Source organism: Actinomadura sp. NPDC000600 (assembly GCF_040492135.1).
Taxonomy (GTDB): Bacteria; Actinomycetota; Actinomycetes; order Streptosporangiales; family Streptosporangiaceae; genus Spirillospora.
On record NZ_JBEUPD010000021.1, the window covers coordinates 1 to 56865 of the forward strand.

Below are 56865 nucleotides of genomic sequence, written 5' to 3' on the forward strand. Positions count from 1 at the left end.
ATCACGAAGGTCGTGCCTGCACGCATCTCCGGCCCAGCCACACGACTGTCAGAACCGGACAATCAGGCCGAGAGTTCCACTACTCCGGAGCCCTGGCCCGAACCGTACCTCCTCGCTCGATCAACTGGCCGCCCACATGGCCTTCCACGTAGGCGAGATCTGGCTCCTCTTCAAAGCGAAGGACCGTGAAGGCCCCCATGACTCCCGGGTAACTGCCCTTGGCACTCGGCACGATCTGCAGGGTGACGTTCATCCGGTCAGCCAGCTCGATCAGATGCTGTATCTGGCCCCGCATGACCTCTGGGCCCCCGACCGGCCTCCTGATCGCGTACTCGTCGAAGACCACGACGAGGTGACAGGGCTCCTCCCCCTGGAGGATCGCCTGGCGATCGAGCCTCGTCGCCACGAGCTCGTCGACTTCTTCGGGCGTCCGACCGGCCTTCAACTGCTCGTACGCGTACTCCCGCGTCTGGAAAAGGCCCGTTACCACCATGGCCTCGAACTTGTGAATCACCCGCGCCCTCGCCTCGCGCTGGAGGAACTCCGCGAAGCCGGGCGGGAGGATCTGCAGGTGGCCGAGCCGCTGGATCCACTCCCATAAGCGAAGAAATGCCCCTTTCGTCTCGAAGAACGTGTCGCAGTCCTTCGCGAAATCCTCGGAGGGCGCATTGTCTCCGCGCTCTATCTGGCCGACCCATTGAGGCGAGTAGCCGAGTCTCGCACCGAGTTGCGGGCGCCCGAGACCTGCCGCTTCGCGACAGGCGCGTAGTTCAGCACCGAAGTACTCGATGGGAGTTTTCGGGACTTCGAGATCACGAGGACGACGGGGCATCGTTGACTCCACAGGCCGGAGGGCAGCACCGGTTTCGACTGCGCCAGGGGGACTTTTCCAGGCATTCATCTCGCTCTCCCGATTTTAAATCGAATACCAGAAGCCGTGGAGCGATTAATCAAAGAAGCCGGCCATGGTGGATCCAATGTGGCGAGGCGGCCCCGCAAGCCGGTCACCCGGCCACCGCACGCCGCCGTTCGACGCGCTACGACCGGCCTCGGCGACCGGGCCGCCTCCGCCCCGTTCGCGCGGGCGTCACCGGCCTTGACGATCACCTGACAGCGAGTCGCGGCATCGGTGATGATGGTTGATCTCAACGACGAGAATTCGAGGAGACCGCCTTGGCGGAGCAGAGGGCACTCACTCACCCGATTCCCGACCTGCTCCAGGCGACCCGCGCCGAGATCACCGCCCTGCTGCACGACGACCGGGCGGGTGCGCCGAAGATCACGCTGCGTGCCGGGCGCCTTGTGGCGCAGGCGGGCGATGAGCACGAGTACGTCTTCGAATGCAGGCGGTGGAACAAGGCCCTGGTGGGCAAGGACCTGCTCATCCGCGCGGCGCGCTCCAAGGCGCCCTGGGAGCGGGCCGTCGCGACCCGGTCGCCGGACGGAAAGGTCCGCGTCGTCACCGCCGCCGATCTCGGCCAGCGCCCCGAGGGCGCGACCCTCACGGAGGACGAGACGTCCGGCTGGGAGGTCCTGGCCGACAGGCTCGCGCAGGCCGGCGACTCCGACTCGCCGCTGAAGCTCCCTGTCGCGTCCTGGGTCTTCGGTCTGGGCCGCCCTCGCATCGACCGCTGCTCCACCCCGGCGCGGTTCATTCGCGGATACGCGGAGCGCCGGTTCAACGCGCGCCAGCGCGCCGCCGTCGAGCAGGCACTGAGCAGCGAGATCACCTTCGTGTGGGGGCCGCCCGGCACCGGCAAGACCGAGGTGGTCTCCGCCATCGTCGAGGGCTGCTACCGGCAGGGGCACCGGGTCCTGTTCGTCGCCCCGACCAAGGTCGCGGTCGACCAGGCGCTCGAACGCGTCTGCGCGCTGCTGGCCTGTGAGGACGGGTTCGACGGCGGGCTCGTCCAGCGGGCGGGGGATATCGCCGTCGCCTCGCTGACGGAGAAGTACGGCGACCAGATCGTCCCCGAACGCGTGGCCGAGCGCCTGGGCGGCGAGTTGGACTCCCGGATCGCGGAGGAGTCGGAGCGCCTCGACGGGATGCGGGGCCACCTCGCCGTCCACGAGGAGTACGCGGCCCTGCTCGGGCACCGCGACCGGCTGGCCCGCGAGATGGAGGGCATCATCCGGGCGCTGTCCGAGATCGAGCACGACCGGTCGGCCGCGCTCCAGGCGATCGAGGTCCTCCGGCGTCAGATCACCGACCTCGGCCGGCCGTCCGGGCTGTTCGCCCAGCGAAAGGCCGCGAAGCTGGCGGAGCTGCAGGCGGGCCTCGCCGTCCAGGAGGGGAAGGCGTGGCAGATCGACCAGCACAGGCAGGCGGCCATACGCGACCACGAGATCCGCGCCGCCGAGTTCGCTGCTGCGAGGAGCGGGGCCGAGGAACTCGGTCTCCGGGTGCGCGACGTGCCTGCGGAGTCCTGGCTCCGCACCGAGGTCCCCCGATCGGCCGACCGGCTCAAAGAACTGCGGCGGCAGCGGCAGCAGATCGCCGAGGCGGTGCGCGGCCGCTGCCGCGTGATGGGCACGACCGTCTCGAAAGCGGTACAGACGCGCACGCTGATGGACGGCGTCGACGTCGTCGTGATCGACGAAGCGGGGATGGTGAACCTGCCGTCGGCGTGGTTCGTGGCCGGCCTCGCGGGGAAGCGCGTCGTCCTGGCGGGCGACTTCCGCCAGTTGCCCGCCATCACCCACGGCTCCTCCAGCCGGAAGGCGCCCCCGGACGCCAGGAAGCACTCTCGCGAGTGGATGGACCGCGACGCGTTCCACGCCGCCGGCCTCGTGGACGAGAGCGGCAGGGCCCGCCCGGACGCAAGGATGGTGTGCCTCAACGAGCAGTACCGCATGCGGCACGCCATCTGCGCCATCGTCAACGAAGTCGCTTACCGGGACTCTCCGCTGGCGACGGGCCGGTCCGAGCGCAGCCGTCTGCCGTCCTCGCTTGTCGAGGAACCGCTCGTGCTCGTCGACACGTCCAGCCGGCGGGTCGCGAACACCGTCGGCAGGGAGGCGCACAAATCCAACCCGGTACACGAAGCGGTCATTCATGAGCTGATTCGCGGCCTGCAGTACGACGGAGTACTGCCCGCACGCAAGCATCCCGTCCCCCCGGAGCGGCGCGGGCCGACGGACTCGCTCGGCATCATCACCCCGTACCGAAACCAGGTGAACGCTCTCGGCACGAGCCTCAGAGAACGCTTCGGCGTGGAATACGACGGCCTGGTCGACACGGTCCACCGGTTTCAAGGAAGCCAGCGGCCCATGGTCATCATCGACACGGTCGCCGGCGCGGGCAGCAGGCTGGGTTTCTTCTACGAGGACGTCGGCCTGGCGTCGACGACGACGAGACTCCTCAACGTCGCGCTCAGCCGGGCGCAGGACCACCTGGTCGTCGTGGCCGACGTCGAGTTCCTGCGCCGGGAGTTGCCGCCGCACGGCGAGGCGGCACGGATGCTCCGCCACCTCGAAACCCACGCGCAGCGGCTACCGGTCGAAGACCTGGTGCCCGTTCGAGCGGCCTCCGACCTGGGAGGACTCGACGAGAAGGAACTGGCCCGCCCGGCCTTCTTCCCCGCCGACGAAGTCGCACGCGCCGTGGCCTGGGACATCGCCAGGGCCGAGACCGGCATCGACGTCTACTGCGCCTTCCTCAACGACAGCGCGGTCCGGAAATGGCGGCGCCTCCTCGCCCGCCGCATCTCGGAAGGTGTCCGAGTCACCGTGCACACCCGCCCGCCCGAGCCCGGTTCGCCCCAGGCCAGGCTCATCGACCTGCTGCGCGGCGAGGGCTGCCAGGTGACGCAGCGGGAGCGCATGCACGAGAAGATTCTCATCCTCGACGACACCGTTCTCTGGCATGGATCGTTGAACCTGCTCGCCCACAGCGGCTCGACCGACCTCATGATGCGCATGACCGACCGGGGAGCATGCGAACGCGTCCGGCGGATCATCGACGCTGCCCGGATGGACCGCCCCGCACGCACCCCGCGCCCACGAGGCGAAGGGCAGGCTCCTCGCGCCGATCGGAGTCCGTCCGAGGGGGACCGCCCGGGCGCGGGCGACGTCGTCCACGGTCGGCTGTACGTATCCGTCCCGTTCGATGAGAAGGACGAGTTCAAGAGCCTCGTCAAGGCGGGCGGCAACCCCTACGCCCTGAGATGGCACAACGAGCTGAAGCTCTGGAGCATGGGAGAAGGCGTCCCGCGAGACCTCGTGTCCCGCTGGCTCCCGTGATCCGCCTCGGAGAACCCCGCCGGCCAGGCGAACCGCTACCGTTCGCCTTCACCTGATCCGGCGCCGGTCTCGTCGACGGTCAGGACGGAGCGGTCGAGGGCGCCGGCGCGGTAGGCGGCGGCGCCGATCGTCTGGGCGGCGACGGGCGCGGTGATCAGCTGGAAGACCGCGACCAGCAGCAGCGGCGCGGCGGCCGCGACGGACTCCGCCTGCGGCGCCGCGCCCGCGAGGACGAGCAGCAGCCCGATCGTCTGCGGCTTCGTCGCGGCGTGCAGCCGGGTGAGCAGGTCGGGGAACCGCAGCACGCCGAGCGCGCCCACCGCGCAGAAGGCGGCGCCCGCGGGCATCAGGACGGCGGTGGCGACGTCGCCGGCGTTCACGAGTCCCCCTCCCGCCGCGCCGCGAGCCGGGCGGCGGTGACCGACCCGACGAACCCCAGCAGCACGAAGGCCACCAGGATCGTGGCCTGCGCGGGCTCCCCCCACACGGCCGAGTGCACCGCGATGCCGCTGACCAGCAGGACCGCCAGGACGTCCACGGCCATGATCCGGTCGAAGGAGGTCGGGCCGCGGACGAGCCGCGCGGCGGTCATCAGGATCGCCGCGCCCAGCAGGGCCATGGTGAGGGTGTAGACGACGGTCAACGCGGTTCCTCCTCCGCTGTGTCCTCCGGTGTCACGAGGGCCTGCATCAGCCTGTGCTCCGTCCGGAGCACGCCGTCCCGGGCGGCGTCGGCCTCCCGCCGGTCGCGGACCGGCATGCAGTGGATGCGCAGGACCGACCGGTCCCAGTCGAGGTCGACGAGCAGGGTGCCGGGGCGCAGCGTGATGCTCGTCGTGACCGCGAGCAGGACGAGCTCCGAGCGCGTCCGGGCCCTCACCTCGATGACGGCGCCCCTGGCCCGGCGCGGTGCGCGCAGGGCGTGCCACCCGATGACGAGGCTCGACACGAGCAGGTCCCACGCGAGCTCCGCGCCGGCCTCGGCGAGGCGGAGCGGCCGGATCCGCCTGACGAGCGGGACGGCGGGCAGCCTGCTGGCCGCGTAGGCGATGAGCACGGCGATGACGCCGCCGACGACGATCAGGGCGTCGACCCGTCCCCACAGCAGCACCCAGACCGCGAGCAGCCACGCCGTCATGCCCAGCCGGGCGCCGACCCTGCGGACCGCGTGGTTCACGGCGTCCTCCCGTCCAGCACGGCGTGCCGGTAGGCGGTGGGCTCCACCAGGTCGGCCGCGGCGCGGGCACTCCATGCCGACAGCGGACCGGCGAACAGGGCGATGAGGAGCCCGCCCGCGACCATCAGTGCGGTCACCGCCTGCATGGCCCGCACCCCGCCGCGCGTGTAGGGCTCGGCGGCGGGCGGCTCCCCCGCCTCCTCCGGGCGGGGGCGCCAGAACCCGAGCGCCCAGATCCGCGCCATCGCCATGAGCGTGAGGAGGCTCGCGAGCACCGCGAACCCCGTGACGGCGTACGCCAGCGGCCGTCCCGACCCGAGGCCCGCCTGGAACAGCGCGAGCTTCGCGACGAACCCGGAGGTCGGCGGCACCCCGCTCACGCTCATCGCGGGGATGAAGAACAGCACGGCGATGAAGGCCGACAGGCGCGCGATGCCGCCGAGGCGGTGCAGGGAGATCTCCCCCGTGCGCGCCTGTATCAGGTCGCTGACCAGGAACAGCGTCGCCTGCACCACGATGTGGTGGACGAGGTAGAGGATCGCCCCGGTGAGCCCGGCGACGCTGAACAGCGCGAGGCCGAAGAGCATGTAGCCGATGTGGCCGACGAGGGTGAACGAGAACACCCGGTGGATGTCGTCGTTCGCCAGCGCGCCGAGCGTGCCCACGACCATCGTCGCGGCGGCGAGGAGGAGCATCACCCACGACCCGTGCTCGCGGGGGAACACCAGCGTCTGGACGCGGATGAGCGAGTACACCGCGGCCTTGGTCAGCAGCGCGGCGAACACGGCGGTGACCTTGGTGAGGGCGGCCGGGTAGCTGTCGGGCAGCCACAGGTGCATCGGCACGATCGCGCCCTTGATCCCGAACACCACGAGGAACAGCAGCCCGAGCGCCGTGCGGGTGCCCGCCGGCAGGTGCGGGACGCGCTCGGACAGGTCGGCGAGGTTCACCGTCCCCGCCGCCGCGTAGGTCAGGCCGAGCGCGGTGAGGAACATGATGGACGACGTGAGGCTGACGACCGTGTAGGTCATGCTCGCCCGGAGGCGCGCGGCCGTCGGCTGGAGGGTCATCAGCACGTAGCTCGACGCGAGCATCACCTCGAACGCGACGAACAGGTTGAACAGGTCCCCGGCCAGGAAGACCAGGCAGACCCCGCCGGTCAGCGCGAGGTAGGCGGGATGGAACACCCCCGGCTCGCTCCGGCGCTCCAGCGCGCCCGCGCCCTCCGCCACCGCGTGCAGCATGATCGCCAGCAGCACGGTGCTGGACACCACGAGCAGCAGCGCCGACAGCCGGTCGGCGACGAGCGTGATCCCGAGCGGGGCCGCCCATCCCCCGGCCTGCACCGCGACGACCCCGTCCCGCGCCACCGCGACCAGCACCGCCACGGCGGCCGCCACCACGCCCGCCCCGACGAGCGGCGCGAGGATCCGCAGCCAGGACCGGCGCCGGCGGCTGGCCATCGCGAGCGCCGCCCCGAGCAGCGGCAGCGCGAACGGCATGGGGAGCAGGACGTTCATCCGCTCTCGTCCTCCTCCAGCGGGTCGCGCCGCTCCGGCGGTTCGTCCCAGGACGCGCGGACGTGCTCGGCGCAGATCCGGCGGTCCTCCACGTCGTCCTGCACCTCGTCCTCGCCGAGCAGCCGCCGGCTCCGGTAGGCCAGCGCCAGCAGGAACGCCGTGACGCCGAACGTGATCACGATGGCGGTGAGCGCCATGGCCTGCGGCAGCGGGTCGGACATCGCCCGGTCCGCCTTCGCGCCGAGCAGCGGCGGCGCCCCGGCGGCCCCGCCCGCCAGCAGCAGGACGAGGTTGGCGCCGTGCCCGAGGAGCATGAAGCCGACCACGACGCGGATGAGGGACCGCTGCATCAGCAGGTCGAACCCGGCGGCGAACAGCACGGCGACGGTCAGCACGAGGACGAGCGCGGGACCGGTCATGCCGTCTCCTCCTCTTCGTCGTCTTCATCCGGTTCGTCCTCCAGGCTCGCCCCGAGCGTGGAGAGGATCGTCAGGACCAGCCCGAGCACCAGCAGGTAGACCCCGATGTCGAAGAACAGGCTGGTGGGCAGCTTCACCTCGCCGAGGACCGGCAGCGAGGCGCTCCAGACCTCGCCCTGGAGGAACTGCCCGTGCGGGAACCCGCCGTCCGCCCACCCGGCCGCGCCGGTCGCGACCGCGAGGCCCAGCCCGCCGCCGAGCAGGACGCTCGGCCGCACCGGCAGCGCGCTCGCCAGTTCCCGGCGGCCGCCAGGCAGGTAGCGCAGGGCGAACGCCATGCCCGCCACGAGCCCGCCCACGAACCCGCCGCCCGGGCGGTTGTGGCCCGCGATCAGCAGGTAGAGGGAGAACACCAGGACGGTCGGGCCGATCAGCCGCGCCGCCGCCTCCAGGACGACCGAGGAACCGCCCAGCGGCGGCCGCCCCGGCGCCGCGAGCCAGCGGCTCCCCGGCTCGCCGGGCCCGCGCCCCCCGCCGGTCGGGCTCGGCAGCCGCCGTCCGCTCGTCACCAGGCCGACGACGCCCATCGCCGCGACGCCCAGCACCGCGATCTCGCCGAGGGTGTCCAGCGCCCGCATCTCGACGAGGATCGCGTTCACGATGTTCTCGGCCCCCTCCTCGGCCGCGAGAGGGGCGTACCCGGCGCCGACCGGCCGGGTGTTCCGGCTCAGCGCCGCCACCACCAGGAACAGCGCGACGAACCCGCCCAGGCACGCGCTGATCGCTCCCCCCGCGGCCCTGGCAGGCCCCGTGCGGCGCCGCGGCGGGTACCGCACCGGCAGCCGCCGCAGCACCAGCACCAGCATGATCAGCGAGAGGGTCTCCACGACGAAGAGCGTCAGCGCGAGGTCGAGCCCGCCCTGCGCCACGAACAGCCCGCCGATCGCGTAGCCCGTCCCGGCGAGCAGCAGCGCGGCCGTGAGCCTGCGGCGGGCCCGCCGCGCCGCGAGCGCGCACCCGATCACGACGACGGCGAGGACGACCTGCGCGGGATCGTCCCACGCCCGGAACCGGTCCACCGGCATGCCGGGGCCCGTCCCGCGGACCAGCCCGGCCACCAGCGCCGAGCCGGGCACCACCAGCACCGTCGCCCCGATCACGCCGAGGTAGACGGGCAGCGAGCCGATCTGCACGCGCGCGGTGAGCGCGTGCGCCCCGGCGAGGACCCCCTCGACCGCGCCGTCGTAGCCGCGCTGCGCGTCCAGGAACCGCCACCGCGCCCGCCCGACGGGGAACGTCCGCCCGAACAGGACGAACACCACGACGCCCAGCACGAGCGCGAGCATGGACAGGGCGATCGGCAGCGCGAGCCCGTGCCACAGAGCGAGCTTGTACTCGCCGTCCCCCGGCAGCGTGTCCGCGTACGGCCCGACGAGCTTCTGCATCACCCCGGGGATGACGCCCAAGGCGAATCCGGCCGCGGCGAGGACCACGACGGGCCCCACCAATCCCCAGCGCTCCCTGGGCGACACGTCCGCCTGACCGGCGAAGGCACCGAACAAGAACCGGATCCCGTAGGCCACGGTCAGCGTGGACCCGGCCACCACCCCCACGAGGACGACGACGGCCCAGCCCCCATGCGCGAAGGCCTCCACGGCGGCCTCTTTAGCCACGAACCCCAGGAAGGGCGGCAGCCCGATCATGGACGCCGTGGCCGCCGCCGCCGCGACCGCCAGCACCGGCAGCCGTCCCCACGCCCCCGAGAGCCGGTCGGCGCGGCGCGTGCCCGTCTCGTGCTCAAGCGCGCCGACCGTCAGGAACAGCGGTGCCTTGAACAGACCGTGGGCCAGGAGCAACGCGGTGCCCGCCAGCGCCGCGATCCGCGTCCCGTCCCCCAGCAGGACCATGAGGAAGCCCAGCTGGCTGATCGTCCCGTATGCGAGCAGCCGCTTCAGGTCATGCTGCCGCAGCGCGAGGATCCCGCCCGTCAGCAGGCTCAGCAGCCCCACGCTCAGCACCAGCGGGCGCCAGACCCCGGCGCCCGCGAACGCGGGCGTCAGCCGCGCCACCAGGTAGACGCCGGCCTTCACCATGGCCGCGGCGTGCAGATAGGCACTGACCGGAGTGGGCGCCACCATCGCGGCGGGAAGCCACGCGTGCAGCGGCACCTGCGCCGACTTGGCGAACGCGCCGAGCAGCACCAGCACCACCCCCGCCGTCGCGAGGCCGCCGCCCGGCGGATCGGCCACGATCGCGGAGATCCGGTACGTCCCGGCGGTCTGCCCGACCAGCACGAACCCGGCGAGCATGACCAGCCCGAACGCGGTCGTCATGAGAAGCGCCTGCGCGGCCGCCCTCCGGTCCTCCGCCCGCTCGGGCCGCGGCGCGCCGATGAGCACGAACGAGCTGAGCGTGGTCAGCTCCCAGAACACGTACAGGACGAGCAGGTTGTCGGACAGCACCAGCCCCGTCATCGCTCCCGCGAACGCGACGAGCGTCCCGACCATCAGCCTCTCGGAACGCTCGAAGTACCACCCCGCGTAGCACAGGACGACGGCCCCGACCCCGCCGATCAGCAGCAGCATGACGATGGACAGCGCGTCCAGCCGGAAATCGAACACCAGCCCCAGATCCGGCGCCCAGTCAAACCTTGCCGTGACCGGCTCCCGCCCGACCTGCGCGGCGGCCCACCCGGCCGTCCCCGCCGGCAGGACCGCCGCCGCACACGCCATCAGGCGCCGACGCCGCCCGAGCGCCCAGGGCACCGCGACCGCGACGACGGCATAGGCGAGAACCAGCGCGAGCATGCCGCCGCAGCCCCCCTCCGCAAGGCACGTCGCCTCCCACCTACCCGATCAACACCCCCGAAACGACCATCCCGCCGTATGAGAAGACCGCGCGACCCCCAACAGCACCGACACACAAAAGAGCGCCCGACCCGCCCACGGGCCAGGCGCTCAAACACCGAGCGAGGGGACGTCAGCGCTTCAACTCAGCGACCGAACCCCCGGAGTTCCCCGGCCACCGGTGGACGTCACGACGCCGAAGGCTTGGCTCTGAGGCCGTCCAGCATTACGCGGGTGACGGCGTCGCCGGGCTGGGCGCCGGGGCGGCAGACGGCGGTGCTGAGGATCTCGACGGCCTCGGCGGGGCTGATGTCGTCGCGCATCGCGCCCGCTTCCTGCACCTCCTTGACGAACTCCAGGAAAAGGCCGTCGACCTCGTCCTGCAAGACGAGCCGCTCCTTCGGAGCATCGCCGTCCGCGACGGACTTCACGAGCGCGAACGGCTGGCTCGCGCAGAAGGCCACCACCTCGGTCAGCGCGTCCCAGCGCGGGATCTCCCGCTCCCGAAGCCGCCGCATCTCCGAGCCGAGGTGCCGGAGCGCACTGCTCGCGATCTCCTCGACGAGCGCTCGCCGGTCCGGGAAGTGCCGGTAGAGGGTGCCCACGCCGAGGTCGGCCGCGCGCGCGATCTCCTCCATGCTGACGCCGGGCCCCCGCTCGACGAACAGGTCGAGGGCGCAGGTGACGATCCGCTCGCGGTTGCGCTTCGCGTCGGCCCGCATCGTGTCACTCCCAGAGGTAACCGGAACAAGGGATTCAGGTTATCCTGCCCAAGCAGAACCGGAAGATCCGATTCACCTTTGGAGCGGCTCATGCGCATCGGACTGTTCGCCATCGCCGGAGCGGCGCCCCTGGACGACCTCGTCGCCCAGGTCCGCCTCGCCCGGGACACCGGCCTCGACAGCGTCTTCTTCGGGCACACGGCGTCCTGGGACGCCCTCATGACCGCGGCGGTCGCCGGACGCGAGCTCCCCGACATCGAGGTGGGCACCGCGATCGTCCCGACCTACCCGCGCCATCCCCTCGCGCTGGCGAGCCAGGCGCTCACCGCGCAGGCGATGACGGGCGGCCGCTTCACCCTTGGCATCGGGCCGAGCCACCCGCAGGTCATCGAGGGCTTGCACGGCATCGCCTACGAGCGCCCGGTGCGGCACGTCCGCGAATACCTGTCCGCGCTGCGTCCGCTGCTGCGCGGCGAGGAGGTCGACCACCACGGCGAGACATTGACCGCGGTAGGCACTCTCGACGCACCCGGCGCCACCCCGCCCCCGGTGATCGTGTCGGCGTTGGGCCCGGCCATGCTGCGGGCGGCGGGAGAACTCGCCGACGGCACCGTGACGACCTGGGTGGGCGCCGACACGATCGCCGACCACATCGTCCCGTCGATCACCAAGGCCGCCGAGGCCGCGGGACGCCCCGCACCGCGCGTGCTCGCAGGCGTCATCGTGGCCCTCACCAACGACCCGGACGGCGTCCGCCGCGACCTGGCCGACCACTTCGGCCCCGCGTCGGACTTCCCCGCCTACCGGGCGGTCCTCGACCGCCAGGGCCTGACCGGCGTCCACGAGACGGTGATCGTAGGAGACGAGGAAACGGTCGCCCGCCACCTGCGCCGCTTTGAAGACGCCGGCGCCACGGACCTACTCATCAGCCCCTACGGCGACCCGGCCCGCCTATTGAAATTCGCCGCCGCCCTACGCTGACCGGCTCCCGCCCCCGCCGCCTGCCGGTCCGGCCGCACGCCGCCCGAGGATCCAGCGCAGCCGGCCGGCCTGCCGGGCGCCGAGCACCGGCTCGGCCGTGTCGATCAGCTTACCGAGGTGTAGCGCCGTTTCCTCGGACGGCATGCGGAACGCGGTGACGGCACTGCGGCGCGACCAGTCGATCAGGTCGTCGCGAGCCCGGGCGCCGAGTTCCGCGTCGCGGGCGGCCAGCAGGTGGAGGTCGGCATGGACGCGGGTCCAGGTGTCCATGCCGCAGAGCTGCTCGTAAGCCCCCACGCGAACGTGCGGCGGTGAATCGGCGGCCAGCAGGGCCCACAGGCGCGGGGCCGGCACCGCACCGGGCTCGCCGCGCAGTCCCCGCCTGACCGCTCGGACGACCACCGGGGCGGGATCGGCGAGCATGCCGGCGATCGGGGCGACGGGGCCGCCCAGGCGCCGGACGGCCCGCACCGCTTCGGCCCGCACCCGGGGCCTCGGGTCCTCCAGGAAGGGCAGTAGCACATCCACGTCCTGACGCGTGCCGCATTCCCCGAGCCCGGCGACCAGTGCGCGGACCCGGCCAGGTGCCCGATCCGAGGCCAAGGCGTCGCGGTAGATCACGGCGGGATCGCGTCCGGCGCGGCGGGCGGCCCACTGCGCGGTGGCGCGCATCATCGCCGACCGATCCGCCAGGTGGGCCACACCCGCGTCGGGACGGCCGAGTTCCACGAGTGCGGTGAGCGCCGCGACGCCGGCCCTTGCGCCTCCTTCTCCCAGCAGCCGCTCCAGCCCGTCAACACGCCGGCACCGGAGGGCATCGGACACCAGCCACTCCGCACAAAGCATCTGGCAGACCACATCCTGCTCGTCCAAAGCAGCGAGCAGGACCTCCTCGTGCCGGGGACGGTCCGATGCCAGCCACGACCGGTACGCCAGCCGCCGCACCCCGACGTCCTGCTGCCCACGAGCCGACGCCAGCACCTCGTCCGGGGCCGCGCGCAGCGCTTCGGCGACGGCCTCCAGAGCGTGTCCGCCGCGCTCCCACGATTCGATCGCCACCGCCACACCGGCTGCCGCCACCAACGCGGCGGTATCCGCTGACTTCAACGCCGCGACCAAAGACCGGCGCGCGGCCTCGCGCACCTGCGGCGCCCAGTCGGCGGTCCGCAGCACCAGGGCGGGCAGCAGCACCCCATCGGCGCCCATCCCCGGGTACGCGACGGCCGACTCCCGGCGGCGGCCGTCCGGGGAGCAGGCCGCCACCAGCCGCGAAAGCCGCCCGTCCCGGGGCAGCCCGTCCTCTGCCATGGCGAAGCTCTCGCTGTACACCACCTCGGGAGAGCGCAGCGCCCGGTCGAGCCCGATCCAGGTCGCCGCGGACGCGACCTCCAACATCACGGCGGCCTCGTCCGAGGGCCCCCGGCCGGCGGCCGCATCGGCGACCCGCATCGCCAGCCAGGTGTGGCCCCGGGCGTGAAAGTCGCGAACGACGCGGATCGGCCCGGCCAGATGAGCGTTGAACTCCTCCAGCTCCTCGGCCGGCACCCAAAGCTCCAGGATGCTCCGCCCGCCGACCTGCCGGACGGGGTAGCGGCGCGCGAAGTCCGCGTCCAGCTCGAACCGCGTCACGAACCCGGCGCCCGACGCCGCCACGTTCCAGTCCCGCGCGATCTTCACCGCGTACGCCTCGTTCAGCACCGGATAGAAGATCGGCTGATCCGGCAGCCGACGCGGCCAGGCCCGCCATTCCGACGCACGCACCAGCACCAGCTCCGCCGGGCCGACCGGCCGCCACAACGTCACCGTCGCCCGCCCGCCCGCACGCACCCCACCCCGGTCGTCGATCATGGACCGAGTCTGGCCGCCCTACCGAACGGCGACAACCGGATAACCCACCCGCGCTCAGCCGCCCGACGACCTCACCCCGCAGGGGGCGATGTCTCAGCGGACGAGGTGGGAGTGCTGGGCCGGACGGCGGCGCGGACCGGGTCGCGGAACCATTGGTGGCCGCGATCGGATGAGTGGCACGGGTGCCAGGCCATACCAATCTCCACGGCCAGAATCGCGACGGGGATCAGGAACGTGCGCATGCCGAGGGCGGTGACGGCGCCGGGGAGCCATCCGTCGAGGCTGAGGCAGACCAGGTCGCTGGTGCGGCCCATCAGCAACGCGGCGGTACGGCTGGGTACAACGGCGGCGACGCACCGGCGCAGTCCTCGCTGAACGAGCGCGATGTCGCTGGGGCCGTGCCGTCCGCCCCGCCGGGAGATGCCGATGTAGTCGGCCGCAGCGAACCGGCGCGCGTCGACCGGGCCGGCAACAAGGGATAGTCGGCCAGGGCCTCGGCGCAGGTCTCGGGATCCAGGTGGTTCAGGACCCCGAGTTCGAGGTCCACCGCGCCCTGGCGCAGGGCGGGAGATCCCTCGATCGGCTCCGAGAGGAAGACCAGCACGGCATAAGGAGCCTGAGCGCGCACACGCTCGGTCAACGGGTGGCCAGGTCCGCAAGGAGGAGATCGCTGATCTGGACGGTGAACGCCCGGTCCAGGTCGGGAAGGCCGGGGGAACGCCGGGGCGAGAACGGCATCGGCGCGTTCAAGGGGCAGGCGGACCTCCTCCCGCAGTCGCACCGCGCGTGGGGTGGGAACCATCTGCTGACCGGCACGAACCAGGACGGGTCGCCGGTGGCGCGACTCAGCCGTCCGAGCATTGGGCTGACGACGCCCGGCGACGTGCCGAGCCGCTCAGCGGCGCGAGTGACGCCGTTCTCCGGAGGAGGGCATCCAGGGCCGTCAGCAGGCTGAGGGCCACGGCACCCTCCACCACATTGCGTCGGCTGGGGGTTACCACGCAAACGCCGCCAGGCGCAGCGAGCTCACCGCCATCGCCCCTGACACACGGCGGATCGTCGAGGTCGTCGACCTGGCGCCGGAGCACGGCCTCGCGCTGGACGCCGAACGCGGGCTGCTGCACGCGAGCGTCGAAGGATCCGCCGCCGGGCCAGGGGCGCAAAAAGCGCCGCCGCCGTAGACGAGACATCCCGAGCTGGCGTGGCGTTGGTCTGCACTTGGACTTGCATTTCGATAGTACTTGCGGCCCCTCGACCCTCAAATACCTGAAAGATTACTCAACCGCCACCGAGCCGCGAACGTCCCTCAGCAAGCCCAGACAGTAGATCAAGATTGCAGGGGATTGAAGGCGAATCTAAGGTGGAAGGTGAATGCTACCCGGCACTGGCGGGAAGCATGCGAATATGACGACTTACGCTAAGTACACCTTGGATGACGGGTCGCAGGTCTTGTTCGAGAAGAATGCGGACCGACCGGCCGGAGGCGGCGATAGCGAACGAACCGCAGAGGATCTCCTGCTCAAAGCGCTCGAGCGCCGCTATAATCTCGCCACCTCTTCTCAGACTCCACTAGATCTTCCCATTGACGACCCGGCACTTCGGGCCACAGCATTCTGTGACTTGCTCTACTCGGCGACGGGCAGCGGTCCGACGGGACGCAAGCCCGAGGTCAGCGACGGCGGTGCACTGAAATACAAGTTGGATCAGGTAGCCGCCGCCGCGTCGGACATGGCCAAAGAACTAAGATCCAAAATAGACCCCATGGACCCCATAGAGATCGAACTGAAGTTCGGCATGAAGGTTTCAGATGAGGCGGACTTCATTGTCGCCAAATGCCGTAGTGAGTCCGCCGTTGAAGTCACCGTGCGCTGGAGATGACGCACGGGGAAGCCGGCACGCACCCACCAAGGCGGCAACGCGCGGTCTCCCGCAGAGCTGACTGCCCGGGTCCCCGCCTCCAGCGCCCCGACCACCCTTGCGGCCCTGGCCGCCTCCCCACGCCGATCAGCCGCCAGACCCGAGGTTGGATGGCGGCCTGTGCCGGGTATCGCTAGAAGGACAGGAAAATCTACCGGGAACGTTTCGAGACGATCCGAGCTCGCAACCGGCGACACATCAGAAGGTCTTAGGCCGCAACCAGCGACCAACCAGAACACAATCCAAGACCGCAACCGGGAGCCGGGGAGCGAAGCTCCCCACCGGGGGGTTCCGGGGGGTCCCCCCCGGGCTGGCACAACGGGCCCCGGCGAAATCGAGCGAAGCTCGATGAGCAGGCGACGCCGCCTCGGGGGGTTCCGGGGGGTCGCCCCCCGGGCTGGCACAACGGGCTCCGGCGAAGGCGAGCGCCAGCTCGCCGAGCAGGAACGCCCGCCTCGAGCTCCCGCGATTGGACTCGAACCAATAACCTGCCGGTTAACAGCCGGCTGCTCTGCCGATTGAGCTACGCGGGATCGTGCGTCCGCCGGGGTCTGTCGAGCCCTGGCGGCGCGTCTAGGTTAGCGCATGTCCGGGGCTGTTCGCGCACGCGCAGGGGTTGAGGCGCCTAGGGCGGGTATAGGGGGTGTCACGATTCCGCCGTCAGTAGGAGTTGGACATGAAGGCTCGCACGATGTTCATCGCAGGCGCCGCGGTCGGCTACGTCTTCGGGACGAAGGCCGGACGTGAGCGGTACGAGCAGCTCAGGCAGCTGTCCAAGCAGGTCTCGGAGAACCCGAACGTGCAGGAGGCCGCGGGGAAGCTGCGGTCGAAGGGCGAGACGTTCGCCGAGGTCGCGCGTGACAAGGCGGGCCACCTGAAGGACCGCGTGCCCGAGCAGGTGACGGGGGGCCGCAAGGAGGAGCAGCCGTACCCCGGCTAGAGGCCGGTCTGACGGCGCAGCTCTTCGAGGACCTGTTCGGCCTGGGCGCGTAGGCCCGGGTCGGACGGGTCGAGCCCCGCATCGAAGACGAACGTCCAGCGCACATCGCCGCCGGCAGCGGGGCGCCGGCCGGCGATGCGCACCTTGCCGCCCCCGGGCAGGGCCGCCTGGTGGGTGACGGCGATGGTGGCGGTGACGCGCTCCCGGACGGTCTCGGGCACCGAGCCGGGGTCGGTGAGGCGGACGTGGTGCTCGCCGCCGCCGGAGGTCTCCTTGACGTGCAGCCAGCCGTCCTTCCAGGTGGCGTGGTCGACGCGTTCCCAGGGGATGCGGGTGAAGCCGCCGGAGGGGGTCGGCACGTGCAGAGCGAGGACGGTGGCGGTGACGTAGGAGCCGCCGCGGGTGGGGGCCGCCGCGAGGACGCGTTCGCCGCGTTCGAGCGCGAGCGCGTCGCGGACCGCGGCGGGCAGGGGGCCCCGGTGTAGGCGCATGCCCCCACGGTAGGCGATCAGGCGGCCTGGGGGGCGCGGCGGGCCCCGAGGAGGTCGAGGACGAGCGCCGCCGACCAGGCATAGTCGTGGCTGCCGCGCCCGGTTCCGTCGAACGGGTCGAAGAACTCGCGGAACCCGGACTGGCGGACGAGCCGCATGGTGGAGCCGTAGAGCAGGTCGGCGACGACGGGCAGGCCGTGGCCTAGGGCGCCGTACCAGACGAGCCAGTTGGTGCTGATCCAGGTGGGGCCGCGCCAGTAGCCGGCGCGGTCGAACGCGGGGGCCTGGATGTCGCAGGTCGGGACGGGGTAGCCGGCGGCGCCGGCGAAGCGCGCCGACAGCAGGAGGTCGACGAGGCTCCGGACGACCGGTTCGGGGAGTTCGGGGTCGAGCAGCGGGCCGAACGAGCCGGCGGTGACGACGGGCAGCAGCCGGTCGTCGCGCAGGTCGCGGGCGCGGAAGCAGCCGGTCTCGGCGTCCCAGAGCCGGTCGAGGACGGCGCGGTGGACGCGCTCGGCGCGTTCGCGGTGCGGGACGGGGTCGGCGCCGATGATCTCGGCGATGGCGGCGAGGGCGTGTGTGGAGGCGAGGTAGACGGCGTTGACGAGGGGGTCCTCGACGGCGAACGGGTGTGTGTCGCGGAGGTAGCCGGGCCGGTAGCCCGCGTCCCGCATGAGCGCGACGAGCCGGACGTAGCGGTCGTAGTCCTCGCCGGTCGGCAGGGTGTGGGGGCGCAGGCCGGGTGCGTAGGAGGACGGCGGGAGCGGGAGCGCGCCGAGGGGACGGTCCCAGGCGGGGCTGTTGTCGAGGCCCGACTCCCAGGGGTGGCAGATGGCGATGAGGCCGCTGGAGTCGAGGTCGCGGCAGCGGGCGAGGTAGCCGTGCTGGGCCGTCAGCATCGGGTACAGGCGGGCCAGGAACGCCCGGCTGCCGTCCCTGTCTGCGGCGCACTCGTGCAGGCGGAGGGCGCTGAGGGCGTGCAGCGGCGGCTGGGTGAGGCCGGAGGTGTGGACGCCGCGCGGGGCGCCGGGCTGCCGGTCGCTGCGCCACAGTTCGGGGCCGGGGAAGAAGGCGCGCCGGTCGAGGCTCGTGTTGAACACGATGTGGGGGACCATCCCGTCCGCCCACTGGCCGCGGAACAGGGAGAGCAGCTCGGCCTCGGCCCGGTCGTGCCGGTGGCGGGCGAGGCCCATGCTGATGAAGGCCGAGTCCCAGCTCCACTGGTGCGGGTAGAGGCCGGGCGAGGCGGCGGTGGCGGTGCCCGTCCAGTTCGCGTCGAGGACCCGGGCCGCGGCCTTCCACAGCGCGGTCTCGTCGCCGGTGAGACGGGAGCTCATGTGATCCAGGTGGCCTCCCCCTGCGCGCGAGAAGGGTGCCTCTTGATTGTCGCCTCAGATCGCGGTCACGGCGACCCCCGGGGCAGCGACGGTTGTCTACCGGACGGGGGCCCGTCCGGTGAATATTTGCGGTGCCGCCGCCCGCGCCAGGAGCCACTGCGCGATCTCCTCGCCGGCGGCGATGCCGCGCGCGGCGGTGACGGCGGTGGCCGGGGCCGTCCAGCCGGTGTCGTGCAGCTCCCCGTGGGCGGGGCGGATCGACAGGTCGGCGGCCGCGAGCAGCTCGGCGTCCAGGAGCGCGTCCCCCGCGGCGATCATCGTGGAGGCGCCGGCGCGGCGGGCGACCTCCCGGGCGGCGGCGGCCTTGGTCAGGCCGGTGGGCAGGCAGTAGACCTTGCGGCCCTGGAGGGACGTCCGCCAGCCGCGTTCGGCGCACCATCCGGTGAGGTCCTCGATCCAGCCGGGCGGGAGCGCGGCCCGGTCCACGACGGTGTAGGCGAACAGGTCGGACGCGGTGCGCTGCTTGAGGACGAAGTCGCCGCCATTGCGGGCGAGGTGATCCCGGACGTCCGCGAGCGGCGCGCACCCGTCGGCGAGCCGTTCCCGGACGGCCGCCGCCCAGTCAGGGTCGTCCTCGCCGTCCACGAGGATGTGGCCGCCGTTCGCGCAGATGGCGTACCGGGGCGGCTTCTCCAGCAGGTTCACGCGCCGGTACTGCTCGGGGGTGCGCGTCGTCGTCGGGACGAACGCGGCCGCGGCCGTGAGGGCCTCCAGTGCGCGCGCGGAGGCTTCGGTCATGTACGAGAGCGGGGCGCCTTGGTAGAACTCCACGCACAGCAGCCGCGGCATGGTCTCGTCTGGGCCGTCCAAGGCGAAGGCCGCGGTCGAGTAGATGAGCGTGCGGTCCAGGTCGGAGCACACCAGGACGGTCACTGAACGGCCCCCTTGCCGAACCGGGGATGGATGAACCCCATGCACGCGTAGGGGAACCGGTCTGGCTCGACCTCGTGGACGGGCACCCCGCGCTCTCGGGCGAGCAGCTTGATGTGGGCGACCTCCTGATGGGCGTCGGCGCGCACGAGCACCTTCCACGGGACGCGCCGCAGCAGCACTCGCGTGGTCTCGCCGATCCCCGGCTTGACGAGGTTCAGGTCGTCGATGCCCTCCGCGTCGGCGCAGCGCCGGACGGCCTCCCATCCCGACCAGTCGGGCGCGCGGTCGGCAGCGCGGAGCTCCGGCAGGTCCTTGGCGACGCGTTCGGCGACCTCCTCGAACCGCGCGCAGACCGCGGCGAGGAACACCTCCGACACGTCGTCCGGGGCCAGCTCGGCGTAGAACTTCGCGCCGTGGAAGTCGCCGGGCCCGATGAGGGAGTCGTTCAGGACCGTCCGGCTCACCAGGCCGGACACGGTCGAGTTGAGGCAGGCGGACGGGATCAGGAAGTCGTCCCGGGTGCCGTACAGGGAGGTGCACCGCCCCGGGTCTGCGAGCACGGCGAGATCGGACGGGAACGGATGCGCCGCCAAGGCGGCGGTCAGTTCCTTGGTGATGGCGCCCTTGCCCGTCCAGCCGTCCACGAACATGACGGACGCCGGGTCGTGGTGCTCGGCGAGGTACCGCAGCGCGACCGCGTCGATGCCCCGCCCCCGGACGATGCTGACCGCGTAGTGCGGGACGTCGAGGCCATGGGCGAACCGCGCCCAGCGGCGCATCAGGACGCCGACCGGCGTCCCGGCACGCGCCAGCGACACCAGGACGGCGTCCGGCCCGCGCTCGGCGAGGATCATCTCGGTGACCAGCCCGGTCGCGTAGGCGAGCCGCTCGGCGGACGCGTCCAGGGCCTCGTGGAAGAGCTTCCGGTACTCCGGACCCGGCTGGTACTCGACCGGGAGCGACTCGGCGTAGTGCGCCCGTCCCGACTGGATGGCGGCCTCGCGTTCCTCCGTGGGCGCTTCAAGCCGCGCATGGGAGAGGTCCTTGAGGAGCCAGGCCACGTCCTCGGCCGGGTAGCTGCCGAAGGCCGGCCCGTACAGCGGCTTCACGATGCCCTCCTATAGGACGGGACAGTGGCGACCGTCACAGGGGCGAGCGCGCGCAGGCGTTCCAGGAGGCCGCCGGCGAGCGCCTGGGTGTCGCCGACGTCGTCCACCACGAACACGATCCTGTCGAAGGGGCGTTGCCCTGTCCCAGGGGCGACGTTGTAGGCGTACCGTTCCCCCGGCCCATCGGCGGGGTCGTCATGGGACGGGAAGACCAGGCGGGTCCTGATCGCGTAACCCGGGTCGTCCACGGCCAGTACGGGGGAACGCGTCGTCGTCGAGTAGCGGACGTCCACGTCCGGCCGGGCGTCGGCGAGCGCCTCCGCGAGGCGCAGCGGCGCGTACATCAGCTCCTCGAATCCGAGGACGAGAACGCGGGACGCCTCTCCGAGGCCCGCCGCGAGGGCGTCGCCCATCCGGGCCAGTTCCTTCTCCAGCCGCGCCCGGTAGTCGGGCAGAAACCCGTGGCGTCCGCCGTCCGGCAGTCCGGCGGGCCAATCCAGCTCGACCCGGGTGATGTCGAGGCCCGGCCCGCCCTCAGGCATGGCGGACGGGGACGAGATCCCAGCGACGATCGCCCTGCCCGCCTCAAGGACGCCGTCAGGAAGCTCGACCTGCCCTCCGGCCAGCGCCACCGCGTCTATGCGAGCCCCCAGGCGGGCGGCGAGAGCGTCCATGCGGGCCCGGTCGGCAGGACCGCGCAGGTCGACCAGGGCCGCGAGCACGTAATGCCTCCTGGGACGGACGGCGTGCAGGGCCTCGATGGTGTTCAGCACCGTCCGGCCGGTGGAGAGCTCGTCGTCCACCAGCACCACCGGTACGTCGCGATCGAGCGGCGCGGGATCGGCGGGCAGCAGCAGATGACTCGTTGCGTGGCTGTGCTCTTCCTCGAACCCGCCGTAGGGGGCGAACCCCTCAACGGGACGCCGCGTGGAGTGCAGGTAGTAGGCGCCGCCTAGAGCGTCCGCCACCGAATGCCCCAAGGCCGTCGCGGTCTCGGCATAGCCCAGGACGATCGCGTCCACGGGGGCCTGCGGAACGCGCAGGAGGTCACGTAGCGCGGTGGCGGCGTTCGGCTCGCCGCGCAGGCCGTCCAAGAGAAGCGAACCAGGACGGGACGGCTCGTCGCCTCGCAGGCGCGCGCGCACAAGCTCGCCAAGCAGCAGCCCGGACCCGTACACCAGGCGCGGATCGGTCGGCACGTGCTTGCCCAGCACGGCGGACACCAGCAGGTGCGCGCGTTTCGGATTGCGGCGCACGGCGAGCCCGACGAGGGACGAGAGCCCGGCGCCTGCGGGCCGCGCGCCGTCCACCAGGCGCACGCCCAGCCGCGCGGCCACCCAGGAAGCGGTCACCGGCTGTCCGCCGCTTCCAGCAGCTCGACGAACGTGACGCCCTCCGCCGCCACCCCGAACACCTGGGCGCGCAGCATCAGCCGCTGCGCCCACGCGCGGTGCGGTTTGGCCTCGTTCATCTTGTTGGCGTAGGAGCTGGCCATCGCCCCTCCCCCGGCGACGCCGAGGATGTCGGCGGCGTCGCTGTACTCCTCGTGCGTCACCACCGACAGGGCGTGGACGGCCGCGACGTGGCTCGGATGGATGACGGTCTTGCCGGTGAGCCCGTTCGCCTTGTCGAGGTGCACCTCGCGGATCAGCCCGTCCAGGTCGGAGGTGATGAGCCGCTGCCGCAGCGGCGCGGCGTGCTGCCGCTCGAACGGCGACTGCCGCAGCTGCGGTTTGAACATCCGCTCCCCCTGCGAGAAGTACTCCCACACGGGACCGGTCACCACGTAGCCGGTGCCGTCGGCGCGGCCGAGGATGTTCACCACGTCGCAGATCACGCCCGCGACCGGCCGGATGTCGTAGATCGTCAGGTCGGGCGGGCGGCGCAGCCCGTACGCGGCGGACATGTCGGTCGCCCCCAGCCGGACGGCGAGGATCCGCGACCGGTGCTTGGCGAGGAGCCGCGCCACGTCGTGCAGCATCTCCGCGCGCGTCTCGGCATACACGGCCTCCGGGCTCTCGATCACCGGCATCGCCAGCAGCCGCAGCCCGGAGGCGTCGCCCGCGTCCGCCAGCGCGTCCAGGAACGCTCCACCGCCCGACGCGGTGAACTTGGGCAGCACGAACCCGCTGACGAGCTCCGCCGCGTCGCCGAGCCGGCGGATCAGGTCGCCGATCTGCCGGGGGTCGCGGACGCGGACGAACAGCAGCGGGACCTCCGCGCCAGGCGTCTCGGAAGAGCCGTGCAGCGTGCGCAGCTGCGTCACGAGGTTGGCCTCGCCGGCCTCGACCTCGTCGTCGGCGATCGCGTCCTCCAGGCACACCACCATGCTCATCACGCCCCGCCTCGCCGCCCGTTCGATGTCGGCGGCGAGGAGCGGGCGCGTGGCGGGGCAGTACAGCGTCGCGCCGAGCGCGACCGCCAGCACGGCCGGGTCGTCGTGCCGGCCGAACGGGCGCGGATGACGGTAGAACAGGTGCTTGCGACGCGCGGCGTCGATGTGGTCGAAATGCCGCATGAACCCCTCGTCAGACGGTGCTTTCGGCGGGGGGCGCCGAGGGTCGTGCCCGGGCGGCGAAGCGGTGCACGGCGGAGCGGTGCCGGGTCACAGGTGCGTCGCCACGGCCGGGAGCAGGTGCTGGAACGTGCGGCCGGTCGCGGTCGCGCCGATCGCGGTCATCGACCAGCCCTGCCCGTCCCGCGACACCTTGGCCATGATCTGCGCGTTGTGCTGCCCCGCGCCGCTCAGGTCGTAGCGCGCGATCTCCTGGCCGGTGCTCTCGTCCACCAGCCGGCAGAACGCGTTGGCGATCTGGGTGAAGTCCTGGCCGGTGAAGGAGTTCACGGTGAACACCAGCTGGGTCACGTTCGCGGGGACGCTCTGCAGGTCGACGTTGATGACCTCGTCGTCGCCCTCGCCCGCGCCGGTCAGGTTGTCGCCGGTGTGCTGGACGGAGCCGTCCGTGCTGCGCAGCTGCCGGAACCACACCTGGTCGGCGAGGTTGCCGGAGGCGTCGAACAGCAGGCACGAAGCGTCCAGGTCGATGGACTGCGCCTTGCCCTTGCCGAACAGCCCCTTCTTGGCGACGGCGTCCCAGCCGAGGCCCATCTTGACTCTGGTCAGGGTGCCACCGCCCGGCTTGGCCAGCGAGACCTTCTGCCCCTTCTGCAGCGATATGGACATCGTCGACTCCTTCGATGATCGATGTATGTCGCGGGGTCGGAGGTACGCCGGTCAGACCTGGGTGGAGTGCAGCGGCCGGTCGCCGCCCGCCGCCGAGTCGGGCGAGTCGCCGCCGTGGCTGCGGTTGCGGACCACGGAACTGGCGAACGCGGCGATGATCAGCCCGGCGCCGAGCCCACCGGTGATCCACTCGGGGACGTGGTGGCCGATGCTGACCAGCATGCAGACCGCGAGGGCGCCGATCGCCCAGTGCGCGCCGTGCTCCAGGTAGACGTACTCGTGCAGGGTGCCCTTGCGGACCAGGAAGACCGTGAGGGACCGGATGTACATGGCGCCGATGCCGAGGCCCAGCGCGATGACGATCGGGTCGGTGCTGATGGCGAAGGCCCCGATGACGCCGTCGAAGCTGAACGAGGCGTCCAGCACCTCCAGGTACAGGAAGAGGAAGAACCCCGCCTTGCCGGTGGCGAGGGCCAGGGAGCTCGGCCCGGACCGCCCGCCGCCCTTCCCGGCCTCCGCGCCCGCCTCGTCCTCGTTCTCGCCGTCGTCCTCGTCGTCGTCCTCGCTCGCCTCGGAGAACAGCTCGCCGAGCCCGTTGACCAGGATGTAGGTCACCATGCCGAGCACGCCCGCGATCATGACGCTGCCCGGGTCGGAGGCCGCCAGCCACGCCACGAACGCCAGCGAGCCGCCCGCCACCACGACCGACAGCTGGTCCAGCTTGCCGATGCGGGCGAGCGGCCGCTCCAGCCACGGCAGCCACTTGTCGGCGCGCTCCTCGAACACGAAGTCCAGGAACAGCATCAACAGGAACATGCCGCCGAACGCCGCGATCATCGGGTAGGCGTCGTTCATCAGCTGGTGGTAGCGGTGCGAGTCGTTGAGGGCCAGGTCGAACGCCTCGACGGGGGACAGCTTGGCCGTGATCCCCACGATCAGCAGGGGGAAGACCAGCCGCATCCCGAACACCGCGATCGCGATGCCGACGGTGAGGAAGATCTTCTGCCAGAAGGCGCTCATCCGGTCGAGCACCTTGGCGTTCACCACGGCGTTGTCGAACGACAGCGAGACCTCGAGGACGGCCAGAACGGCGACCAGGGCGAGCCCGGTCGGCCCGTCGTAGAGCAGGGCGAGGAGCAGGCCGACGACCGTGACGCCGAAGGACCACCCGAAGGTGCGAAGAATCATGCGCGTATTTCTGCTAGGAAGGACGGCCGGGCGGTGCGGCCGGATTGCGGGGGCGCCGGCACTCAGCCGACGTTGACGCCGAAGTCCATCGCGATGCCCGCCAGACCGGAGGCGTACCCCTGTCCGACGGCCCTGAACTTCCATTCGCCGCTGTGCCGGTAGAGCTCACCGAAGACCATCGCCGTCTCGGTGGAGGCGTCCTCGGTGAGGTCGAAGCGGGCGAGCTCGTTGCCGTCGGTCCGGTTGACGATCCGGATGAAGGCGTTGCGGACCTGCCCGAAGCTCTGCTGCCGGTTGTCGGCGTCGTAGATCGAGACGGGGAAGACGATGCGGTCGCACTCGGCCGGCACCGCGCGGAGGTCGACGTTGATCGACTCGTCGTCGCCCTCGCCCTCACCGGTCAGGTTGTCGCCGGTGTGCTCCACCGAGCCGTCCGGGCTGCGCAGGTTGTTGAAGAACACGAAGTGCTGGTCCGACATGACCTTGCCGGTGCTCGCCAGCATCAGCGCGGAGGCGTCCAGGTCGAAGTCGGCGCCGGTGGTGGCGCGGACGTCCCATCCGAGGCCGACGGTGACCGCGGTGAGGTTCGGCGCGGCCTTCGTCAGCGAGACGTTGCCGCCCTTGGCGAGTGAGACCCCCATGTGCGGGCTGCTCCCTTCCTGTCTGGTCCGTTCGGGCTGTTCAGACTGCTCAGATGTTGACGCCGAAGTCCGCCGCGATGCCGGCCAGGCCCGACGCGTAGCCCTGGCCCACCGCCCTGAACTTCCATTCCGTCCCGTTGCGGTACAGCTCGCCGAAGACCATCGCGGTCTCCATCGACGCGTCCTCGGTGAGGTCGTAGCGCGCCATCTCCGCGCCGTCGGCCTGGTTCAGCACCCGGATGAAGGCATTGCGGACCTGCCCGAAGTTCTGCCCGCGGCTGTCGGCGTCGTAGATCGACACCGCGAACGCGACCCGCTCGGCCGTGGCGGGCATCGCGCCGAAGTTGACCTTGAGCTGCTCGTCGTCGCCCTCGCCCGCGCCGGTGGTGTTGTCGCCGGTGTGCTCGACGGCGCCGTCCGGGGTGCGCAGGTTGTTGAAGAAGACGAAGTGCTGGTCGGTGATGATCTTTCCGGAGGCGTCCAGGACCATCGCGGAGGCGTCCAGGTCGAAATCGGTCCCGGTGGTCGTGCGCAGGTCCCAGCCGAGACCGACGGTCACCGCGGACAGGCCGGGGGCCTGCTTGGTGAGCGAGACGTTGCCGCCTTTGCTCAGGCTGACGGGCACGATGAGCCTCCAAGATCGCATGCCGGATCGGACGCCGAACCGGCGCCCAGCCTTATCGACGTAGCAGCGATGCTATCCGTTCCATCCTTTATGAAGGGATGGCGACAATATTTGTGATTCGGCCGCCGCCCGGCCGTCCTCCCGCCCCCGGCCGCCTTCGCGGATGGACGAAACCCGGGCGGGTTGCGCAAGACTGGGGGCGGACGAAGGGAGGCTGCGTTGCGGGGACCGGGCGACCAGCGCCGCCGGGGCGGCCGCGGGGCACAGGCGGCGGCCGGCGCCGTCGAGGCCAGGGAGGCGGCCGCGTCCGCCTTCTACGACATGGACCAGGCGCAGAAGTACATCGACGGCCGGGTCACCGTGTTCGAGGACCTGGACGCCAGGGCCGCCGAGCCCGCCCGCCGGGAGTTCACCCGGCTCTCCGAGGCCGCCGACGCCGCCTCGGTCGCCTACATCTCCGTCCTGGACGCCCACGATCTCGATGACCGGGACCGGTCACCGGCCGAGTACGACGCCGCGCGGCGCGCGTTCGTCGCGTCCACCGAGCGGCTGCAGAAGATCACCCACGATCTGAACGGCTTCGCCGAGCGCCTCGCCCCGCAGATGGCCCGGCTGGAGTCCGCGCTCGACCAGCTCCCGCCCCGGCTCACCGCCGCCCGCGACGCCGTCGCCGCCGCCGACGCGGCCGTGGCCGCGGCGAAGGCCGCCGGGATGGACGCCTCCGATCCGGAGGCGGAGCTGGGGCGCGCCAAGCAGGTCCTCGCGCAGCTCGGCTCGCAGGGGCTCGGCGGGCTCGGCCTCGACGGCGCCATCCGCAAGGCCGAGGAGGTCCGCGGCATCGCCGAGCGGGCGCGGGAGGCGGCCGCGGAGCTGCCCCTGCTGGCGCAGAAGGTCCGCAACTCGCTCGCCTCCGTCCGGACGCGGGCGGACGCCGTCGCGAACCGCGTGGGGCCCGTCCAGGAGGCGATGCGCGTCCTGGTGCGCGGCTACTCGCAGGCGTGCTGGCAGGACCTCAGGGGCGCCCCCGAGTCGATCGAGGCGGCCGTCACCCGGGCCCGCGAGCGGCTGAACGAGGCGTCCGCGCACGCGAACCGCGCCGAGTGGAAGCAGGCGCAGCAGTCGCTCACCGCCGCGCGCACCGAGCTGAACGCCGCCGACCGCCGCGCCGGGCAGGTCACCGGGCGGGTGGAGGAGCTGAGGGCGGTCGCCGAGGATCCGGCGAAGCCCGCCGAGAGCGTCCGGTTCGCGGTGCGCGACGCCCAGCGGCTCGCCATGGCGCAGCCCGGCGGCCCCCCGCCCCAGCACGCCCGCGTGCTCGACTCGCTCGTCGATCGGCTGGAGAGGGCGCCGCAGCGGCTCACCGGCGCCCATCCCGACTACTGGGCCTACCTCCAGGAGCTGGAGTCGATCAAGACGGCCGCCGGCGACGTCGTCACGCGGATCCGCTCGGAGCGAGCCCAGCAGCGCTAGCCGCGATGCGGACGGTACGCCCAGGGACCGCGACCCGGCAGGCCGCAGACGCGCCTCAGCGAGAGTGGGCGGCGCGGGCGGCGTCCGGTGTCGCGAGCTCGTCCCCCGTGAAGGAGTAGGGGGGCCACGGACCGAGGAAGCGCACGCGGACGGCGGGATGGCTCTCCTGGAGGTCGGAGAGGATGAGCCCCACGTTGTCGACCTCGTCGTCGTGCACCAGCAGGGCAAGCGAGAGCACTTCGGTCTCCTCGGGACGGCGCGCCGCGGCCCGGCGGTCGGCCAGGTCCTCGGCGACGGCGCCGAGCCGCCGCCGGGCGTCGGCGTGCAGCTCGTCGGCGAAGGACTCGGCCGCGGCCCTGCGCTTGGCCTCCAGCTGCTTGCCGAGCAGTCGGCGCAGGCCCGGCGAGCTGTCGCGCATGCGCTCCTCGATCTCCTGCACGGAGGCGTCGCCGGTCGGCACGGCCGCGGACTCCAGCGCGATCTCCACGCGGTACTCGGCGCGCCCGCGCAGCCGGTCGAGGCGGGCGCGCAGGTCGTCGCGGTTCTGCCGCAGCCAGGCGCGCAGCCGGCTCGCGGCGTCGCCGTCCGGGCCGGGGGCGACCAGCACGTTGAAGGTCATCGGGAGCACGCCGCCCGCCGCGCGCCGCATGCCCTCCAGGGCGTCGTCGTGGGCGCGGATCCAGCGGCGGACCTCGTCGTCCGGACCCTGGTAGGGCTGCGTCGGGGCCTCGTGGACGAGGGCCGCCAGCCCGCAGTCCTCGGCGCGGACCAGCCGCAGCGGCGCGCCGTCGATGCCCTCCCCCGGCGGCTCGGCGCCCTCCGGAGGATCGGCGACCAGCCCGTACACGTACAGCGCTTCGCCGGTCACCGCCGCTCGCTCCCGCCTTCGATCTCCTCGGCCCAGCGCCGGGGGTTGGCCAGCCGGTCGACCACCTCGTCCACGACCTCGTCCAGGCCGCGGTGCAGGTCCGCCACCGAGGCGGTGATGCCGTGGTCGGCCTTGATCTCCTCCATGGCCTCGTCCAGCTCCAGCAGGGCGTCGCCCAGCCGGTTCAGCTCCTCGGTGGTGAGGTCGCCGCCCTCCATCCGGCGCACGGCCTGCCGCTCCAGCGCCTCCTGGATCACCTCGACCAGGGTGACGACGAGCGTGAGCACGCCGTTCTTCAGGCTGTTCTCGTCAACGGTGATGGCCATGGGCCTCCTTCCGGTCGGGGCCGGCGCCGGCGGCCGGGGCGTTCGGTGCCAGGGCCCGCATCCAGCGCGGCGCCTCCTCGGTGGCCAGCACGATCCTCTCCCCCGGCGCTTCCACGACCAGGCGGTCCAGGCCGCCCGACGGCGTGGAGCCGGGTTCGAGCCGCACGTCGCTGATCCGGCCGATGTCAAGGACGACGGCCGGACGCCCGTCGGTCGGCGCCTTCCAGGTCAGGCGGCCGTTCTCCAGGCGGGCCCGGCCGCCGCGCCACACGGCGCCGTCCCGGCGCGGTTCGTGGTACCAGACATGGCCCTCGCACTCGGGGGCGTCGTCGTCCGCGACGAGGGGCCGGGGCTCGCGCGAGCGGACGTGCGGGGCGATCCGGCGCAGGCTCTCGTCGAACTCCCCGGGGTTCGCGGCCGACAGCAGGGCGCCGCCCCCGCCGGCCAGCTCCACGCGCACCCGCAGCCGCTCCTCGCCCCCGACCGTCCGCTCGCTCTGCAGGCGGGTGGCGGCCACGTCCTCCAGCCGCGCCTCCCAGAGCACCTCGCGCGGCTCGCGCCGGTAGACCAGGATGCGCCGGTCGGTGAGGAAGAGGGTGCCGGGCCGCCAGACGTGGGACAGGCCGGTGTCGTCATAGTGGCCGCCGAACGACCGGATCACCACCCGCTCGCCCTCCTCCAGCTCGGGCGTCGCGGCGGTGGCGCGCTCGGCCCAGGCGCGCGTGTCGGCGTCCCACTGCCGCAGCAGCCCGTACTCCAGCATGGTCTCCATGCCGGCGATGGCCGCGCGCAGGTTGACCCCGATCAGCGGGATGTCGGCGACCGCGATGATGAGGTCCAGATGCAGCACCGCGCCCTTGTTCAGCACGACCTCCAGCAGGTCGTCCAAGGTGACCTGGGGGTCGCGCGTGGGACGCAGCGGCGCGGACGGCGCCGTCATCGGAGATCCGGTGCGCATCTCAGCCGGCGTCGCCGTCCTGTGACGCGCCGTCCGCGTCGCCCGCGCCGTCCGCGCCGTCCGCGCGGGCGGCCTCGGTCAGCGACTTGGCGCTGCGCCAGCCGCACCACGGGCAGTACTCCTCCAGCAGCTGCTTGGTGGGAGACCGCTTGCCGCACTCGGGGCAGGTCTCCTTCGGGTCCTCGGTCTCCTTCCAGGCGGCGGTCTCCAGGTTCGTCCCCGAGGGGAACTCCAGGCCGTAGCGCGCCGCGGTCTCGAAGGAGGCCAGCGCCGCCCGCAGCCGGATCCCGAGCAGCTCCACGCCGGCGACCGACACCATGATGTCGGCGTTGATCACCAGCCCCTTGTCCAGCAGGACCTCCACCACGTGGGCCAGGCCGCCCTCGCCGCCGCGCTGCGGCTCCATCGGGCGCCGCGTGCCGATCGGGCGCCCGCTCAGGTCCCGTGCGGACACGGTCGAGGCGGGGCGCGCGCGTTCGATCGAGGTGGGGCGGACCACCTCGTCGCTCCGGCCTGGCCGCCGCGTTCCCGCCGGCTGCCTCTCTTCGTCCATCACGTCCTCGTCCGGTTTACGGTGCGCACTCGTCGCACGCGGAAGTCCCACGCCGACATGAATACATGCCCTTTTATCCACTGATTAGCGGATCAACCCACCAGAACTCGGTGGCCGCGATCCAGCGCATGGCCGTATCCGGAAACGAAGCCGTGGGTCATCGGACGCTCACCGCTCGGGAACGGCGGCCCCGGCCGGACGCGGGGCACCGGAACGGCCTGCTGCGTTCCGCGGCGCCGGCCGGGGTGTCCCGGCCGGCGGCGCGCGCTCGTCAGGCCCTACTTGCCGAAGAGGGTGTCGCCCCAGTAGCCGCCCTTGCGCACACCCGGCGGGCACGCGTAGACGCCCGACCCCACGTGCTGGATGTACTCGTTCAGCGCGTCGGTGGCCAGGGAGTTCTGGACGCGGATGAAGCCCGTCCGCGGGTCGCGCTGGAACGCGATGAAGAACAGGCCCGCGTCCAGCCGCCCGAGTCCGTCCGACCCGTCGGTGAACGAGTAGCCGCGCCGCAGGATGCGCGTCCCCTGGTTGGAGTCGGGGTGCGCGAGCCGGACGTGCGCGTCCGGCTTCATGCGGGCGAGGTCGGGCTTGTCGCGCTCCTTCTTCAGCCCGGCGGGCGCCCCCTCGCCCTTGTCCCGCCCGAAGATGTCCTCCTGCTCGCGCAGCGACGTGCGGTCCCAGGTCTCGATGTGCATCCGGATGCGGCGGGCGACGAGGTAGGAGCCGCCCGCCATCCAGTCGGAGCCGTCGCTCCCGGTCGCCCACACGTGCCGGTCGAGAAGGTCGCCCTGGGTCCCGGCGATGTTCTCGGTGCCGTCCTTGAAGCCGAACAGGTTGCGCGGGGTCTGCGCGTCCGGCGTCGTCGAGGACGTCTTGCCGAACCCGAGCTGGGACCAGCGGATCGCGGCCACCCCGAACCCGATGCGGGCCAGGTTGCGGACGGCGTGCACCGCCACCTGCGGGTCGTCGGCGCAGGCCTGCACGGCGATGTCGCCGCCGCTGCGGTTCGGGTCGAGGTTGTCGCCGGGGAAGTGCGGCAGGTCGACGAGGGCGGCGGGGCGGCGCGCCCTGATGCCGAAGCGGTCCTTGCCGTCCTTCTCGAACAGCGAGGGGCCGAAGCCGATCGTCAGCGTGAGCCGGGACGGCGGCAGCCCGAGCGCCTCGCCGGTGTCGTCGGGCGGCGCGACCGCGGGGCCGCCGACCGCGCCGTCGCCGACCGGCCTGCCCGCGGTCATGGCGGCGGCCGCGGCCGTCCACTCCTTCAGCATCCGCACGAGCCGGTCGCGGTCGCCCGTCGTCACGTCGAACGCCGCGAAGTGCAGCCGGTCCTGCACGGGGGTGGCGATGCCCGCCTGGTGCGCGCCGTGGAACGGGATCGCGGCGGCCGCGCGGTCGTCCTCCTGCGCGGCGGCGACCCGGTCGACGCCGGCCCCCGCGGCGGCCCCGGCGAGCAGGCTCGCACCCGAGAACCCGAGCATCCGCCGCCGGGACATGCCCGGCCGCTCCTGCGTCCCCTCGCCCGTCATGGCGCCACGGCTCCTCTCGTCCCGCTCACTTCCGGATCACTTCGCGACGGCCGCGGCGAGCCTGGACAGGGGCTCGCCCAGCGCGTTCACCGCGTCGGCCAGCTCCTTGCGCTCGTCCTCGCCGACCTCGTCGTAGGAGACGTAGCCGTCGCCCTTCTCGTGCTTCTTCAGCAGCGCCTCGACGGCGGCGAAGTTGTCGTCGAGGTCCTTCGCGAGCTGCGCGTCCCGCTCCTGGACGACCGGCTTGAGCAGCTCGTGGATCTTCTTGGCGCCGTCCACGTTGGCCTTGAAGTCGACGAGGTCGGTGTGGCTGAACGCCTCCTCCTCGCCGGTGACCTTGCCGGTGGCGACCTCGTCCAGCAGCTCCTTGGCGCCGCCCGCCATGTCGTTGACCGGGTCGAGGGTGAGGCCGGGCAGCCGCGACTTCAGCGTGTCCAGGTCCTTCAGCAGCTGGTCGCCGTACTTCTCCTTGCCCTTGACGGAGCCGTCCTTCCAGAGGGCCTTCTCCAGCAGGTGCCAGCCGGACCAGTCCTTCTTCTCCTCCGGCTTGAGGTCGGCCTCGCGCGCGTCGACCTTGGGGTCGAGGTCGCCGAACTTCTCGGCGACGGGCTCGATCGTCTCCCAGCCGACGCGGGACGGCGCGTACAGCTCCTTGGCCTTCTCGACGTCGCCGGCCTTCACCGCGTCCACGAACTTCCTGGTCTTGGCGATCGTGTCGTCGGTCTGGGCGATGACGAAGGCCTTGTAGTCGGCCGCGGCCTTGTCGAGGCGCGCGTCCGCCCCGCCCGCGGACCCGCCGGTGACCGTGACCTCCTCGGACGGGCCCTTGCCGGTCTGCCCGGCGCTGCAGAGCAGCTTGTACCGGCCGGCGGGCAGGTTCACGACGAAGTCGACGGTGGTGCCGGGGCCGATGTTCTCCCGCTCGGCGAGGATCTTGCCGTCCGGCTTGAGCACCTCGAACTCGTTGACCTTCGAGCCCTTGTTGGCGACCTTGAAGGTGGTCCGGCCCGCGGGGAGGTCGGTCTTGGCGACCTCGCAGGTGTCGTCGGTGGCCGTCACGGGGACGGCGCCCGACGCGCCCGCCTCGTCTCCGTCACCGCCGCACGCCGTCAGAAGGGACATCGACACCGCGGCGGCGCCGGCGAGCGCGAGGACGGACACAGGACGCATCAGGCTCTCCAGAAGACGTGCAACACATGGTTAGGCTTTCCTAAGTTAGCGAAAGCTAACCTCAGCACGTCAAGGGGGCCGGGAGACAGTGAGTCATCCCACGCCGTTCGACCTGGTGCGACCTCCCCGCGATCTCGGTGCGATGTCGGTGCGGATCCGGTCGCGGCCTCAGCGCGGGCGGTCGTGGAGGCCCATCGTGAGGTTGCGCGCGGCCATCGGCGGGCCGCCGGCCTGCGGGTCGCCGTAGGGAGGCAGATGCCCCGGGTGCTGCTGCGGCTGCTGCTGGTACTGGGGCGCCTGCTCGCGCTGCTGCGCGGCCGGCTCCGCCCAGACGGCCGTCCCGTACGCGCACACCTCGATGCCGCCGCCCAGCACGGCGGTGTCGAACCGCATGCCGACCACCGTGTTGGCGCCCTTGCGGCGGGCCTCCTCGCCGAGCCGGTCCACCGCCTCCCGGCGCGCCGCGGCCAGACTGGCGCCCGGCTGCTCCCCCGTCACGCGGAACGTCGCGCTGCTCCCGCCCTGTCCGGGCTGGTGGACCCCGCCCTGATCGGCTTGGACGGCCGTCCCCAGGACCTCTCCGAGCACGCTCCTGATCTCGTACCCGGCCACGCCATCAGTCGTCACGATCAGCATGGTCACCACGGTAGGACACTGTCCGGACGAAATGCGACGTGAAGCCGGTTTTCACGCACCGCGCCGCACCGCATGACACCGCACCACCGGTGCCCGGCGGCACGGGCCGGGCATGCGGCCGTCCTCCCGGCGGACAGGCCGGGAGGACGGCCGGCGCTCCGTCGCCCTCGCGGGCCGGCGCCTCAGTCCAGGTACTCGCGGAGCATCTGCGCCCGGGACGGGTGCCTCAGCTTCGCCAGCGTCTTGGACTCGATCTGGCGGATCCGCTCGCGCGTCACGCCGAACTCGCGCCCGACCTCCTCCAGGGTGCGCGGGTGGCCGTCGGCCAGGCCGAAGCGCAGCTGGATGATGCGCTGCTCCCGCTCCGACAGCGTGCCGAGGATGTCCTCCAGCTGGTCCTGCAGGAGGATGAACGCCGCGGCCTCCATCGGCACGACGGCGTCGGCGTCCTCGATGAAGTCGCCGAGGTCGGAGTCCTCCTCGCCGATCGGCGACTGCAGCGACACCGGCTCCTGCGCGATCCGCTGGATCTCCACGACCCGGACGGGCGACAGGCCCATCTCCAGGCCGATCTCCTCGGGGGTCGGCTCCCGGCCGAGGTCCTGGTGCATCTGGCGCTGCACGCGGACCAGCTTGTTGATCGTCTCCACCATGTGGACCGGGATGCGGATCGTCCGGGCCTGGTCGGCGATCGCCCGGGTGATCGCCTGCCGGATCCACCAGGTGGCGTAGGTCGAGAACTTGAACCCCTTGGTGTAGTCGAACTTCTCGACCGCGCGGATCAGTCCGAGATTTCCCTCCTGGATCAGGTCGAGGAACAGCATTCCCCTGCCGACGTACCGTTTGGCGATCGAGACGACCAGCCGCAGATTGGCCTCGATCAGCCGTTGCTTCGCCCGCGCACCCTCGCGGGAGAGCAGTTCGAGGTCGAGCAGTTCGCCGCGGGTGAGGACGGCGGTGCGCGCCATCTTCTCCTCGGCGAAGAGTCCCGCCTCGATCGATTTCGCGAGTTCTACCTCATCTTCTGCCGTGAGCAGCGGTACGCGACCGATCTCTCTCAGGTAGATGCGAACCAGGTCGCTCGTCGGCGCCCGCTTGCCGAGGTCTCCCTCATCCGCTCGCGTGACGTCCTCGGTCTCCTGCTGAGACTCGAGGACCTCCACCCCCTGCTCTGCGAGCATCCGGACGACCCGCTCCAGGGAGTCGTCCGGCAAGTCCGAGCGATCGAGCGCGGCAGCGACGTCCTCGACGGTCACACCGCCGCGTTCTCTGCCGCGTGCGACGAGGTCCGCCACCTGATCAACCGATGGCGCCTCGCTTGGCAGCACCGAAGGGCCCACGCAGACAGTCTGCGTCAAATGGGGCCTAGATCACAGGACCCATTTTCGCGGGCCGGCCGCCTACTGGGACCCAAGCCCTCGCTCCCGCAACACCCGTCTCTGCTGCTCAAGCGCGACAAGATCACCGAAGAGCCGGTTGTACTCCTCGGCCGCCTCGACCGGATTCAGCCGCCCGAGTTTAGATTTCACGCTCGCGATCATGCGCGTGAGCTGGCGTTCCTGAATTCGGGCCAGCAATTCCGCGGCATATCGGTCATCCGATTCCTGCGCGGACCGTACGGGCTCCACTCCGAGCTTGGTCACCAGATCTCTGACCTGGTCGTTCGGCGCCCGCTCCAGCAGCAGCGCGACCCACTCGGCGACGTTCCCGGCGGCCGTGACGCCGCCCGCCTCGGCGAGCACCGCCCGCACGGCCGCGTGCGGGGGCGCGATGAACGCCTCCACCGGGACCTCGTCGAACGCCGGGCCGAGCAGCGCCGGGCGCTGGACCGCCAGTTTCAGCAGCTCGCGCTCGCGCTGGACCTCGGGATCGGAGGGGTCGAAGGCGGGCCGCCGCGGCGCCCGGGCCTCCGCGTCGCCGTTGCGCCCGTTCTCCGCGGCGGAGCCGTTCGCCCGGCCGCCGCCGTCCTGCCCGCGGCCGTTGCCGTTCTGGCCCCGGTCGCCGCCGGGGCGGCCGCGGCCGTTGCCCGCCTGGGCGCGGCCGTGCGCGCGGTTGGCCAGCTCGCGGACGCGCCGCAGCACGAACTGCTCGTCCATGATGCCGAGCCAGCGGTCGAGGTTGACCGCGTACATGTGGCGGCGGGAGCGGTCCTTGATCGCGGCGACGACCGGGGCGGCCGCGTCCAGGGCGCTGAGCCGCCCCTCGACCGTGTCGAGGTCGTGCTGCTCGATCGCGCTGCGCACCGCGAACTCGAACAGCGGCAGCCGGGACGCCACGAGGTCGCGCACCGCCGCGTCGCCGTGCCGGATGCGCAGGTCGCACGGGTCGAGGCCGTCCGGCTGGACGGCGACGAACGTCTGCGAGACGAACTTCTGCTCGTCGTCGAACGCGCGCAGCGCCGCCTTGCGCCCGGCCGCGTCGCCGTCGAAGGTGAAGATCACCTCACCGCGGAACTCGTCCTGGTCCATCAGCAGGCGGCGCAGCACCTTGATGTGCTCGTCGCCGAACGCCGTGCCGCAGGTGGCGATGGCCGTCGGGACGCCCGCGAGGTGGCAGGCCATCACGTCGGTGTAGCCCTCGACCACCACGGCCTGCCGCCGCCGCGCGATCTCCTTCTTCGCGAGGTCGGCCCCGTACAGCACCGAGCTCTTGTGGAAGAGCGGCGACTCGGGGGTGTTCAGGTACTTGGGCCCGTCGTCGTCCTCGAAGAGGCGCCGGGCGCCGAACCCGATGACGTCGCCGGACAGGTCGCGGATCGGCCACATCAGCCGGCCGCGGAACCGGTCCATCGGGCCGCGCCGCCCCTCCTTGGCCAGGCCGCCGGCGACGATGTCGCGGTCGGCGAAGCCGCGCCCGCGCAGGTGCCGGACCAGCCCCTCCCACTCGCGGGGCGCGAACCCGACGCCGAAGTGCTCGGCGTCGGCGGCCTCGAAGCCCCGCTCGGACAGGAACGCGCGGCCGGGCGCGCCGGCGGTGGAGGCCAGCTGCTCGGCGTAGTACTCGGCGGCCGCCCGGTGCGCCTCGACCAGCCGGGCGCGCTGCCCGGAGTCCTGGCGGGGGCCGCGCCCGCCGCCCTCCTCGTAGCGCAGCTGGATGCCGGCCTGGGCGGCGAGCCGCTCCACCGACTCGGTGAACGTGAGGTGCTCGATCTCCTGGACGAACTTGATGACGTCGCCGCCCGCCTCGCAGCCGAAGCAGAAGTACAGCCCGCGCGAGGGCGTCACGTTGAACGAGGGGGACTTCTCGTCATGGAACGGGCAGAGGCCCTTGAGGTTGCCGCCGCCCGCGCTGCGCAGCTGCAGGTACTCGCCGATGACGTCGGCGATGGACGAGCGCTCGCGAACGAGCGCGATGTCCTCATTGCGAATCCGGCCTGCCACGACCATGGAGTCTACGGCGGGCCCGTGACATCGAGGGCATCGCGCCGCGACCGGCATGGGTGCGCCCCCGTCCCGCGGCGGGACGGTGCCGCGGTGGGACGGGGGCGCGCCAGGTCAGCCCACCCGGAAGCGGCCGAAGAGCCTGTACATGAACTCCGTGCCCTGCCTGAGGGCGTCGACGGTGATGCGCTCGTCGTTGCCGTGCATTCCGATCAGCTGGTCGTTGTCGACGACGTAGGGGTAGACGCCGTAACCGGGGACGCCCTTCGAGGTCCACGGCGACAGGCTCGTCCCGGCCTCGAACAGGGCGGGCGAGAAGACGGCGTCCGGGTAGGTCGCGGCGGCGGCGTCCCCGATCGCCTTGAACAGCGGGGAGTCGAGGCTGGACGGCGGCTTGGCCCAGGTCTGGTCCAGCCGCTTGAGGGCGTCCTCCTCCGACTCCCCCGGGTTGCCCGCCAGCCTGACGGCGACGTCCCGGTCGGCGAGGCGCCGCCGGATCTCGGCCAGGAAGTCGCGGGGCCGCTGGCCGCCGGGCACGCCCCGGCAGTTGAGGCGCAGCGTGGCCTTGGACGGGATGACGTTCTCCTTGTAGCCCGCGTCCTCGATCACGAACGCGTGCGTCGTGCGCAGGAGGGCCTGGTGCAGCCACGGGTAGGAGCTGCGCTTGACGACGAGCGCGGCCGCCCGTTCGCGCGCCTGCTGGGAGCGCGCGGACAGCAGCAGCCGCAGCGCCCGTTCGAACGGGCGGTCGTCGGTGGCCTTCGCCAGCGCGCCGAAGTACTCCCGGGTGACCGGGGTGAGCGCGACGGGCGCGAGCCAGGTGTCGATGTCGGTGACGGCGCGGGAGAGCTTGGCGATGGCCGAGTCGGGGTTGGGCTTGGAGGAGTGGGTGGCGGTGCCGTCCGCGACGAGGTCGAGGTTGAAGTAGACCTTGTCCTGGCGCGTCACCGTGATGAGCATCGGCGTCCTGCGGTCCTTCTGGGCCAGGAACCAGCCGCCCTCGGTGAGCACCATGCCGGCGTTGATCTTGTCCCAGTGGTGCTCGGCGAGCCAGTGGGAGCCGTACTGCCCGGCCTCCTCGTCGCAGTCGGTGAGGACGATGATGTCGCGGTCGAACCTCGCGCCCTCGTTCACGTGCCGCAGCAGGGCGGCGATGTTCGCGGAGTTGGCGCCCTTCATGTCCAGGGCCCCGCGCCCGTAGACCTCGCCGTCCTTCACGACGCCGGCGAACGGGTCGACCGACCACTTGTCACGTTCCACCGGCACGACGTCGGAATGGCCGAGCAGGAGCAGCGGGGGCGCCGCCGTGGTGCCCTTGATCCGGGCGATGAGATGGACGTTGTCCTTCTTCGGCGTGGGGATGATCTCCGCGGGGACGCCCGCGGACTCCCAGACCGCCTTGAGCATCTCGGCGTAGGGGCGGGTGACGCCTCCCTCCCCGAAGTTCTGGGTGTCGAACGACAGCATCTTCTTCAGCAGGGCCAGCGGGTCGAGGTCGGCGGGCGCGGGCCGGCGCGCGGGGCCGGCGAGGACGGACCGGCCGCCGGGCGCCGCGGCGGCGGTGCCGCCCGCGAGGACGCCGCCCGCGAGCAGGACGGCGCCCGCACCCGTGCGGTGCAGGAAGGTTCGGCGGGTGACGGAGGCTGGGGAGTCGGACATGGGGGGAGCTCCTCCTTCGACGGACGGGAGCGCCCGGCGGGGGCCGCAGAACGCTCCCGGACCTTGGACGGACGGAGCCGCGCTAACGGAACGCGGCCACGACCTCCACCTCGACTAGCCAGCCTGACACGGGGAGGTTCTCGATCTCCAGTGTCACCCGTGACGGCCGCGCGGGATTGACGTACATGGGAGGGGCGGGCGGTGCGGTGCCGAGCGGGACGTTCACGGGCGCGCCGGTGGAGAGGTCGGTGTTGGCGAAGTACTGCCGGTAGGCGCGGTTCCAGCCGGCGAAGTCCGCCGCGGCGGCGCCGGGGGCGTTGGCGAGGTAGGCCCGCATGGAGATCACGTCCCGGAGGGTGAGGCCCTGGGCCCTGAGGTTGGCGGTGATCTGCTTGAGGACGTTGAGCGACTGGGCCTCGGTGATGGTGACGCCGGGCGGCGGCGCCGGGTACTCGCTGTAGCGCTCGGGGCTGCCCGGCGGGGCGGAGGGGTCGACCTCCTTGGGGCCGAGGCCGCTGGCCGTGTAGGTCGCTACGCGCCCTCCGACGGCGACGCCGTCGGCGATGGCCGGGTTGTTCTGCCCGGCGGGGAGCGCGGGACGCACCTCGTTGGGGCGAGGCGGCTTCACGAAGCCCTGGGGCGCGGCGGACGCGGCCCCCGCGACTCCGACGAACGCGGCGGTGGCGAGTCCGCCGACGAGGATTCTGCTTCTCAGCACGGTCATCCCTTCAGGACGCGCTGGTGGAGTTCGGTCACGACCTTGCGCGCGGACTCGAACGAGCCGTGCTGCCAGGCGATCTCATGGCTGAGCCAGTCGCCGGCGTAGTAGACGTTCCCCTGCGGCTGGTTGAGGAGCTTGTACTCGGCGCCGAGGGACGGCCAGCTCACCCAGCCGCCCTCGATGTGCGGCTGCCGGATCCAGGCGATGGACGCGGACGCCGCGATGCCCTTCCGGTAGCGGTCGCCGTGGATCTTCGCCCCCTGGTCGAGGGCGCGGGCGAGCCGTCCGGCATGCCCCATCCGCGCGTAGGTGTCGGCCTGCGCACCGAAGTTGTAGTAGCCGACGAGCAGGCCGGAGCGGCCGTGGTAGCCGTAGGAGGGGTACCAGATGGTGGACAGGTCCAGGTCGGTGTTCGTGATGCCGCCGTAGATCTTCTCCTCGGTCTCCCACCAGCGGTTCCGGTACTCCAGTCCGATCTTGCCGGTGGAGACCGGGACGGGCGCGCCCAGCGCGGACTGGACCGCCGCACCCAGGTTGTGCGGGATCCTCGCGAGCACCTGCGGCGGCAGGGTGGCTATGCAGTAGTCCGCCTCCAGGACGCGGGTGCGTCCGTCCGCCTCGTACTGGATCCGCACGCCCTGAGCGAGGTTCGTGATCTGGGTGACCTTGGCGCCGGTGCGGATCCGGTCCTTCCCGACGGCCTTGGCCAGCGCGCGCGGGATGGCGTCCATGCCTCCGACGGGCTGGAACATCAGCATCGCCTGGCTGTAGCCGAACTCGAAGGAGAAGTAGCGGCCCACGCCGCTGGCCAGGACGTCCGACAGCGAGGGCGGAGGGCCGAGGACCGTCCCCTCGACGTCGCCCGCCCCGGGGTCGACGGTGAAGCCGCGCCGGTCGGTGCCCTTGTACGCGTACCCGTCGGTCTTGGCCCCGATGGCGCCGAAGCCCGACAGGAACGACAGCAGCCTCTCCCTGTCGGTCGAGGTGAGCCGCTCGTTGAGGGCGCCCTGGTCGGTGGCCTTGGCGAGCAGTTCGGAGATGTACCCGTAGACGTCGGCCTTCGCGGTGCGCCACCGCACGGGGGACGTCATCCCGGCCGACTCGTTGAAGAGGTAGGCCTGGGCGTTCGCGTTGGTGAAGACCTCCAGCGGGACGCCCAGTTCCCGGCAGTAGTCCATGGTCGTCATCCACTGCGCGATGCGCGCCGGGCCCGCGTTCATGTACGTGCCGTCGCCGAACCCGACCCGCTGGGTCTCGCCGCCCGTCTCGGTGAGGCGGTCGCCGCCGCGGAGCGTGCGGTTGCGCCCGCCCACCCGGTCCTGCGCCTCGAGCACGGTGACCCGGTAGCCGGCCTTGCCCAGTTCGTACGCGGTGGCCAGCCCGGCGACGCCCGCGCCGAGCACCACGATCTTCGCGGCCGCACGGCCGCGCAGCCGGAAGTCCGACTCCCGCGGGGGCTGGAACGGGACGCGGGTGCGCGCCTCCGCGCTCGGGGCCAGGCCCAGCGCGCCCATGGTGGCGAACATCGCGCCCGCCCCGCCGGTGGCCCCGACCCGGGTGAGGAAACCACGTCTGCTGACACTCGTCGGCTCTGCCGTATCCGCCAAGGAACACCTCCAAGATCTCTCGTCCGGGAAGTCTGGGAGCGTTCCATTTCGGGCGGCGCCGCGTTCTGTAAGAGCCGTGTTGCCGGCCGGGCGCTCCGGTGATCAACCGGTTTCGCAACCCTCACGGGCGAGGCGGGGCGGCAGGGGCGGCCGGCGGGCGTCCCCGTCCGCGGGCATGCGCCAATCCGGTCGGAGCCGGATACATCCTTTGATGCCCGGAATATACGATCCAGTGGCCGAACTCGGCCGGGTTAACGGCTGGTAACCCTGGATTCACTCTGGACAATGCGGACCGCCCCGCGATGAGATGGCGCACCGAAGATTTGCCCACCCCCAGGCGGACCCGATGACGGATGTTGTGCTGGACGGCGTCGACAAGGTTTATCCCGGCGGCCAGGTGGCCGTCAGGAACGTGCGCCTGCGCATCAACGACGGGGAGCTGTTCGTCCTGCTGGGACCGTCCGGCTGCGGCAAGTCGACCATCCTGCGCATGATCGCCGGACTGGAGGAGATCACCGCGGGGGACCTCTGGCTCAACGGCACCGTCGCCAACGACCTGGCGCCGCGCGAACGGAACGTGGCAATGGTGTTCCAGGAGGGCGCGCTCTACCCGCACCGCACGGTCAAGGGGAACATGATGTTCCCGCTGGAGGTGTCCGGGGACGACCGCGCCGAGGCGTCGGCGAAGGTCGTCGAGCTGGCGCGCGCGCTCGGCATCAACACGATGATCGACCGGCTGCCGCGCACGCTGTCCGGCGGGCAGCGGCAGCGGGCCGCGATCGGGCGGGCGCTGATCCGCGAGCCGTCGCTGTTCCTCATGGACGAGCCGCTGTCGAGCCTGGACGCGGGGCTGCGCACGGAGCTGCGCGTCGAGATCGCCGCGCTGGTCCGCTCGAGCGGCACCACCACCGTCTACGTCACGCACGACCAGGTCGAGGCCATGACGATGGCCGACCGGATGGCGGTGCTGCGCGACGGCGTCCTGGAGGACGTCGGCACCCCCGAGCAGATCTACGAGGACCCGGGCACCGTGTTCGTGGCCGCGTTCCTCAGCTCCCCGCCGATCAACCTGCTCCAGGCCACCCTCTGGGCCGTCGAGGGCGAGGGGCTGGTGCTCGACCTCGGGCCGCAGCGGCTGACCCTGCCGTGGGACGACCCGCGGGCGTCCGCGCTCATCAGCCACCACGGCCGGCCCGTGATCGTCGGGATCCGCCCCGACACGATGATGCCGATCGCCCCGGGCTCGCCCGCGGCGCCCGGGACCGTCCTGTCCGGCCAGGTCCGCGCGCTGGAGTTCCACGGGCACGAATGGCTCGCCTACGCCGAGGCGGGCATCCCCACGGTCGACGCGAACGAGGTCGGGCGCCCCGCGCGGCCGCAGGTCCTCGCGGCGGAGCGGCCCGCGCTGCGCGACCGGGTGCGGTCGCTGTTCGGGCGGCCGGCCGAGGAGGAGGAGCCGCACGAGGAGCACGCGGGCCACCACCGGCGCTCCGACCTCGTCTTCCGCATCGCGCCCGGCGGGCGGCCGAACCGGGGCGACCGCGTCGCGCTGGCGGTCGACCTCGACCGGGTCCTGTTCTTCGGCGCGGACGGCCGGCGCATCACGCCCGTCCAGCGCTAGCCGGGCCGGTCCGCCGCCGGCCGGGCCAGGACCGCGGCGAGCCGGCGCATCCCCTCGTCGATCTCGGGCGGCGTCACGGCGCCGTAGCCGAAGACCAGGCCCGCGACCGGCGGCCCGGTCACGGCGAACTCCGACAGCGCGAACAGCCCGACGCCCGCGCCGAGCGCCCGCGCGGCCGCGGCGGCGTCGTCGGTGCCGTCCCGGAACGCGGCGCTCAGATGCAGCCCCGCCTCGGACGGGACGAGCTCCAGCCGCTCCCCCGGCAGCCCGGCGACCAGTTCGGCGACGCGCTCGTGCCGCGCCCGGTACTCGCGGCGCGACCTGCGGATGTGGCGGGCGAGCAGCCCCTCGTCGATGAACCGGGCGAGCGCGGCCTGGGCGGGCAGCTCGGCGTGCCAGGACGAGACGTAGCGCGCCATCCGGAACGCGTGGTGCAGCGACGGCGGCGCCACCAGGAACCCCAGCCGCAGCACCGGCCGCATGATCTTGGAGAAGGTCCCCGTGTAGAGGACGCGGCCGTCCTCGTCGAGGCTCTGCAGCGGCTCGACGGGCCGCCCGCCGTACCGGTACTCGGTGTCGTAGTCGTCCTCCACGACCACCACGTCCCGGCGCCGCGCCCAGTCGAGCAGCGCCCTGCGGCGCGGCAGCGACATCGGCATGCCCAGCGGGAACTGGTGCGACGGGGTGACGTAGACGGCCCGCGCCTCGCCGGGCAGCGCGTCCACCCGCAGGCCCTCGGCGTCGACCGGCACCCCGCGCACCCGCATCCCGGCCGCGGTGAGGAGCATCCGCACGGGCGGGTACCCGGGGTCCTCCACCGCCACCACGTCGCCCGGTTCGAGCAGCACCCGGACGATCAGGTCGAGGGCCTGCTGGACGCCGGAGGTGACGACGACGTCGGCCCCGCTGGCCCGCACCGACCGCGAGACGCCCACGTGCCTCGCGACGGCCTCCCGCAGCGCGGGCAGCCCGGCCGGGTCGCCCGCCGAGGCCGGGTCGGCCAGCGCCGACGGCCGCAGCAGCCCCGACATGATCCGCCGCCACGCCTCGTAGGGGAACAGCCGCACGTCGGGCAGGCCGGCGCGGAAGTCCCACCGGACGCCGGGCATCGGCGGGGGCCAGGCGGACACCCCGTTCCACACGCCGCGCGGCCGCAGCGGCGACGCGGCGGGGGCGCCGCGCGCGGCGGACCCGGTCTCCCGGACGAACGTCCCCGCGCCCACCCGGCTCGTCAGGAACCCCTCGGCGGCGAGGCGGTCGTAGGCGACGCCGACCGTGTTGCGGGAGATCGACAGGCGCCGCGCCAGCTCCCGCGTGGGCGGCAGCGCGTCCCCGGCGCGCAGCCGGCCGTCCAGGATCGCGGCGCGCAGCTGGGCGTAGATCTGGCCCGCAAGGTCGCGGCGCCCCACCAGGCTCACGTGGAGATCCACGGCGCCGACTCTAAATCGGCTCAGTCATTCGGCGCAATTTTGGACCTGTACCTGGGCCTCTACGGGTCCCTAGCGTGGCCGCATGGACCTGTTGACCGAACTGCTCACGACCGACTTCCGGCCGCTCGACCGGAAGGCGGCCGATCTCTACCTGTCCGTCGTCGCGCAGGTGGAGCCGGACGCGCTGCGCCTTCCGACGCCCTGCCCCGACTGGACGCTGCACGGCCTGCTGCGCCACCAGGTGAGCCAGGACGAGGGCTTCGCGGCCGCCGCCCGGGGCGGCGGCGCGCGGCTGTCGGAGTGGCGCGGCGGCGACCTCGGCGACGACCCCTACGCGGCCGCGCGGGCGTCCGCCGGCCTCGTGGCGGACACCTTCGCCGGCGTGGCCCTCGACGCCGAGCTGTCCCTTCCCGAGATCCGCGACGGCGGCGCCTTCCCCGCCTCGCTGGCCATCAGCTTCCACTTCGTCGACCTGGTCGTGCACGCCTGGGACGTCGCCGCCTCGATCGGCGCCGCCTGGGAGCCGTCCGGCGAACTCGTGGAGGCGTCCCTCAGGGTCGCCGCGATCGTCCCCGAGGAGGGCCGGGGCCCCGGCGACTCGTTCGCCCCGTCCGTCCCCTCCTCGGACGGCGCGGAGCCGCGGGACCGCCTGCTCGCCCTCCTCGGCCGGGACCCCTCATGGCGCTGCTGAGGACGGCGTGGCGCGCCGGGCCGGTCCGGGCGACCGGCCCGGTCCTCGTCAGCGTCACCGACTTCACCTGCGCGCGTCCGCTCGACCTGGCGAGAGCCTTCCGCGCGGGGATGGCGCTGCGCCGGTCGTGGCCGGAACTGGAGGGCGCCGTCGGCCTGTGGCTGTGGACCGACCTCCGCCGGCGCAGGTGCGGCTCCGTCTCGGTGTGGACGGACGAGGCCGCGCTGCGCGGCTTCGTCGCCTGGCCGCCGCATGTCGCCGTCATGCGCGGGTTCCGGCGGCGCGGGACGATCCGCGCCGGCACCTGGCAGACGGAAGCCTTCGAGCCAGCGGAGACGTGGGCGCGCGCGGAGCGCGTCCTCGCTCAGTTCGAGGAGGGCGCCGCGCCGCAGATCGTCGACGCCTCGCGGTAGAAGCCGATCTTCATCTTGATCTGCTCCTGCTGCGCGCGCAGCGTGGCGATCTGCTCCTCGACCCGGCGGTCGTGTGCCTGGAGCAGTTCGAGCCGCTCCTGGACGGTCTCGGCGCCGCCGCGGGCCAGCTCGGAGTAGCGCAGCATCTCGGCTATCGGCATCCCGGTGCCGCGCAGGCAGCGCAGCATCCAGAGCCACTGCAGGTCGTCGTCGGTGAACACGCGCCGTCCCGACGCGTTCCGCGCGATGCCGGACAGCAGCCCGATCTTCTCGTAGTAACGCAACGTGTCGATGCTGAAACCGCTCTTCTCGGCGGTCTCGCCTGGAGAGTAGGAGCTCACGCGTCCCAGGATCGCACCTGGAGCGCACTCCAGGTCAACGTCCGGCGGGCGTGATTTGACCTGGAGCGCGCTCCAGGTCGCAGAGTGGAAGGAGACGCACACCGCGAAGCACGCGAAGGACTGCCATGCGCATTGGACTGCAGGTTCCGAGCTTCACCTTCCCCGGAGGGCCCGAGCAGATCGGCCCGACGTTCGGCCGCGTCGCCCGCGAGGCCGACCAGGGCGGGCTGCACTCGCTCTGGGTGATGGACCACTTCTTCCAGATCGAGATGGTGGGCCCGCCGGAGGACCCCATGCTGGAGGCCTACTCCGCGCTCGCGTACGCGGCGGCGCTGACCGAGCGGATCACGCTCGGGACGATGGTCACCGGGGTCACCTACCGGCATCCCGGCATCCTGGTCAAGACCGTGACCACGCTGGACGTCCTGTCGGGCGGGCGCGCGTGGCTCGGCATCGGCGCGGCCTGGAACGACGAGGAGTCGCGCGGCCTCGGCGTCCCCTTCCCGCCGACCGCCGAGCGGTTCGAGCGGCTGGAGGACACGCTGCGCATCGCCCACCGGATGTGGGAGGGCGACGAGTCGGCGTTCGAGGGCGGGCACTACACGCTGGAGCGCCCGATCAACTCCCCGCCCGCGCTGCGGCGCCCGCACCCCCCGATCCTCATCGGGGGCGGCGGCGAGAAGAAGACGCTGCGGTTCGTGGCGAAGTACGCCGACGCGTGCAACATCTTCGACGGCGACGAACTGCCCCGCAAGCTGGACGTCCTGCGGGAGCACTGCGAGCGCGAGGGCCGCGACCACACCGAGATCGAGAAGACGGCCCTGACCTTCTTCACCGGCACGCCCTCGGTCGGCGCCGCCGTCGACACCGTCGGACGGCTCGCCGAGCGCGGCATCGACCACGTGATCTTCTCCCAGGGCACCGGGCAGGACCTCCCGGGCATCCTCGCCGAGGCCCTCGCCCAGACCGAGAAGATCGTCCCGGCGGGCCGCTGAGCCCCCGTCCCGCGCGCCGCGGTGCGGAGCGGCGCGCGGGACGGCCGGCTCAGTCGAGCGGCGGCCGCAGGTGCAGCGGGACGCCGAACAGGTTCAGCGCGTTGATCAGCGAGACCAGCCCGGCGAGGTCGCCGAGCTCGCGCTCCGGGTAGTGCTTGCGGAGCGTCTCCCACAGCTCGTCGCTCACCGGCTCGCGCCGCGTCACGGCCTCGGTGTAGCCGAGCGCCGCGCGCTCGGCGTCGCTGTAGAGCGGCGACTCGCGCCACACCGTGAGGTGGTGGATGCGCCGCTCGTCCTCCCCCGCCGCGCGGGCGTCCCCGGTGTGCCGGTCCACGCAGAACGCGCAGCCGTTCAGCTGGGACGCCCTGATCTTGACCAGTTCCTGCACCCGGTGGTCCAGCGGCCCCCGGCGGATCACCGCGGCGATCTTCATGAAGCCCGCGTGGACCTCCGGCGAGGCCTCCTGCAGGAGCATGCGTGCCATGCGTTCTCCCTTCGTCGCCAGGGAGACGACGCTCCCGGAGAGCGTGTGACGGCCCGGTTCAGACTCCGCGCAGGGACGCGAGCTTGCGGGGGTTGAGGACCCGGCGGACGGCGGTGATGCGGCCGTCCGCGACCTCCACGGTGTCGACCGCGGCCAGCCGGCCCTCCCGCCGCACCAGCAGCTCGCGGCGGCCGTTGACCTCCGCGAACTCCAGCCGGAACGCGTTGCGCGCGCCGACGCGAAGCAGGGCGGTCGCCACCCGGCCCGCCCCGGCGATGACCTTGCGGGCGGCGAAGACGTGCCCGCCGCCGTCGGTGGTGTAGGTGGCGTCCGGGTCCAGCAGCGCCAGCAGCGCGGCCTCGTCGCCGCGCTCGTAGGCGGACCGGAAGGCCTCCAGCACCCTGTCCCGCTCCGGCGCCGGGGCCGGGCGTGCCGGCAGCGCCGCGGCGATCTTGCGCCGGGCGCGGGAGGCGAGCTGCCGGCACGCGGCGGCCGACCTGCCGAGCACCCCGGCGATCTGCTCGTAGGGCACCTCGAACGCCTGGTGCAGGACGAACGCGACGCGCTCCGGCGGCGACAGCTCCTCCATCACCACGAGCATCGCGGTGCCGGCCGTCTCGTCCACGAGCACCGGCTCGGCGGCGTCCGGTCCGGTGAGCAGCGGCTCGGGCAGCCACGGCCCGACGTAGTCGACGCGCCGCGCGTGGGCCGACCCGAGCACGTCGTAGGCGCGGCGCGCCGCCACCGTGACCAGCCAGGCGCGCAGGTCGCGGACGTCGTCCAGCGGCTCGTGCGCGGAGGCGCGCAGCCACACGTCCTGGGTGATGTCCTCGGCGTCCGCGACGCTCCCGGTGATCCGGTACGCGGCGCCGAACACCGCGGGCCTGTGCTCGGCCCATTCCTCGTCGAGTCGGCTCACGCCCGCTCCGTGCTTCGGCTTGGCTTCCGTGGGAGACAACTCGCGAGGCCGCGGTTTCATGCCGCCGCGGGAGTGAAGACCCACTTCTTGTACGACCAGTAGCGGAACGCCGAGCCGAGGCCGACCCCCGCGAGGAGCCCCAGGTTGTAGGCGATCCCGCCGTGCAGGCCGAGGGTGTAGTAGGTGAAGCCGGTGCACAGCACCTGGATCAGCAGCCCGACGCCGTTCAGCGCGAAGAAGATCGCGACCTCCCGGCCGGAGCCGTCGCTGTCGCGGTGCCGGAACGTCCAGAACCGGTTGAGCAGGTAGGAGGACAGGGTGGACACCACGGTCGGCACGACGACGCTCGTGACCGGGCTGCCGCCGAGCCACGCGCGCATCAGGTTGGCGCCGAAGATCATGATCAGCGTGCCGAGGCATCCCACGAAACCGAAGCTGAGCAGCTCGCTCAGGAATGTCCGGAACGCCGGGGCGGGCGGGACCGTTTTCGCCGGTCGCGACCGCTGCATGGTGCTCACTCGCCCAGACCTTACCTGAGTAGGACATATACGAAGGTCGTAACCCCAAAGATCCGTGACCCACCGTTACCGTCGCGCCTTCGGCGTCCCGCCGGAAACGGCAGGGTCACCGCTCGGCCGTCACCGCGGCCGGGGCGAGCAGGACGATCAGCCCGACCAGCGCGACGGGCACGGCCAGCGCCCATGCCAGGCCCACGCCCTGGGCGACGAACCCGATGACGGGCGGGCCGCCGAGCAGGCCCAGGTACCCGACCCCGGTGACCCGGGAGATCCCGGTCGCGGCCGGGACGCCGGGGATGTTGCCGGCCGCGCTGAAGGTGACGGGCGCCACGACCGCGACGCCGAGGCCGAACAGCGTGAATCCGGCCACCGCCGCCGTCGGGTCGCCCGCGGCGAGCCCGAGGCCGAGCCCCAGCGCGGCCACCAGCGACCCGCCCCGCAGCACCGGGACGGGCCCGAAGCGCGCGACGACCTGGTCTCCGGTGAGCCGCCCCACGGTCATCGCCACCGCGCACCCGGCGTAGCCGAGCCCGGCCACGCCGGGGCCGGTGCCGAGGTCCTCCCGCAGGTAGATCGCGCTCCAGTCGGCCATGGCGCCCTCGCCGACGAACGAGCACAGCCCGATCACGCCGAGCATGATCAGCGGCAGGCGCGGGGACCGCGCGGAGGCGGCGGCGTCCTCGTGCGGCTCGGGCGGCTCGTCGGCGGAGCGGTCCAGCAGGCCCCGGCAGCCGGAGGCCAGCACGGCGATCAGCACGGCCGCCGCGGCCGCCAGGTGCAGCGGGACGGGGACGCCCGCGTGCGCGGCCGCCGCCCCGGCCAGCGCCGCCAGCAGCGTCCCGATGCTGTAGGAGCCGTGCAGCCCGGACATCAGCGGGCGCCCGTAGCCGCGCTCGACGGCGACGCCCTGGGCGTTCATCCCCACGTCCATCAGGCCGAGCGACGCGCCCAGCAGGAGGAGCGAGAGGACCAGCGCGCCGAGGTTCCAGGCGAGGCCGAGGGGGACCAGCGACAGCGCCCCGGCGACCCCGGCGGCGACCGTCGTCGCGCGGCTGCCCCACCGGCCGATGACGCGCCCCGCGAACCGGACGGCCGCGACGACGCCCACGGGCGCGCCGAGCAGCGCCACGCCCATCGTGCCCTCGCTCAGCCCGAGATGCTCCTTGATCTGGGGGATGCGGGCGACCCAGGCGGCGCCGAGCAGGCCGTGCGCGGCGAACGCCAGCGTCACCGCGAGGCGCGCGCGGGCCGGCACCGCGATCTTCTCGGTGACCACTCGGCAGACTGTACGTGGCTTACGCGACCGGGCCGGGGCCCGGCCGCGTCACGCCAGTTCCGCGAGCGGCACCCCCGGGTCGGCGAGCCGGGCGGCGTCCACCGGGCGACCGGAGCGGATCAGCGCCTGGACGTCCCCGGTGACGTCCCACACGTTGACGTTCATGCCGGCGACGACCCGGCCCTCCGACAGCCAGAACGCGACGAACTCCCGCCCCGGGACGTCCCCGCGGTACACGACCTCGTCGTACTCCCCCGGCGCCGCGACGCCCGACATCTCCATGCCGAGGTCGTACTGGTCGCTGAAGAAGTACGGCACCCGGTCGTAGACGACGTCCCGGCCGAGCATCGCCCGGGCCGCGGCGGGCCCGCCGTTCAGCGCGTTCGCCCAGTGCTCCACGCGGATCCGGCGGCCGAGCAGCGGGTTGTAGGCGTTGGCGACGTCCCCGGCCGCGTAGACGTCCGGGTCGGACGTGCGCAGCGACTGGTCGACCAGGATCCCGTCGGACACCTCCAGCCCGGCCCGCTCCGCGAGCCCGCTGTTGGGCCGCACGCCGATGCCGACGACCACGACGTCCGCGGGCACCTCGGCGCCGCCGGAGGTCACCACGGCCGACACCTGCCCGGCGCCCCAGAACCCGGCCACGCCCTCGTCCATCCGCAGGACGGCGCCGTGCTCGCGGTGCAGGTCGGCGAACATGCCGCCGAGCTCGGGCCCCATCGCGGCGTGCAGCGGCACCGGCTCGGGCTCGATGACCGTCACCTCGTTGCCGTGCGCGCGGGCGGCCGCCGCCGTCTCCAGCCCGATCCAGCCCGCCCCGGCCACCACGACCCGGCGGCCGCCGGGCGCCAGCGCCTGTTTCAGCGCCGCCGAGTCGGCCATCGTCCGCAGGTAGTGGATGCCCTGGAGCTTGGACCCCGGCACGTCCAGCCGCCGCGGGGAGGCGCCCGTCGCCAGCAGCAGCCTGTCGTAGGACACCGGCTCCCCGGTGGACAGCCGCACCTGGTGCGCGCCCCGGTCGATGGACGCGACGGACGTGCCCGTCCGCAGCTCCACGTCGTGCTTGTCGTACCAGTCGGCCTCGTGGACGTGGGCCTTCTCCCGGGGCTCCTTGTCCAGCAGGTACCCCTTGGACAGCGGGGGCCGCTCGTACGGCCGCTCGATCTCCTCGCCGACCAGCAGCACCCTGCCCGAGAAGCCCTCCTCCCGGAGCGTCTCCGCCGCCTTGGCCCCGGCCAGGCCGGCGCCGGCGATGACGAACGTCTCCTCGGGCATGGCGACCTCCTGTAGTTGACCTGTAGCTATCCCTACAGTGGCCTCTGTAACGAGACAAGGGGCATCGTCTGGCGCGTCGGGGCGGATTCCTCCCCGCGGCCCGCGCCCGGACCGCGGCCGGGCGGCCGCACCCGCGGCCCCTGGTCAGTACCCGCGTCCGCCCAGCATGCGGTGGCGGGCCATCGCCGACAGGTCGGTCAGCGAGGCGATCTGGTCGATCACGGCGCGCAGCCGGGCCGCGTCGTCGCCGGCGTCCACGAACGCGTCGCGGAAGCCCGGGTCGAGCGTGTCCGGGGCGCCCGCGAGCATCATCTCCGCCAGCTCGGTGATCAGCGTCCGCTGGCGGGCCCTGACCTCCTCGTGGCTGATCCACACGTAGTGCGCCGTGATGCCCTTGAGCAGGGCGTTCTCCAGCCGCTGCGCGCGCGGGACGATCAGTTCGGCGGCGTAGCGGGTGAGCGGGCGGTCGCCGTAGGCCTCGCGCGTGGCGGCCTCGGCGGCCAGGCAGAACCGGCCGATCAGCGTGCTGGTCAGGTTCTTGAGGGCGGCGAGGCTGCGGGGCGTGCCGTCGTAGCGGTCGGGCCAGTACGGCTCGGCGAGCAGCGCGGCGAAGCGCTCCTCCAGCTCGGCCTGGCCGGCGTCGGGGCAGTACAGCTTGGCCGCCGTGGCGGCGACGAGGCGGCGCTCGCCGGGGTCGGCGAGCCGGACGAAGTCGACGTGCCCGGCGACCAGCGCGTCCTCCAGGTCGTGGACGGAGTAGGCGACGTCGTCGCTCCAGTCCATGACCTGGGCCTCGAAGCAGGTGCGGCCCGGCTCGGCGCCGTCGCGCACCCAGCGCGCCACGTCCGCGTCGTCGTCGTAGACGCCGAACTTGCCGTTCACCGCCTCGGCCTGGGACCACGGGTACTTCATCGCGGCGTCCAGCGCGGCGCGGGTCAGGTTGAGGCCGACGCTGCGGCCGTGCAGGGGCGGGCCGTCCGCCGCGAACGACTTGGGCTCCAGCCTGGTCAGCACGCGCAGGCTCTGCGCGTTGCCCTCGAACCCGCCGCAGTCGCGCGCGACGATGTCGAGCGCGTACTCGCCGTTGTGGCCGAACGGCGGGTGCCCGATGTCGTGGGACAGGCAGGCCGTCTCCACCAGGTCGGGGTCGCAGCCGAGGGACTTGCCCAGCTCGCGGCCGACCTGCGCGCACTCCAGGGAGTGGGTGAGGCGGGTGCGCAGGCTCTGCACCGTGTCGGCCGCGGCGTCGGCGCCGGGCGAGGCCACCTGCGTCTTGGCGGCCAGCCGGCGCAGCGCGGCGCTGTGCAGGACGCGGGCCCGGTCGCGTTCGAACGCCGTGCGGTCGCGGCGCTTGGGGGGCTCGGGCGCCCAGCGCTCCCTGGCGCGGGCGTCGTAGCCCGGGGTCGTGTTGATCGTCATGTCCCTATCCAGGGTAAAGGGCCGCCGGGGGCCTCAGCGGCCCGGCGGCGAGGAGGAAGGGGCCGACGACGCGGAGGGGCCCGCCGAGGAGGGCGGGGCCTGCGACGAGGAGGGCGTCCCGGACGGGTCGATGTGGATCCGCTTGATGGTCTCGTCCGGCACCTGGACGCTCTTGCCCAGCAGCACGTAGGACAGGTACCCGCCGGTCTCGCGGACGATGTAGTGGAACTGGGTGTCGCGGGTCTGCACGCTCGGGCCGCTGCGGGTCGGCGACGCGGCGGCCTTGATCCCGCTGTCCTCGGCCATCTTCTTGGAGCGCAGCCCGTGCCACGGGTCGGTGACGATCACGCCCGAGGACCAGTGGTGCCGGTCGAACTCCTTGCCGACGGCCTTCATGCTCTCCAGCGTGTCGCGCCCGACCGGCACCGCGAAGACCTTGGAGGCGGGCACCCCGCCCTTGCCGATCAGCCAGCTGCGGCCGGCGCCGGCCTCGGTGTAGTTGTCGCCGGGCGCCTTGCCGCCGACCGTGACGATGGCCGGCGCGACGCCGGCGCGGTACAGCTCCAGGGCGTGCTGGAGCCGCCATTTCAGCGTCGGGGACGGCACCCCGTTGTACTGCGCGGCGCCCAGCACGATGATCGCGTCGGAGCGGGGCCGCTCGTCCTGGCGGGCCTGGTACCAGATCCGCGCCCCGACCGTGAGGGGCGTCAGCACCGCGACCGCCAGCAGCCCGATGAGAACGCCGGCGGGCACCCTGAACCAGGGCGACCGGCGCCACCTGCCGCGCCCACGGCTCCGCCGCGGCCCGCCCGCCCGCTCGTCGGGCCCGTCCGCCTCGTCGTCTTCCGGCCTGAACTCCGGCAACTCCGCTTCCACCGTCATCGCATCGGACACGTTAGTGAGATGGTGCGGCACGCGCCCGAGGTTCGCCAGGACGGCGTGTCATCCGTCCCACATCGGTCCCGGCGGCCGTGCCGGAGGCGCGGTGGCCGGCCGCCGGGGGGACGTCAGCGGCTGTCGCTGCCGCCGGAGGCGTCCGCGGCCTCGATGGCCGCGCGGCCCGCCTCCAGCCGGGCGACGGGGATGCGGAACGGCGAGCAGGACACGTAGTCGAGGCCCACCTCGTGGCAGAAGTGCACCGAGTCGGGGTCGCCGCCGTGCTCGCCGCAGATGCCGAGCTTGAGGCCGGGACGCGCCTTGCGGCCCTCCTCGGCGGCGATGCGCACGAGCCTGCCGACGCCCTCGCGGTCGAGGGTCTCGAACGGCGACACCCCGAAGATCCCGAGGTCCAGGTAGCGGGAGAAGAACGCCGCCTCGACGTCGTCCCGGGAGAAGCCCCAGGTCGTCTGGGTGAGGTCGTTGGTGCCGAAGGAGAAGAACTCGGCGGCCTCGGCGATCTGCCCGGCGGTCAGCGCGGCCCGGGGCAGCTCGATCATCGTGCCGATCAGCGCCGGGACGTCCACCCCGCTCGACTCCTTGACCGCCGCCAGGATGCCGCGCGCCTCGTCGCGGACGGCCTCCAGCTCCTGGACGGCGCCGACCAGCGGGATCATGATCTCCGGGCGCGGGTCGCCGCCCGCCCGCCTGCGGTCCGCCGCGGCCTCGGCGATCGCGCGCACCTGCATGGCGAACAGGCCGGGAATCACCAAACCGAGCCGCACTCCGCGCAGGCCCAGCATAGGGTTCTGCTCGTGCAGTCGGTTGACTGCCTCGAGCAGTCTCCGGTCCTTGGCGTCCGCTTCGTCGCCCGCGAGCGCGACCCTGACCGACAGCTCGGTGATGTCGGGGAGGAACTCGTGCAGCGGCGGGTCGATGAGCCGGATCGTGACGGGCAGTCCGTCCATGGCCTCGAAGATGCCCTCGAAGTCGCTCTTCTGCAGCGGCTCCAGGGCGTCCAGCGCGGCCTGCCGCTCGTCGACGTCCTCGGCGAGGATGAGCTTCTCGACGAGCTGCCGCCGGTCGCCGAGGAACATGTGCTCGGTGCGGCACAGCCCGATGCCGGCCGCGCCGAACCGGCGGGCGCGCGCCGAGTCCTCCGGGTTGTCGGAGTTCGCGCGGACCTTCAGCGCGGCCCGCGCGTCGGCGTGCTCCATGACGCGGTGCACGGCCTTGACGAGGTCGTCGCCGTCCTCGGCCGTCAGCTGCCCCTCGAAGTAGCGGACGACGGGCGAGTCCTCGACGGGCACCTCGCCGAGGTAGACGTCGCCGGACGACCCGTCGATCGAGATGACGTCGCCCTCCCTGACCGTGACGCCGCCGGGCGCGGTGAAGTGCCCGTCCTTGACGTCGACGTCGAGCTCCTCGGCGCCGCAGACGCAGGTCTTGCCCATGCCGCGGGCGACGACGGCGGCGTGCGAGGTCTTGCCGCCGCGGGAGGTCAGGACGCCCCTGGCGGCGACCATGCCGGCGAGGTCGTCGGGGTTGGTCTCGCGGCGGACGAGGATCACGTCCTCGCCCCGGTCGGCCAGCTCCACGGCGCGCTCGGAGGTGAACACCGCCTTGCCGACGGCCGCGCCCGGGGAGGCGTTCATGCCCTTGGTGAGCTTCTTGACCCCGTCCACCTTGGCCGTGAAGCGGGGGAACATGAGCTGGGCGAGCTGGTCGCCGGTCACGCGGCGGGCGGCCTCGTCCAGGTCGATGAGCCCCTGGTCGAGCAGCTGGCAGGCGATCCGGAACGCCGCGCCGGCGGTCCGCTTGCCGACCCGGGTCTGCAGCATCCACAGCTTCCCGCGCTCGATCGTGAACTCGATGTCGCACATGTCGCGGTAGTGGTTCTCGAGCGTCTCCATGATCTCGAGAAGCCGGTCATAGGACGCCTTGTCGATGCGCTCCAGCTCTTTCAGCGGGACGGTGTTGCGGATGCCCGCGACGACGTCCTCGCCCTGGGCGTTCTGCAGGTAGTCGCCGTAGATGCCCTGCTGGCCGGACGCGGGGTCGCGGGTGAAGGCGACGCCCGTCCCCGAGTCCAGGCCCATGTTGCCGAAGACCATCGAGCAGATGTTGACGGCGGTGCCGAGGTCGACGGGGATGCGCTCCTGCCGCCGGTAGAGGATGGCGCGGGGCGCGTTCCAGGAGTCGAACACCGCCTTGACGGCCAGGTCCATCTGCTCGCGCGGGTCGGTCGGGAAGTCGCGGCCCGCCTTCTCCCGTACGATGACCTTGAACCGGTCGACGAGCTCCTTGAAGTCCTCGGCGGTCAGGTCCCCGTCGTCGTCGCTGCCCCGGGCCCGCTTGACGTCCTCGACGGCGTCCTCGAACAGGTCGCCGTCGATGTCCAGGACGGTCTTGCCGAACATCTGGATCAGCCGGCGGTAGGAGTCCCAGGCGAACCGCTCGTCGCCGGCCTGCGTGGCGAGGCCGTGCACGGACTCGTCGTTCAACCCGACGTTGAGGACGGTCTCCATCATGCCCGGCATGCTGAACTTGGCGCCGGACCGCACGCTGACCAGGAGCGGGTCGTCGCTCTGGCCGAGCTTCTTGCCCATCGCCGACTCCAGGTCGGCCAGGTGCCGGTTCACCTCGTCCGCCAGTCCCTCGGGCAGGCTCCCGTGCTCGAGGTAGTGCCGGCAGGCCTCGGTCGTGATCGTGAACCCCGGCGGCACGGGCAGCCCGAGATTGGTCATCTCGGCCAGGTTGGCGCCCTTGCCCCCCAGGAGGTCCTTGAGGTCCTTGTTTCCCTCAGTGAAGTCGTACACGAACTTCGGCACGGGGAGCTCCTTCTCGCTCCGGTTCCACCCAGTGGCAGTACCGGGCCCGCGCCCGCGGGGCGGCGCGGCGTCGCACCACCCCGGGCGGCGGGTCCGCTGCCCTGTTTGCCGGGACTGTACCCGCGAACTCGGGACTTGCTCGGCGCCCGGTGCGCCGAGGAGCGTTGTCGCAGGTCAGACCGCGGATAATGGTCTATTCCAATAGGGAGACCAAGGACACACCGCCACAAACCGCCGCCCCGGGCACCCCCCGCCCCGGGAGCGGCGCGCACCCATGACGTACCCACTGCGCGGGAGAGGGAATGATGAATCAAGGAGGTGACGTTGTGAGGCCGAAGGTCGCCGGCGGCCGAGCGGGAGACCCGTTCGCCCCCATCGCCGATTTCGGGTTCCTGTCCGACTGCGAGACGACCGCCCTGGTCGCCCCCAGCGGAAACATCGAGTGGATGTGCCTGCCCAGGATGGACTCGCCGAGCGTGTTCGGCTCCATCCTGGACCGCGACGCCGGATACTTCCGGGTCGGCCCGGCGGGCGTGGAGGTGCCCGCCGCGCAGCGCTACATCCCCGGGACCATGGTGATGGAGACCACCTGGTGGGTGCACGGCGGCTGGCTCGTCGTGACGGACGCGCTCCTCATGGGGCCCTGGCACCACGAGACGGAACGGTCCCACACGCACCGCAGGGCGCCGACCGACTACGACGCCGACCACGTCCTGCTGCGGATGGTGCGCTGCGTGAACGGGCAGGTCCAGGTCCGGCTCGACTGCATGCCGGTGTTCGACT

Annotated in this window: 52 protein-coding genes, 1 tRNA gene and 1 pseudogene (1 of these 54 only partly in view); 10 read left to right on the forward strand and 44 right to left on the reverse strand. The window is 72.5% G+C overall.

Features of this window, described 5'->3' with window-relative positions; genetic code table 11:
- Positions 1–79 precede the first annotated feature (79 nt).
- Positions 80–844, reverse strand: a complete 765-nt coding sequence (locus tag ABWI07_RS27310) for a helix-turn-helix domain-containing protein (protein ID WP_353820210.1) — start codon at positions 842–844, stop codon at positions 80–82.
- Between the two features lie 329 nt (positions 845–1173).
- Between ABWI07_RS27310 and ABWI07_RS27315 the strand changes: the two genes are divergently transcribed.
- Complete coding sequence (locus tag ABWI07_RS27315; RefSeq protein ID WP_353820211.1) at positions 1174–4242, forward strand: AAA domain-containing protein; 3069 nt, start codon at positions 1174–1176, stop codon at positions 4240–4242.
- Positions 4243–4277: 35 nt separating this feature from the next.
- Here ABWI07_RS27315 and mnhG read toward each other — a convergent pair whose 3' ends face one another.
- From mnhG to ABWI07_RS27350, 7 genes are all read right to left on the reverse strand, one after another.
- A complete protein-coding gene (gene mnhG / locus ABWI07_RS27320) occupies positions 4278–4622 on the reverse strand; it encodes a monovalent cation/H(+) antiporter subunit G (RefSeq protein ID WP_353820212.1) in 345 nt (114 codons plus the stop codon).
- Complete coding sequence (locus tag ABWI07_RS27325) at positions 4619–4885, reverse strand: MrpF/PhaF family protein (protein WP_149257533.1); 267 nt, start codon at positions 4883–4885, stop codon at positions 4619–4621. Before ABWI07_RS27325 ends, mnhG begins: the two co-directional genes overlap by 4 nt.
- Positions 4882–5418 carry a Na+/H+ antiporter subunit E gene (locus tag ABWI07_RS27330; RefSeq protein WP_353820213.1) on the reverse strand — a complete coding sequence of 179 codons (537 nt, stop codon included), beginning with the start codon at positions 5416–5418 and terminating at the stop codon, positions 4882–4884. Before ABWI07_RS27330 ends, ABWI07_RS27325 begins: the two co-directional genes overlap by 4 nt.
- Positions 5415–6938, reverse strand: a complete 1524-nt coding sequence (locus ABWI07_RS27335; RefSeq protein ID WP_353820214.1) for a Na+/H+ antiporter subunit D — start codon at positions 6936–6938, stop codon at positions 5415–5417. Before ABWI07_RS27335 ends, ABWI07_RS27330 begins: the two co-directional genes overlap by 4 nt.
- The gene (locus ABWI07_RS27340; RefSeq protein ID WP_353820215.1) at positions 6935–7357 is read right to left on the reverse strand and encodes a Na(+)/H(+) antiporter subunit C; all 423 of its coding nucleotides are present in this window, start codon (positions 7355–7357) and stop codon (positions 6935–6937) included. Before ABWI07_RS27340 ends, ABWI07_RS27335 begins: the two co-directional genes overlap by 4 nt.
- On the reverse strand, positions 7354–10164 hold the full coding sequence (mbhE, locus tag ABWI07_RS27345) for a hydrogen gas-evolving membrane-bound hydrogenase subunit E (RefSeq protein ID WP_353820216.1): 2811 nt from the start codon (positions 10162–10164) through the stop codon (positions 7354–7356). The genes ABWI07_RS27340 and mbhE overlap by 4 nt, the downstream gene beginning before the upstream one ends.
- 227 nt (positions 10165–10391) lie before the next feature.
- Entirely contained in the window at positions 10392–10925 is a 534-nt protein-coding gene (locus tag ABWI07_RS27350; protein ID WP_353820217.1) for a TetR/AcrR family transcriptional regulator, read from the reverse strand.
- A 90-nt stretch (positions 10926–11015) separates the two neighbouring features.
- Between ABWI07_RS27350 and ABWI07_RS27355 the strand changes: the two genes are divergently transcribed.
- Positions 11016–11906, forward strand: a complete 891-nt coding sequence (locus ABWI07_RS27355; protein ID WP_353820218.1) for an LLM class F420-dependent oxidoreductase — start codon at positions 11016–11018, stop codon at positions 11904–11906.
- Here ABWI07_RS27355 and ABWI07_RS27360 read toward each other — a convergent pair.
- The 3 genes and pseudogenes from ABWI07_RS27360 to ABWI07_RS27370 all read right to left on the reverse strand — a co-directional run bounded on the left by ABWI07_RS27360 (position 11898) and on the right by ABWI07_RS27370 (position 14068).
- The gene (locus tag ABWI07_RS27360) at positions 11898–13355 is read right to left on the reverse strand and encodes a HEAT repeat domain-containing protein (RefSeq protein ID WP_353820281.1); all 1458 of its coding nucleotides are present in this window, start codon (positions 13353–13355) and stop codon (positions 11898–11900) included. The genes ABWI07_RS27355 and ABWI07_RS27360 overlap by 9 nt on opposite strands.
- 27 nt (positions 13356–13382) lie before the next feature.
- A pseudogene (locus tag ABWI07_RS27365) lies at positions 13383–13754 on the reverse strand (ADP-ribosylation/crystallin J1); the annotation flags it as partial.
- Between the two features lie 71 nt (positions 13755–13825).
- The gene (locus ABWI07_RS27370; protein WP_353820219.1) at positions 13826–14068 is read right to left on the reverse strand and encodes a type 2 periplasmic-binding domain-containing protein; all 243 of its coding nucleotides are present in this window, start codon (positions 14066–14068) and stop codon (positions 13826–13828) included.
- Positions 14069–15158: 1090 nt separating this feature from the next.
- Here ABWI07_RS27370 and ABWI07_RS27375 point away from each other — a divergent pair.
- The gene (locus ABWI07_RS27375) at positions 15159–15632 is read left to right on the forward strand and encodes a CU044_2847 family protein (RefSeq protein WP_353820220.1); all 474 of its coding nucleotides are present in this window, start codon (positions 15159–15161) and stop codon (positions 15630–15632) included.
- Positions 15633–16131: 499 nt separating this feature from the next.
- Here ABWI07_RS27375 and ABWI07_RS27380 read toward each other — a convergent pair.
- Positions 16132–16204 (reverse strand) — tRNA-Asn (locus ABWI07_RS27380).
- 143 nt (positions 16205–16347) lie between these two features.
- Between ABWI07_RS27380 and ABWI07_RS27385 the strand changes: the two genes are divergently transcribed.
- Positions 16348–16611 (forward strand): YtxH domain-containing protein, encoded by a 264-nt coding sequence (locus tag ABWI07_RS27385; protein WP_149257544.1) that lies wholly within the window; start codon positions 16348–16350, stop codon positions 16609–16611.
- Here the strand turns inward: ABWI07_RS27385 and ABWI07_RS27390 are convergent.
- From ABWI07_RS27390 to ABWI07_RS27435, 10 genes are all read right to left on the reverse strand, one after another.
- Positions 16608–17102, reverse strand: coding sequence for a hypothetical protein (locus tag ABWI07_RS27390; RefSeq protein ID WP_149257545.1), 495 nt, complete (start codon positions 17100–17102; stop codon positions 16608–16610). The genes ABWI07_RS27385 and ABWI07_RS27390 overlap by 4 nt on opposite strands.
- A gap of 17 nt (positions 17103–17119) precedes the next feature.
- Positions 17120–18439 carry an MGH1-like glycoside hydrolase domain-containing protein gene (locus ABWI07_RS27395; RefSeq protein WP_149257546.1) on the reverse strand — a complete coding sequence of 440 codons (1320 nt, stop codon included), beginning with the start codon at positions 18437–18439 and terminating at the stop codon, positions 17120–17122.
- Positions 18440–18535: 96 nt separating this feature from the next.
- Positions 18536–19372: an HAD family hydrolase gene (locus tag ABWI07_RS27400; RefSeq protein ID WP_353820221.1), complete on the reverse strand. Its 837-nt coding sequence runs from the start codon at positions 19370–19372 to the stop codon at positions 18536–18538.
- Entirely contained in the window at positions 19369–20481 is a 1113-nt protein-coding gene (locus ABWI07_RS27405) for a cysteine protease StiP family protein (RefSeq protein ID WP_353820222.1), read from the reverse strand. Before ABWI07_RS27405 ends, ABWI07_RS27400 begins: the two co-directional genes overlap by 4 nt.
- Positions 20478–21833, reverse strand: a complete 1356-nt coding sequence (locus tag ABWI07_RS27410) for a phosphoribosyltransferase family protein (RefSeq protein ID WP_353820223.1) — start codon at positions 21831–21833, stop codon at positions 20478–20480. The genes ABWI07_RS27405 and ABWI07_RS27410 overlap by 4 nt, the downstream gene beginning before the upstream one ends.
- Positions 21830–22999 carry an HpcH/HpaI aldolase/citrate lyase family protein gene (locus tag ABWI07_RS27415; protein WP_353820224.1) on the reverse strand — a complete coding sequence of 390 codons (1170 nt, stop codon included), beginning with the start codon at positions 22997–22999 and terminating at the stop codon, positions 21830–21832. The genes ABWI07_RS27410 and ABWI07_RS27415 overlap by 4 nt, the downstream gene beginning before the upstream one ends.
- A gap of 87 nt (positions 23000–23086) precedes the next feature.
- Positions 23087–23665: a TerD family protein gene (locus ABWI07_RS27420; RefSeq protein ID WP_149257549.1), complete on the reverse strand. Its 579-nt coding sequence runs from the start codon at positions 23663–23665 to the stop codon at positions 23087–23089.
- A 51-nt stretch (positions 23666–23716) separates the two neighbouring features.
- Complete coding sequence (locus ABWI07_RS27425) at positions 23717–24853, reverse strand: DUF475 domain-containing protein (RefSeq protein WP_149257550.1); 1137 nt, start codon at positions 24851–24853, stop codon at positions 23717–23719.
- A gap of 62 nt (positions 24854–24915) precedes the next feature.
- Positions 24916–25494 carry a TerD family protein gene (locus tag ABWI07_RS27430; protein ID WP_149257551.1) on the reverse strand — a complete coding sequence of 193 codons (579 nt, stop codon included), beginning with the start codon at positions 25492–25494 and terminating at the stop codon, positions 24916–24918.
- Positions 25495–25543: 49 nt separating this feature from the next.
- Positions 25544–26119, reverse strand: a complete 576-nt coding sequence (locus tag ABWI07_RS27435) for a TerD family protein (RefSeq protein ID WP_149257552.1) — start codon at positions 26117–26119, stop codon at positions 25544–25546.
- Positions 26120–26338: 219 nt separating this feature from the next.
- Here ABWI07_RS27435 and ABWI07_RS27440 point away from each other — a divergent pair, with 219 nt between their 5' ends.
- On the forward strand, positions 26339–27589 hold the full coding sequence (locus tag ABWI07_RS27440) for a molecular chaperone DnaJ (protein WP_353820225.1): 1251 nt from the start codon (positions 26339–26341) through the stop codon (positions 27587–27589).
- Between the two features lie 55 nt (positions 27590–27644).
- Here the strand turns inward: ABWI07_RS27440 and ABWI07_RS27445 are convergent, their stop codons facing one another.
- The 12 genes from ABWI07_RS27445 to ABWI07_RS27500 all read right to left on the reverse strand — a co-directional run bounded on the left by ABWI07_RS27445 (position 27645) and on the right by ABWI07_RS27500 (position 40993).
- Positions 27645–28457 (reverse strand): GvpL/GvpF family gas vesicle protein, encoded by an 813-nt coding sequence (locus ABWI07_RS27445; protein WP_353820226.1) that lies wholly within the window; start codon positions 28455–28457, stop codon positions 27645–27647.
- Positions 28454–28783: a gas vesicle protein K gene (locus tag ABWI07_RS27450; protein WP_149257555.1), complete on the reverse strand. Its 330-nt coding sequence runs from the start codon at positions 28781–28783 to the stop codon at positions 28454–28456. The genes ABWI07_RS27445 and ABWI07_RS27450 overlap by 4 nt, the downstream gene beginning before the upstream one ends.
- Positions 28767–29723 (reverse strand): gas vesicle protein, encoded by a 957-nt coding sequence (locus ABWI07_RS27455; protein ID WP_353820227.1) that lies wholly within the window; start codon positions 29721–29723, stop codon positions 28767–28769. The genes ABWI07_RS27450 and ABWI07_RS27455 overlap by 17 nt, the downstream gene beginning before the upstream one ends.
- 19 nt (positions 29724–29742) lie before the next feature.
- Entirely contained in the window at positions 29743–30294 is a 552-nt protein-coding gene (locus ABWI07_RS44515; protein ID WP_502912859.1) for a gas vesicle protein, read from the reverse strand.
- 278 nt (positions 30295–30572) lie between these two features.
- Entirely contained in the window at positions 30573–31820 is a 1248-nt protein-coding gene (gene efeB / locus ABWI07_RS27465) for an iron uptake transporter deferrochelatase/peroxidase subunit (RefSeq protein ID WP_353820228.1), read from the reverse strand.
- 36 nt (positions 31821–31856) lie between these two features.
- The gene (gene efeO, locus ABWI07_RS27470) at positions 31857–32990 is read right to left on the reverse strand and encodes an iron uptake system protein EfeO (protein WP_353820229.1); all 1134 of its coding nucleotides are present in this window, start codon (positions 32988–32990) and stop codon (positions 31857–31859) included.
- Positions 32991–33158: 168 nt separating this feature from the next.
- Entirely contained in the window at positions 33159–33626 is a 468-nt protein-coding gene (locus tag ABWI07_RS27475; protein WP_149257558.1) for a YbjQ family protein, read from the reverse strand.
- A 182-nt stretch (positions 33627–33808) separates the two neighbouring features.
- Entirely contained in the window at positions 33809–34954 is a 1146-nt protein-coding gene (gene rpoD, locus ABWI07_RS27480) for an RNA polymerase sigma factor RpoD (protein WP_149258044.1), read from the reverse strand.
- A 72-nt stretch (positions 34955–35026) separates the two neighbouring features.
- Positions 35027–37006: a DNA primase gene (gene dnaG, locus ABWI07_RS27485; protein WP_353820230.1), complete on the reverse strand. Its 1980-nt coding sequence runs from the start codon at positions 37004–37006 to the stop codon at positions 35027–35029.
- Positions 37007–37120: 114 nt separating this feature from the next.
- Complete coding sequence (locus ABWI07_RS27490) at positions 37121–38665, reverse strand: M20/M25/M40 family metallo-hydrolase (RefSeq protein WP_353820231.1); 1545 nt, start codon at positions 38663–38665, stop codon at positions 37121–37123.
- Between the two features lie 82 nt (positions 38666–38747).
- Positions 38748–39383 (reverse strand): Rid family hydrolase, encoded by a 636-nt coding sequence (locus ABWI07_RS27495; RefSeq protein WP_235036576.1) that lies wholly within the window; start codon positions 39381–39383, stop codon positions 38748–38750.
- 2 nt (positions 39384–39385) lie between these two features.
- The gene (locus ABWI07_RS27500) at positions 39386–40993 is read right to left on the reverse strand and encodes a flavin monoamine oxidase family protein (protein ID WP_502912860.1); all 1608 of its coding nucleotides are present in this window, start codon (positions 40991–40993) and stop codon (positions 39386–39388) included.
- 346 nt (positions 40994–41339) lie between these two features.
- Here ABWI07_RS27500 and ABWI07_RS27505 point away from each other — a divergent pair, with 346 nt between their 5' ends.
- Positions 41340–42614, forward strand: coding sequence for an ABC transporter ATP-binding protein (locus ABWI07_RS27505; RefSeq protein ID WP_149257563.1), 1275 nt, complete (start codon positions 41340–41342; stop codon positions 42612–42614).
- On the opposite strand, the gene pdxR is transcribed toward ABWI07_RS27505, so the two are convergent.
- Entirely contained in the window at positions 42611–44044 is a 1434-nt protein-coding gene (gene pdxR / locus ABWI07_RS27510; protein WP_353820232.1) for a MocR-like pyridoxine biosynthesis transcription factor PdxR, read from the reverse strand. The genes ABWI07_RS27505 and pdxR overlap by 4 nt on opposite strands.
- An 82-nt stretch (positions 44045–44126) precedes the next feature.
- Here pdxR and ABWI07_RS27515 point away from each other — a divergent pair, with 82 nt between their 5' ends.
- Together ABWI07_RS27515 and ABWI07_RS27520 are read left to right on the forward strand one after the other, a co-directional pair.
- Complete coding sequence (locus ABWI07_RS27515) at positions 44127–44735, forward strand: TIGR03086 family metal-binding protein (protein ID WP_353820233.1); 609 nt, start codon at positions 44127–44129, stop codon at positions 44733–44735.
- Positions 44723–45148, forward strand: coding sequence for a hypothetical protein (locus ABWI07_RS27520; RefSeq protein WP_149257566.1), 426 nt, complete (start codon positions 44723–44725; stop codon positions 45146–45148). Before ABWI07_RS27515 ends, ABWI07_RS27520 begins: the two co-directional genes overlap by 13 nt.
- Here ABWI07_RS27520 and ABWI07_RS27525 read toward each other — a convergent pair.
- Positions 45100–45489 carry a MerR family transcriptional regulator gene (locus ABWI07_RS27525; protein WP_149257567.1) on the reverse strand — a complete coding sequence of 130 codons (390 nt, stop codon included), beginning with the start codon at positions 45487–45489 and terminating at the stop codon, positions 45100–45102. The genes ABWI07_RS27520 and ABWI07_RS27525 overlap by 49 nt on opposite strands.
- A 125-nt stretch (positions 45490–45614) precedes the next feature.
- Between ABWI07_RS27525 and ABWI07_RS27530 the strand changes: the two genes are divergently transcribed.
- Complete coding sequence (locus ABWI07_RS27530) at positions 45615–46484, forward strand: LLM class F420-dependent oxidoreductase (RefSeq protein ID WP_149257568.1); 870 nt, start codon at positions 45615–45617, stop codon at positions 46482–46484.
- A 49-nt stretch (positions 46485–46533) separates the two neighbouring features.
- Here ABWI07_RS27530 and ABWI07_RS27535 read toward each other — a convergent pair whose 3' ends face one another.
- The 8 genes from ABWI07_RS27535 to ppdK form a co-directional block, all read right to left on the reverse strand.
- Complete coding sequence (locus ABWI07_RS27535) at positions 46534–46968, reverse strand: carboxymuconolactone decarboxylase family protein (protein WP_353820234.1); 435 nt, start codon at positions 46966–46968, stop codon at positions 46534–46536.
- Positions 46969–47026: 58 nt separating this feature from the next.
- On the reverse strand, positions 47027–47887 hold the full coding sequence (sigJ, locus tag ABWI07_RS27540) for an RNA polymerase sigma factor SigJ (protein WP_235036577.1): 861 nt from the start codon (positions 47885–47887) through the stop codon (positions 47027–47029).
- Between the two features lie 56 nt (positions 47888–47943).
- Positions 47944–48396 (reverse strand): GtrA family protein, encoded by a 453-nt coding sequence (locus tag ABWI07_RS27545; protein WP_235036632.1) that lies wholly within the window; start codon positions 48394–48396, stop codon positions 47944–47946.
- Between the two features lie 115 nt (positions 48397–48511).
- On the reverse strand, positions 48512–49681 hold the full coding sequence (locus tag ABWI07_RS27550; protein ID WP_353820235.1) for an MFS transporter: 1170 nt from the start codon (positions 49679–49681) through the stop codon (positions 48512–48514).
- A 48-nt stretch (positions 49682–49729) separates the two neighbouring features.
- Positions 49730–50956, reverse strand: coding sequence for an NAD(P)/FAD-dependent oxidoreductase (locus tag ABWI07_RS27555; RefSeq protein ID WP_353820236.1), 1227 nt, complete (start codon positions 50954–50956; stop codon positions 49730–49732).
- A 144-nt stretch (positions 50957–51100) separates the two neighbouring features.
- Positions 51101–52375, reverse strand: coding sequence for a deoxyguanosinetriphosphate triphosphohydrolase (locus ABWI07_RS27560; protein ID WP_353820237.1), 1275 nt, complete (start codon positions 52373–52375; stop codon positions 51101–51103).
- Between the two features lie 33 nt (positions 52376–52408).
- A complete protein-coding gene (locus tag ABWI07_RS27565) occupies positions 52409–53257 on the reverse strand; it encodes a YdcF family protein (protein ID WP_149257574.1) in 849 nt (282 codons plus the stop codon).
- A 125-nt stretch (positions 53258–53382) separates the two neighbouring features.
- A complete protein-coding gene (ppdK, locus tag ABWI07_RS27570) occupies positions 53383–56082 on the reverse strand; it encodes a pyruvate, phosphate dikinase (protein WP_149257575.1) in 2700 nt (899 codons plus the stop codon).
- Positions 56083–56408: 326 nt separating this feature from the next.
- Here ppdK and ABWI07_RS27575 point away from each other — a divergent pair, with 326 nt between their 5' ends.
- Positions 56409–56865 carry the 5' end (the start) of a glycoside hydrolase family 15 protein gene (locus ABWI07_RS27575; protein ID WP_235036578.1) on the forward strand. The gene runs 1430 nt beyond the window's last position, so the window shows 457 of its 1887 coding nt (coding positions 1–457); the start codon lies at positions 56409–56411; its stop codon lies off the right edge, out of view.

Bases quoted from the DNA above. Each gene is read 5' to 3' on its own strand.
- ABWI07_RS27420 (WP_149257549.1), bottom strand. From the start codon at position 23,665: ATGTCCATATCGCTGCAGAAGGGGCAGAAGGTCTCGCTGGCCAAGCCG.
- ABWI07_RS27375 (WP_353820220.1), top strand. From the start codon at position 15,159: ATGACGACTTACGCTAAGTACACCTTGGATGACGGGTCGCAGGTCTTG.
- ABWI07_RS27450 (WP_149257555.1), bottom strand. From the start codon at position 28,783: ATGGCCATCACCGTTGACGAGAACAGCCTGAAGAACGGCGTGCTCACG.
- ABWI07_RS27455 (WP_353820227.1), bottom strand. From the start codon at position 29,723: ATGACGGCGCCGTCCGCGCCGCTGCGTCCCACGCGCGACCCCCAGGTC.
- ABWI07_RS27430 (WP_149257551.1), bottom strand. From the start codon at position 25,494: ATGGGGGTCTCACTCGCCAAGGGCGGCAACGTCTCGCTGACGAAGGCC.
- ABWI07_RS27520 (WP_149257566.1), top strand. From the start codon at position 44,723: ATGGCGCTGCTGAGGACGGCGTGGCGCGCCGGGCCGGTCCGGGCGACC.
- ABWI07_RS27565 (WP_149257574.1), bottom strand. From the start codon at position 53,257: ATGACGGTGGAAGCGGAGTTGCCGGAGTTCAGGCCGGAAGACGACGAG.
- mbhE (WP_353820216.1), bottom strand. From the start codon at position 10,164: ATGCTCGCGCTGGTTCTCGCCTATGCCGTCGTCGCGGTCGCGGTGCCC.
- ABWI07_RS27535 (WP_353820234.1), bottom strand. From the start codon at position 46,968: ATGGCACGCATGCTCCTGCAGGAGGCCTCGCCGGAGGTCCACGCGGGC.
- ABWI07_RS27350 (WP_353820217.1), bottom strand. From the start codon at position 10,925: ATGCGGGCCGACGCGAAGCGCAACCGCGAGCGGATCGTCACCTGCGCC.
- ABWI07_RS27395 (WP_149257546.1), bottom strand. From the start codon at position 18,439: ATGAGCTCCCGTCTCACCGGCGACGAGACCGCGCTGTGGAAGGCCGCG.
- ABWI07_RS27370 (WP_353820219.1), bottom strand. From the start codon at position 14,068: ATGGGCCGCACCAGCGACCTGGTCTGCCTCAGCCTCGACGGATGGCTC.
- ABWI07_RS27505 (WP_149257563.1), top strand. From the start codon at position 41,340: ATGACGGATGTTGTGCTGGACGGCGTCGACAAGGTTTATCCCGGCGGC.
- ABWI07_RS27475 (WP_149257558.1), bottom strand. From the start codon at position 33,626: ATGCTGATCGTGACGACTGATGGCGTGGCCGGGTACGAGATCAGGAGC.
- ABWI07_RS27555 (WP_353820236.1), bottom strand. From the start codon at position 50,956: ATGCCCGAGGAGACGTTCGTCATCGCCGGCGCCGGCCTGGCCGGGGCC.
- ABWI07_RS27415 (WP_353820224.1), bottom strand. From the start codon at position 22,999: ATGCGGCATTTCGACCACATCGACGCCGCGCGTCGCAAGCACCTGTTC.
- ABWI07_RS27560 (WP_353820237.1), bottom strand. From the start codon at position 52,375: ATGACGATCAACACGACCCCGGGCTACGACGCCCGCGCCAGGGAGCGC.
- ABWI07_RS27530 (WP_149257568.1), top strand. From the start codon at position 45,615: ATGCGCATTGGACTGCAGGTTCCGAGCTTCACCTTCCCCGGAGGGCCC.
- ABWI07_RS27360 (WP_353820281.1), bottom strand. From the start codon at position 13,355: ATGCGGGTCGCCGATGCGGCCGCCGGCCGGGGGCCCTCGGACGAGGCC.
- ABWI07_RS27545 (WP_235036632.1), bottom strand. From the start codon at position 48,396: ATGCAGCGGTCGCGACCGGCGAAAACGGTCCCGCCCGCCCCGGCGTTC.
- ABWI07_RS27340 (WP_353820215.1), bottom strand. From the start codon at position 7,357: ATGACCGGTCCCGCGCTCGTCCTCGTGCTGACCGTCGCCGTGCTGTTC.
- ABWI07_RS27390 (WP_149257545.1), bottom strand. From the start codon at position 17,102: ATGCGCCTACACCGGGGCCCCCTGCCCGCCGCGGTCCGCGACGCGCTC.
- efeO (WP_353820229.1), bottom strand. From the start codon at position 32,990: ATGCGTCCTGTGTCCGTCCTCGCGCTCGCCGGCGCCGCCGCGGTGTCG.
- ABWI07_RS44515 (WP_502912859.1), bottom strand. From the start codon at position 30,294: ATGGACGAAGAGAGGCAGCCGGCGGGAACGCGGCGGCCAGGCCGGAGC.
- ABWI07_RS27515 (WP_353820233.1), top strand. From the start codon at position 44,127: ATGGACCTGTTGACCGAACTGCTCACGACCGACTTCCGGCCGCTCGAC.
- efeB (WP_353820228.1), bottom strand. From the start codon at position 31,820: ATGACGGGCGAGGGGACGCAGGAGCGGCCGGGCATGTCCCGGCGGCGG.
- ABWI07_RS27425 (WP_149257550.1), bottom strand. From the start codon at position 24,853: ATGATTCTTCGCACCTTCGGGTGGTCCTTCGGCGTCACGGTCGTCGGC.
- ABWI07_RS27355 (WP_353820218.1), top strand. From the start codon at position 11,016: ATGCGCATCGGACTGTTCGCCATCGCCGGAGCGGCGCCCCTGGACGAC.
- ABWI07_RS27335 (WP_353820214.1), bottom strand. From the start codon at position 6,938: ATGAACGTCCTGCTCCCCATGCCGTTCGCGCTGCCGCTGCTCGGGGCG.
- ABWI07_RS27385 (WP_149257544.1), top strand. From the start codon at position 16,348: ATGAAGGCTCGCACGATGTTCATCGCAGGCGCCGCGGTCGGCTACGTC.
- ABWI07_RS27490 (WP_353820231.1), bottom strand. From the start codon at position 38,665: ATGTCCGACTCCCCAGCCTCCGTCACCCGCCGAACCTTCCTGCACCGC.